Genomic DNA, 57,671 nt, shown 5'->3' on the forward strand with positions numbered 1-57,671 from the left:
AATATTTTGTTGGAAAGAATCAAACCTTTTTGGAATGGACTAAGAACATCTCAAAAGTTAACGTTGCGGCAGATGTTTAGAAGTAAAATTAGAATGTCAATGACGATTATAGGTGTGGTTGGTTGTACGAGTCTTTTGCTATCTGCTTTGGGAATTAGAGATACGATCAATCATGTGGCTAGTTCGGTTTACGAGAAATCTTACTTATACGAAGAAAAGGCCTATGTAGCAAGTGACGTGGATCCAAGCGAACTGTATGATAAAACTCGGAATAATAAAGAGGTAGAAGGACTTGAAGAACGACCATACTTTATTCTATCCAATAGTAAAAATAAGAGTGGATTGATTCACGTTATAGAGGATAATAGCTCGTATATCAAATTTTATGACAAGGATAAACAAGTAAAATTAGCAGAGGATCGTTTACTCATTACAAAGAAAACAGCAGAAATTTTTTCTTTGAAAAAAGGAGACAATATTCAGTTTAGAAATGCTACGGGGGATTTGGTCAAGTTAAAGGTGACGGATATTGCAGAGTTGAGTATAGGACAGGGCTTCTACTTAACAAAATCTGCATGGGAGAAAGCCAATCAAGTATTTGTGCCGACAAGTTTCTTGGGTAAAAACCTAAAAGCAACATTCTCAAATGATGAAATGAAAAAAATTGTCTTAACAAAAAAACAAGAAAGTGACTTTTTAGCTAGCATGGGAAGTACCCTTTCGATGTCAATTTTCTTGATAGTGTCTGCTAGTCTGTTGTTGACTGTTGTTTTATATAATTTAGGCACGTTGAATTTTTCAGATAGAGAACGTGATATGGCGACTTTGTCTGTTCTAGGTTTTAGATTTTCTGAACTTAAAAAGATTCTTTCAACTGAAAACATTATTTTATCTCTTTGCGGTATCATTATAGGGATACCTTTTGGGATTAAAATACATGAAAAAATCTTTTCTAATGCAGGAATGGGTGATGAACTTTATTTCAGACCCGTTATTGATCGGCAGAGTTATCTGATTACGATTATTTTTACGATCGTTTTAATTATTATTGTGAATTATCTCTCCAATCAAAAAATCAATAAGATTAAAATGACTGAAGCGCTTAAAAGTGTTGAATAAGATTAATGGTTGAATTAAAAGGTGTCAATTATGTAATTGTGTAGAAGTTGAGTGATGTTTTGAAACAGGACTTGCTCAACTTTTTATTTCTATTCTATATAATATATATATAATTTGATACCAAGAATTAGGGCGAACAGAGAAAAAAGTAGATAAAAATTCGAATGTTAACTTAAATTGGAACTATGAATATAGCAATACGATTATTTATAAAAACTCTGTTTGATTTAAATGAAACAGTAACGGTTTTGTATTACAAAAAAAATAGACGATATAATTTATAATAAGTAAAAAAAATATATTGAAAAGAGATGAAAAACATGTTACGTTAATATTGTATTAAAATAATAAGAAAATGATTAGGAGGTGTTTTTATGAATATCAAGTCTCAGTCAATGAACGGGTATAGCAACACAGGTGTTGGAGCTGAAGCAATGAACTATGCTGCTGGATGTTGTTCATGTTCTTGTTCAACATGTACCTGTACATGTTCTGCATCAACTGCTACAGAAACTAAAAAATAAGGTGAATGAAAGGGGATTCAAATCCCCCTTTTTACTTAGGATGTGTATAGAAATGAATGCTATTTTAGCAATAAAAAATTTGAAAGTAAAAAAAAACGACAAGATGATTCTTGATATAGATAGAGAAATCCAAATTTTATCTAAAGATAAAATTGCAATTTTAGGTGAAAATGGCGCAGGTAAAACGACTCTAATAAATACTATTTTGGGAGAAGTTAGTTTTGATGGGGAAATTATTAAAAATTTTCAGAAGAAGGATTGTGGCATCGTTTTTCAAGAGAACTCATATAATGAATTAATGAAGGTTTATGAATTGGTGGAGCTAGTTCTGCCTCTAAAAAAAGAATCATTGTCACAGTTTTTAGAGAGATATGAATTGGAAGATTTAAAAAAGAAATATATCAAGGATCTCTCCGGTGGTGAGAAGCAACGATTAACCTTAAGCTTAGTGTTGGAAAGTCAAAAATCCATCTACTTTTTTGACGAATTAACGTCAGGCTTAGATTATAAAAAGAGGCTTGCTCTATTAGCGATGATGAAAGAAAAAACTACAGAGGGAACAGTCTTGAACGTTACTCATTATTTTGATGAAATTGAAAATTGGGCGACAAAAATTTTGATGTTAAAACAAGGAAAACTGATTTTCTACGGTTCAATTACAGAGTATTTTGCTATGTTTATTCATTATTCTGTAGTTAGAGTTGATTATAGTGAGCTGGCTAAGCTAGACAACGTTGAAATGGAAAAAATTCCACAGACTGATACTGGCGACGGTGCAGCGTTTATTTGCCATAATCAAGAACTCCAAAGTAATGTGGAAAGTATTTTGGGAGAAAAGAATGCTACATATAATGTGATTAAGCAAAACATTTATACAACTTACTTAGTTGCCTTTGCAATGACAGAAAAATCTGCTCAATCTATTTTGGAGGTGACAAAATAGTGAGATATTTATGGACGAGTATTAAATTACAATTTCGTATTCCAATATCAATCTTTTTTTCATTACTATTTCCGTTGATTATGATGTTTGCTATGGTATCATCTTATGGAAATTTTGATATAGGGAATGGGTATCACTTTGTAGATAAATATTTTTTGATTAGTACAGGTATGGGAATGCTGCCAATTTCATTAATTAGTTTTCCTATTTGGTTAGGGGAAAGCATCCAAAACCAAAGCTATAAGCGTTTGGAATATTTTGGATTGAGCACACAAAATATGATTATTTCTGATGTGTGTTCCTATGTTTTATTAACGGCTTTAAGCATTATCGCTAATATCCTATTCGGGTTTTTGATGTATGGATTACATATTCCTCATGTTGGCTATTTGATTGCTTACATTATTCAGTGTTTGTACAGCAATTTAATATTACTGATTTTTGGTGCGCTGATTGCATTAGTTGTGAAAAATACACAGATACTAATGCCTGTAGGGATGATTTTGCTGTTTAGTTCTTATATTTTAACAGGAGCATTTTCTTCGTTTTCGGAACTTCCAGAGTCGTTTCAAGCAATCGGTAAATTTATCCCTATGAAGTATGTGATGAATGACTTTTTCAATATCTGGATAGAAAAAGAAATTTTTGTTAACGATTTTCTAGTGTTGAATACAGTGTTTGGTATTATATTAACGATGATTTTAGTTCTTCTGTTTGTGTGGAATAAAAAGAAAAAAGAGTAATTGGGTATAAGTATTTTTGTTGGAAAAGGACAATTTAGTTGAGGAGTGTTTAAGTAAATGAAAAAAAAGTTTAATAATCCTACCAATCGTGTCATCGTATCCATTATTTTAGGGATTGTTGTAGGTGTCTTTGTTTGTTTTATGGCGATTAGATCAGGCTATAGTCACATTAAAGGCACATCTTTGTCTGAATATAGTGTAAACGTTTTCGGTTTTTCTATTTTTGACATTCAAAAAAATGGGGGAGAGTTTAAAGGAACGCCAAATAATAGCAATATGATGTTTATCGGTCTAATTTTTTCCATGGTATTGGCTATCGCAACAGAAATTATTTTAGCTGTAGTAAATAGACAAAGAAAGGAAAAAATAGAATGATTGATTTTGAGAAAAAAGGATTTTTTAATATTCATACATTATTGGTAAAGGATGATACAAACCGATCAAATAATGATAATAAACATATGTATTCTCAAATGATGTTTGGGAACACAACCTCGTCAATGCTGAGCTATTTGTTGAACATGAATAAGCAAAATTTAAATGATTTTAAAAGTATTATGTTTTATAACGAATCTAATCTGGCTTCTTTGATCAATGAAGCCAAAGAAGCAGAGGAATTGTTAGATGAAAATACAATATATTTAACTAAAGTAGCAAAAAAAATTAAAACTCAATTTTCTAAAGTTCTTGAGCAGCGACATAGTACTCGAAAATTTGTATATGAAATGATGGATCAGGGCACATTTTCTACAATCGTTAAATTTTCATTTGGTCTTGGCAGCCGTAAACTTGTCTACGATGATTTGGTAGCTAGCACTAGATATTATTCTTCTGGAGGTGGCTTATATCCAATCGATGTTTACCTATATGTTAATCACGTTTCTGGTATTTCAAAAGGAATTTATAAATATCAGCCTTATTCTCATAGCTTGTATCCATTGAATATTGAAAAAATTGATTCAAAAAATTTTTTTGTGGGAGAAAATATTGATATTGTCAACATGAATTTTTGTGTATTTTTTGAATATTCGATTAACAAGAATTTTGTGAAATATGGAGAACTTGCTTTGTTAAACACTCTTGTAGAACTTGGCGGGATTTCTCATAATTTTGATTTGGTTTGTCAGTCTATGTATTTTACTAGTTGCCCAATTGCAGGTTTCAATAAATCGACTATAGAAAAGTTGTTGTATTTAGACGGAGTGAACGATCACATTGTATTTACTAATATTTGTGGAAAGGACTAAGAGTAGCATGAAAACATATATGATTAGAACAGGAACAAAAGTGATTGAAAATGAAATCGATATTACTTTAAAGCGTGGTGTTATTCATAAAAATGAATTGGTTATCAATAAAGAGGATAGCTCCAATGAATTTATAGTAGCATTTCAGGAGTTGTCTCAAAAAAGCAATATTTCAGTTTCATTGGAAGATTCTGTGTATGATGATTTTGAAACTTTAACTAAATTTGGTTTTCTGACAGTTGTTAAAGGTCAGAATGTGCAACCTTTGATTGTTGTTGAGGATGAATTGATTGAAGCGATAAAAGCTTATTTAAATGTAGAAAATAAAATTGTCCCAGCTTCTGAATTCCTATCCTTTAAGGAACTTGAATTGTTAACGGAAGATAAAGATATTTTAAAGCTGTCAGCTCTTTCTGAACAAAAAAAGCAAATGCTTGCTAATTTTGGGCAGATTTATTTGATTACAAAAATGTCTAATTTATCTCTTTTACGTGGATTTAACAAGTTAATGAATCAAACAAAGACAATCAATACGATTGCATTTTTCGATAATGAAAATGTGTTTATCACTTGTATTGAACATGGTGAAACAGGTTGCTACGAATGTTTAGAACAGCAACTGATGACTCATTTTGAAGGTTGTGCAGAAGATTATATGGAACAGACAGAGGTGAGTGTATCAATAGCTGAAATACTTTTTGCTTTATCTATAGTAAGAAAAGAAATTGACAATGTTAGTGTTTATGGTCAGTCCTCTCTATTAGGAAATATCGTTCATTTTAATATGAATAATTACGAATTTTCCTTTAATACGAATAGAATTCAAAGCTGTTGCACAACATGTTCAACGTTCAATAATATTTTGTTTGAAGAGCAGAATATACGTTCCATCAATGTTTTGAAGGAGCTGATGACTAGTGATTGATATTCGAAATAATCTTTCATACAATCAGCTACGGTGGAATATTTTAAGTGGAAATGTAACTGGAATTTGGGATAAAAACAACTTTTTTCTAGGTTCTAGCTCTTTTCCAATCATGAAATATCATTACTTAACAGCTAATTTTGTCAATTTTGAAAAACATATATCTAAGGATATGCCCAAGATAAGCTATCATTTAAGTGGTTATGGTGTTAATTTCAATGAAACATTAGTTAGCTTTTTAGGTGAAAGTGCTGAGCGTTATACGTATTCGTTATTACCAGCGATTATTAAGGATCGTGTCGTTTTCAGCTCATATGAAAAATTGAGACAAGAATATAAACAGGATTTGATATGTGAATTACAATACATTAATTCATATTACTCTGAGTCTGAGCCAAATAATTATATATTGCCAGAAGATGGTATTAAATGGATTGCAATGAATTCTCTTATTGATCCAGAGCAAAAAGTTTGGATGCCGTTACAGTTTGTTACGATGTACACTGAAGAGCTATTCCAAAATGAAAAAAGATATATTACCAGTGCCGTATCAACCGGAACAGCGTGCCATGAAACAATGGTTGAGAGTATTGAGAATGCATTAATTGAATATTTACAAATTGATTCGTTTAATTTGTGGTGGTATGGTGGCTTTGAAGGGGAAATACTTGATGTAGACAATAATGAGAGTCTTTCACTTTGGTTTGACAAACAGCTAGCAGTAAAAAGCTTTTTATCAAAGTTCCATATCACCTTTACAGATATTACTTTTGATAAGTCTATTTATGTAATTCTGTGTGAGATAGAGGCAAAGGATCAAAAGGGAACCCTACCTAAGTATACAGTTGGCGTTCAAGGTGGTTATTCACTAGATAAATCTATTTATCGGGCATTTATGGAGTGTTTGACGGTATTAGAATACAATATGAATGTACCTTGGACTGATAAAGAGAAGTTTTTATCTGTTTCTAAAGAGACTCAGATTATAGATAATTTAGATGATAATGTTATTTTTTATTCGAAATATGGAAAGCCAAGATTAACACATAATACAAATCAAACAAAAAAAGGTCCAGAAAAAGTTAAAAATTTAAAGGAGCTATTAAAGGATTTGCCCGAAATTAGTCAATATGCAGCTTTTTTACCGATCACTCCACCAGAATTTAATCATATGAACCTTGAAGTGAGTAGAGTAATTTTGCCAGAGTTATTGTCCATACATCTTCCTTCATATCCGCCATATCATCATAATAGATATAAAGGACTAGGAGGTGTGGTGAACAATCTTCCACATCCGATTGCATGATTTATTGTTTCTGATTACATTATTTCCTGGAATGTTTCTACTTTTGACGAAGAGACTTCCAATTATTGGTAAAAAGAGTAATTTTTTTCAATACCTCATTTGCCTAAGTTTGGTAACGATAATCAATGGTTTCATTTTTCAGCAAAGTTGGTTTGTGTTGATTGCTGCAATTTCTGTTTTAATACTATCTTTTCTTTTGTTTGCTGTTGAATATTTAATTCTTGAAAAGAAGTATAACAAATTACTATCTGTCTATAGAAAGAATAGAACAGTTATTCAATCTATTGTTCATTTTCCAGTTTTGGAGGAATTAATTTTCCGTTATTTTATTTATCAGTATTGTCTTATTTTAGGATATGAGCACTTTCAATATATCTTGCTATCAACTTTTGCTTTTGTCATTGCACATATTTTCTATCAAGGCGCAGCTTCAACAGTAAAATGTATCTTCGCATTGACTCTGAATTTAGTCTTTATTTTAACTTTAAATATCTTTGTCACTATCTTAATTCATAGTCTATTTAACTTTTTTGTCTATCTAATGCGAACTAGCATGTATGATAGTTATAAGAATTGGTGAATTTTTTTTTAAGATATCATTATTTTTTTCTTTCTCTAGTGATTTTGAAAATATAGATGGACTACAAATAATCTTAAAAATAGAAGATTGAAAATCCTTTTTGCGATTTTCGGTCTTTTATTTTTTGTTTTGAGTGATTCAGTTAGTTAAATGCTAAATAGTTAGATAAAGGTGAATTTGTATAGAATATAAAATTCAGTAGGATCAGATGATGTGAGGAGCCTTTTAGTAATACTTCCATCTCAATTAAATGCTACCAGACAGTAAGTATTCGAAATACCAATATTAGAAGTCAAATCAAAGCATGAAATCAATACGATTTGACATTCCTCAAAAAAAGCGTATGATAAAAACGTACCGATTGAATGTTTTTTTGAAAGGAGAGATTAGATGGCAAAAAAATATACAGCAGAGGAAGCTAAATCATTAATTCTAGATGTTTCAACACAATTATTTATAGAAAAAGGCTATGAAAAAACGTCCATTTCCGATATCGTCAAAGGTTTAGACGGTTTAACAAAAGGCGCCGTTTATCACCACTATGCATCTAAAGATGAGATCATAGATGCCGTTGTCAGACGATTTATTCCCAATGAAATTGCTTTAACAACAATTATGGAAAAAGATAAATTAAATGGATTAGAGAAAATTCAGGCTCTTTTATTTGAAGGAATGTTCAATAGTGAGGCTAGTCAATCTCGAATCCTTAGTTTTACGTTACTAGATAATCCTAAATTCTTTTCAATGTATATTCGAACGACGAATGAAATCATGGCACCATTAGTGGAAACCTGTTTGATTGAAGGAAATAGGGATGGATCAGTCACAACTGCTCAACCGAAACAAATGGCTGAATTAGCGATCTTGATTTTAAGTACATGGTTTATTCAAGCCTTGTTCCCAAATACAGTAGAGACCTTTTTTGAAAAATTAATGGCTGCCAAAACAATGCTTGAAAATAGTGGAATGCCAATTATCAATGATGGCTTTTTAGAGAAACTTGACCAACAAATTATGCTAAAGGTGGCAGAACTAAATGACCAAACAACTGGAAACTAAATCACTTCTTGTCAGATTATTACAAGGCGTGTGCAAAGCTATCTTAGGTATAATCACTATCCTAATTGTGTCCTTAGTGATTACTTTTACGATTCACCAGATAAGTTTGAAAAGCGAAGCAAAACGAATTGAGTCTTATGGTGAGAAATTAAAAGTGTTTGATGGTGAGATGAATGTTGTCGATGAAGGTAAAGGACAGAAAACGATTTTACTGTTACCAGGGCAAGGAACAGCTAGTCCTTATTTAGATTTTAAACCGATGATCGATGAGTTGAAGAAAGAGTATCGTGTAGTTACGATTGAGCCATTTGGCTATGGCTTAAGTAGCCAAACCAATCGACGTCGTAGTGTTGAAAATATTGTGGAAGAAATCCACCAAGTAGCCAAAGAACTGAACATTTCTAAATACACATTGATGGGACACTCGATTGCGGGTCTTTATGCGGTGAATTATGCCCAAGTTTACCCAAATGAAATGGAAGGCTTTATTGGAATTGATTCCAGCACGCCAGAACAGCCTTGGCCTGGTATTGATATGACAGTCTTTGACTTCTTAAAAACAGCAGGTGTTTTTCGAGCGTTAATCAAAGTGAATCCAGAAAAGGGATTAGGTGTAAGTCAAGATAACCCTGATTTTGAACAGATTAAGTTATTGACGATGAAGAACATGAGTAGTCCTGAGATGAAAGATGAGCTTCAAGAATTAAGCAATAGTTTCTCTGATTCTCGTGGCTTAACCTATCCCAAAAATATGCCGGTTTTATTATTTGTTGCAGATAATGATATGAATCAAAAAAATTGGCTTGAGATGCATCAAGATCAGGTGAAAGGTTTAGATAAAGGAAAATTGATTCAATTGCCAGGCGCCCATTATTTACACCATACCCAAATGGAAACAATCGTAAAAGAAACAACCAATTTTTTGAAAAACTGACAGAGTTGAGGAATGACTACGAAAAGAATAGTGAAAATTTTAGGTATTTCAATCGGAAGTTTGTTGGTAGTTGTGGTTCTCATTTTTGTCGGAACTTACGTAAATAATAAAATCCAACTAAAAAAATTATTCCTGAAACAGGTTCAATTGAACGAACAAATATAAAGAAAGATAATTAAATCAGTAGATTTAGTTTTGACCCCAGAGTATCCAGTATTCCTGCGTTTTATGTCTATGGGGACTATTGATTAAGAATTATTTAAAGCATTCACGAATCTAAAAATAGGCAAATAGATAATAGAATGCCATTGAATTATTCAACTAATTCAGAGTATTGTTAATGTGTATATTAAATTAAAAGTGAACACGAAAAACTGCTATTCTATAATTGGGATTACAAAATAAATAACCGTTGAGAAATAAAAAATATACTGAAAAATAGATAAACAAAAAAGTAGAAAAGAAATTGCTCTCTTCTACTTTTTTCTTGAATAACATATACATTCATTTAAAAAATTTAATCGATTATTTTGAAATTTATGGATTAATAGTGTTTTTCAAAACTTTACGGGATGACCTCTCGCTATCTAAAAAATAATAATAGTAGGTTCTAAAGTATAGTTCACAATTACTTCTTTTTCATCGATTGTTCCAGTATTATTAGTATCGTATCCTTTGCTAGAGTAACCTGAAAAAAACACATCAGTCGTGGATTTTAAATAATCAACCTTTATTCCTTGTGCATTATAAAATTTAAGTGTCATATATTTAGGTAGGGAGTATGTTTCTCCTAATGTAGCAGGAATTATAATATCTGTTACTTTTTCATTTTGGTGATACACTTGATTATTATACTCAAGACGCATTTCCAAATTTTCAATATCTTCATTTTCAGGTATATTATAAATTCCATTATCCATTGTTTTGAAATCTGGAATGATGAGTGAAGAATTATTAAATCGAATAATCAACTTTGCTTCATTTTTTTCCTTCTCATAAGTATAAATAACCGATTTTTGTATATCGGATAGGATACCAGAAGTATCTCCAGTGACAGAGTTGAATGTATAACCGTCAATGTTTATCTGTTCCGTTGTATAGGGATCACCAATATTCCCTTTTATTATGGTATCTTCTGCAATCTTTTGTCCATTTAGATCTTGATAATGGACGGTGACAGGTTGGGCAATGACAGGAATCTTTTCATAAGTGTAAATAACCGATTTTTGTACATCAGATAGAATACCGGAAGTATCTCCAGTGACAGAGTTGAATGTATAGCCATCAATATCTATCTGTTCTGTTTTATAGGAATCCCCAATATTTCCATTTATTATAGTATTTTCCGCAATTTTTTGTCCGTTTTGATCTTGATAATGGACAATAACTGGTTGGGCAACGACAGGTGGAATATTCTCACTAGCATGAATGTATCCAATATATTCAAATCCAGGGACTGTTGTTGATTTCGTATATACCGTACCTCTATCCAACGTTTCAGTAACATCTATAGGTAAAGCATCATTAGTTGCTAGAGTAATTTTTGATATTCCAAGTCCTCCTAGAAGCATGCCTATAACTAAGAACTGTTTAAGATGTTTTCTTTTCCAAATGAAGAAAGCTAAAATCAAAATAATTAGTATCACGCCTAAGCCAGTAGCGAAGAGATTGGTAGGTTGCTCATTAGCTTTTGGTAGGGCTGTTGACGGTTTAGCTATTTGAGTCAATGGTTTATTTTGCGAATGCTCACTATCTGAATTGTTGGTTGTGTTCTTCTGTTTGTAGATTAAGCTCACTTTTTCTACATCTTTATTAATGGTAAAGTTTGGGATTTCTTTAATGATTGTACCTTGCATCTCTGGTAATATTTCATCAAGCATTTGGTATTCGGTGATTACTTGTGAAGTATTTTCGGATGCGAATCCTTGTTGTGGGAAAAAAATACTCAAACTTGTTATCAATGCTAGACAAAATAATAAAGGTTTCTTCAATTTGCCATCTTCCCTTTCATTTAAATACATAATAGTACGAAATATAGTACTAAATTGAGTTCTAATTTTTTTTAGGCGGTTTTCATTCTGCCATAATATGCCATTAAAAGCAATAAATTTAGAAAAAATAAATAATAGACTCGATATATATAATTTCAATATAGGTGAAATAAAAGAGTGAAAATATATAGGGACTATAATAGGAGTGAGTCACCATATGTAAGAGATTCAAGTGTCAGTTAATAGTTTAGAGAGTTCAATTGTAAAATTCAGGAGGAAATGGATGTAACTAAGGGAAATACAGAGAGTTGATGAATTTGATTAGTAAGTATTGTAAGTAAGATATGGGCTAACGTTTAAGGGTGATCATATAAACCATATTAAAGAAAGGGTTTACATACGGCGCCGAAGATGCTATAATAACTGTGAAAATAAAAATACATTTTTTTGTATTTTTATTTTTGGTTTAAATATACAAAATTTTGTACGAAAGGAGAGTTATCATGAAAAAAATCGTTATAGGTGGACAAATCGAAAAAGGAACAATCGAAGAACTACTACAAAAATATGGAAAGGGAAACTATGAAATCACCGTAAAAACGGATATTGATGCGGCAATGGCGTTAAAAAGTGGTGCAGCAGACTACTATTTTGGTGCTTGTAACACAGGTGGTGGTGGCGCATTAGCAATGGCGATTGCATTATTGGGCGGAGATAAAACGGCAACATTGGGCATGCCAGGTAAAACTGCTTCTAAAGAAGAAATCAGCCAAAGTGTTGCGGCAGGTAAAATTGCTTTTGGTTTCACTTCGCAAGATATGGAGTTTATCATTTCAAATGTGATGAAAGCGCTTGAGAATAAGGGGGAGTAATGAAATGGCTTTAAACATAGTAATCATGGCAGCATTATGTGCTGTAACAACGATTATGGCGAATACGAAAATTGCTGTTTTTAACGATGCACTAAGACCAATTGTTTTAGAGTATCGTGAAAATAGAGTCACAAAATCTGCATTAGGAACCACAGCATTAGCTTTTGGAATTGGTTACATCGTTGGCTTTATCCCTCAATCGATTGCCTCTAGCGTTATTATTATCCATGTTGTGTTATTGGGGACAGATATTATTGGCAGTTACTTACCAGATAATAAGAAATACTCTATCTGGATAGCTGGAGCAGCTGGCGGAGTTTATGGCGTTGTAATGGGGGCGGGTCTAGGAACAATTCAAAAAGTATTTGAAATTCTTCCTTATAATTTCTTAGATAGTCTAGGTCAAGTCTCATCCGTTGTTTTAGTTGCCTTTGCTGTTTTTCCAGCGTTGGTTGTGGCTCTTCAATATGGTTGGAAAAAAGGGATGATCACTTTTTCAGCAACGGTGTTGGCTCAAGTGATGACAACACAATTTGGTTCGTTTAATTTAGCTAATGGAAATACGATTGTCATTAATGCAAATGCGATTGCGTTGCTTGTTGGGATGATTTTTATGATTAGTTATGCGATGAATGATAAAAGGGAAAGAACAGATTCTCAGGCACAATTGGCAAATATCTTTGCGGAACGAGTAAAACAAATTAAGAAGTATTGGTACTTATTTGCTTTATCCGGCGCATTGATTGCTTTGGCGGCTTCGATGTCAATTGTAACGGAATCTGCACTTTCAGCTCCATTATACCAAGAAGGTCAATTTAATTCAGCTGCTTTGACCGAATTAGCTCGAGTTGTTGGCTTTATTCCATTAGTTGTAACGACAGGAATTGCTACAGGAACGTATTCGCCAGCTGGCATCAAGATGGTTTTTGTGATTGGCTCAATCGGTGCGGCGATGGGACAACCGCTTTTAGCCTTTGTGGCAGGCGGTATTTGGATGTCCATCGAAGTGTTACTCTTAACGAAATTCTCTGTATTGTTGGATCGATTCCCAGGAATGCGTGATGCTGGTGATAATATTCGAACAGCGATCACAAAAGTCTTGGAAATCGCTTTGCTCGTTGGTGGTGTGATCGCAGCAACAGCCATTGCTCCTGCTTGGGGTGGTTTATTTGTTGTTGGCCTTTACGTATTAAATGGTACATTCAAAAAGAAAATGGTCGACCTTGCAATTGGCCCAGTTGGTGCGCTATTAGTCGGTGTGATTTCAAATATTTTAGTGTTACTAAATTTAATGACACCACCCGGACTTTAAAAATTTTAGGAGACGACAACGAAATGAGCTTAGTAAATGGAATAACATATATGCATGAACATACGACAATTGATTTGTCTCGTATAAAAAATATCGACGATACAAACCTAAATTGTTTTGAGGAAACAGTCATAGAATTTAAAGAACTTTATGATAAAGGCGTTCGTAATATTGTGGACGTTACAAATTTAGATATGAAAAGAAATCCATTATATGTCCAAAAAGTGGCAGAAGCATCAGGTATCAATATTGTCCAAGCAACGGGCTTTTATACTGAGAAATTTCTACCTGATATTGTGACAGATTGGTCAGTTGCGGACCTAGGAAAATTAATGATCAAGGAAATTCAACATGGTATTGGAGATACTGAGCTTAAAGCTGAGATCATCGGTGAAATTGGTTCAAGTAAAGATGGTTGGACGGTAAATGAGAAAAAAGTTTTCGATGCATCTGTGATTGCCCATAAGGAAACAGGGGTGCCGATTACCACTCACACAACTCTTGGTACAAACGGTCATGAACAAGTTCAGTTTTTTAAAGAAAATAATGTTGATTTAGCATCTGTTGTGATTGGACATGTTGATTTAAGTGGTAATCTTGATTACATTTTAAGCATGTTAGACCAAGGTGTCTATGTAGAATTTGATACAATAGGAAAAGAGAACTATCAACTAGATGCACTCCGTGTATCGATGTTAAAAGAAATTGAAAAAAGAGGCTTAGCAGATCAGGTCTTTTTATCAATGGACATTACCCGAAAATCAACTATGAAATTTAAGAATGGAATCGGTTATTCGTATTTACTGGATACGTTTGTCCCAATGATGAAAGAAGCAGGGATTTCCAGCGATACAGTTGAAAAAATGCTGATTCATAATCCATTGAATTTCTTTGGACAAGGAGTGAAACAAGGATGAAAACCTTTCCTTTGGAAACGATGAATCTAGAAGAAGCAACGAAGAAGCAATTTCAAATTGTTGATTGTATTACGAGAAATTTTGAAGGTTCAGAAATCTTAACACGTGGCGATTTAGGTGTTGTACCTGGCTATAATCAACCCATCACTACGAATAAAGTAGAAAATGTGTTGAAAGAGTTATTTGCAACGGATGCCGCGATGTTGGTGCGTGGGGCTGGTACAATGGCGATTCGACTGTCATTACATGCGGCGAGTAAAAAATATGGAAAAACGGTACTTGTTCACAATGCACCTGTCTATCCCACGACGCAAACATCGATTGAGATGCTTGGGTTGAATACAGTTGCGACTGATTTTAACCAACCAGAGGCAATTACAACTGCGCTTGCTGAAAATGATATCCAATTGGCAATCGTTCAATTTACAAGACAAAAGCCTGATGATGATTACCAGCCAGAAGCTGTTATTCAACAAATAAAAAAACAAAATAAAGATATTGTGATTATCACAGACGACAATTATTCTACCTTGAAAGTACCAAAAATCGGCGTAGAATGCGGTGCAGCTCTCTCTTGTTTTTCTACCTTTAAATTATTAGGTCCAGAAGGAATAGGCTGTATTGTTGGAAATGCCGAATTGATTAATGAGTTGCGAAAAGAAAATTATTCTGGAGGGCTGCAAGTACAAGGATTTGAAGCAATCGCAGTGTTGCAAGGTCTAATTTATGCCCCAGTTGCTTTAGCTATTTCATCTCAAGTTTGTGAAGAAGTTGAAATGCGTTTAAATGCTGGTGAAGTGAATGGGGTGAAACAAGCCTTTATTGCCAATGCCCAGTCTAAAGTAATTATTGTTGAGTTTAACCAACCGATAGCGGTTGAAGTGTTGAAACAAGCGGAAAAACGAGGAGCAGCCCCAAATCCAGTAGGGGCAGAATCAAAATATGAATTTGTACCAATGTTTTATCGACTTTCAGGAACCTTTAGAAAAGCTTCACCTGAAAGTACAAAAACGATGATTCGCATCAACCCCATGAGAGCAGGTGCAGATACGATCATTAGAATGATAAAAGAGTCAATAGAAGGGAACTAAAGCTAATGCAAGAGGAATTTCTAAATAAAACGGGAAAAGCAATTCAACAATTATCAGGTGAGTTGATTTTATTATCTGAAGGTAGCCGGATGCCTGTAATTTCAGAGTTTCAAGAAAAATATGGGATGTCACGGGGAACAGTTCAAAATGCTTTGAATTACTTGAAAGAAGAAAAAATAATCCACACAGTAAGTCAAGGACGTCAAGGGACGATTTTGACCACGATCGACTACCAACGATTACAAAAAATTGTGATCGATGGACCTATCCGCGGAACAATGCCTTTGCCATACTCCAAGACATACGAAGGGTTTGCGACCGGTTTATATGAAGTATTTCAATGTGCAGAAATTCCTTTAAGCATGGCTTACGTAAGAGGTTCTAAAGATCGAATGGATTTGACGAGTGAAAAAACGATGCATTTTTCAATTGTATCAAAACTAGCTGCATTACAGGCAATAGCAGCAGGGAGCGAGTTGGAGATTTTTAAAGATTTTGGACCGCACAGCTATTTGTCTAATCATGTAATGATCTTTTCAAATCCAAAAAGTTCAAAAATTGAAAATCATATGCGCGTGGGAATTGACCATAATTCTTATGATCAACAAATTTTAACGGAAAATGCAACTACTGGTAAAAAAGTTGAGTTTATCGAAGTGCCAAGTCATCAATTGATTTATTCATTGGAACAAGGACTGATCGATGTAGGGATTTGGAACTTTGATGAAATCAAAGATCGAAAATTAGATCATTTAAACTATCAGTTTCTTGAAGGTAGTGTCGAAGATGATTTATCTAGTACAGCAGTTTGTGTAGTCCATAAAGACAATCTGCTCTTAAAAAAAATCTTGATGAGTGTGATCAATGAAACAAAAATTTTATCTGTTCAAAAGCAAGTCATAGAAGGTAAAATGATCCCTCATTACTAAAAGGACGTTTAGAATGATTGGAAAAAAACTAGAAATTTTAAAAGACTCAAAGATAATAGATGAAGAAACAGAGCAGTTCGTTTTGGCAGTGAATAACTATTTACTTGAACAAAAAGTTATCGACAACGAAGAACATCTGGATATGTTTTTAACGCATATCGCTATGGCAGATGCAAGGCAGAAAAAGAATGAGCCTGTAATCGGCATGGATGAGCTGATTGTATCTGAAATCCAGAATGATGAGAAATTAGCAGAGTCAAAAGCATTGTGGCAAGAACTATCTCGCTATTGTGCGACAACCTTTAGCCACGAGGAACTGTGGTTTGTTTATATGCATATTATTAATCTATTGAAGAAAGAGCAGTAAGGGGGGATTCATTTGTTTCTACCGATGATGAAACAAGAAAATCCTGCCTTGATAGACGCAGGAATTTATTTACACCAAACTGGACAAATTCTTCCCGATACTTACATTTTAGACTTAGATACAATTCGTATGAATGGTGCAGTGATGTTAGAGAACGCCAAGAAAATCGGCCTCGAACTGTTTTTTATGCTAAAACAAATTGGTCGAAATCCGTTGATTGCAAAAGAATTAATGGCTATCGGGTATCGTGGTGCCGTGGTAGTCGATTTTAAAGAAGCGCTGCTCATGATGGAAAATCATATTCCTCTCTGTAATGTTGGGCACTTAGTGCAAATACCAGATCAGCTCGTAGAAAAGATTATGGTATACGGTGCGGAATATATCACTGTTTTTTCCCTTGAAAAATTAGAGCAGATCAATGCAGTAGCTCAAAAATTAGGAATCAAGCAAAAGGTTTTGCTAAAAGTAGTTGCCAAAGCGGATCAACTGTATGAAGGGCAATTTGGCGGTTTCTTATTAGAGGATCTTGCTAAAAAAAGTAAACACTTACATGAGTTCTTGGCCATTGAGTTTAGCGGCATTACCTCTTTTCCTTGTTTTTTATTTGATGATACACACACCACTTTATCACGAACAAACAATGTTGAAACAATCGAAAAAGCGAGAGCTATTTTGCAAAAAGCAGGTTTTGCGGTGCCAGAATTAAATGTTCCATCTGCGTCATGTAGTGAAACGTTTCCGTTTATTAAAGAAATTGGTGGAACACAAGCTGAACCAGGGCATGCGCTGACTGGAACGACGCCATTGCATGCGTATAAAGTACAGCCAGAAAAACCGGCCTTGGTTTATGTAAGTGAAATATCCCATAATTTTAAAGGAAAAGCCTATTTTTATGGCGGTGGCTACTATCGTAGAGGTCATTTGAATTCAGTGCTAATTGATGAAGCAAACACTCGCATAGAGGATCAAGTTGAACCATTTTCAGATGAAAGTATTGATTATTATCTTTCTACCTCAGTGGAACATCATGTTGGCGCAACCGTTATTGCGGCTTTTCGTACGCAACTATTTGTCACGAGAAGTGATGTGGCTATTGTAAAAGGGGTTAGTAAAAGGACACCAGAAATTGTCGCGATTTTTGATAGTCAAGGAAGAAGGATTTAAAAATGAGCCGATTTATAATTAATGTTTTAGACAGTTTTGGCGTAGGAGCAATGAGGGATGTGCCGCTTGTCAGACCAGCAGATAATGGTTCAAACACAGCGAAGCATATTATAGAAAACGTTCCGACAATTGCGATCCCCACATTGGAAACCCTTGGATTGATGAATATTTTAGATTTTGAAACAGAAGAACTCAAATTCTCACCAAAAGCAAATTACGGAAAAGCGAATTTAACTCATCATGGTGCTGATTCATTTTTAGGTCATCAAGAGATTTCTGGAACGACGCCAAAAGAACCTTTAAACCAAGCGTTCAATGAAGTGATTGATGAAGTTTTCGAGCATTTGAAAGCCAAAGGGTATCAGGTTCGCTATGTAGGAGAAATAGATGAGCCTAAGATTCTAGTCGTAAATGAAGTGGCTACAATTGGTGATAACTTAGAAACGGATTTAGGTCAAGTTTTTAATGTTTCAGCAGCACTTGATGATAGTTCATTTGAAGATGTGACTGTTTTAGGAAAAACTGTCCGAGAAGTGGTCAAAGTATCTAGAGTGATTACATTTGGCGGACATGGCATCCATTTGGCTGATTTATTAGCTGCTAGAACCGTGATTGGTAAATTCGCTGGAGTGGATGCACCAAAATCAGGTGTTTATAATAATGATTATCATGTCATTCATCTTGGGTATGGTATTGATCCGAATGTTCAAATTCCGACGATTTTAGATCAAGCAGATATTCCCGTAGCATTATTTGGCAAAGCAGCTGACATTATTCAAACATCTAGTGAAAAGCTGTTTCCAGGTGTCGATACAGAAGAATTATATGATAAGCTGATTGCAGAAGTGAAAGCGAATGAAGAGGGGTTATTCTTCATGAATATCCAAGAAACGGATTTGGCTGGACATGCAGAAGATGTTCAGCGTTATGCTGATCGGTTAGAAGTCAGCGATATGAAACTAGCAGAATTAATTCCTCTTTTAAATCAAGGAGACCTGCTAATCGTAATGGCTGATCATGGGAATGATCCAACAATTGGTCATAGCCAACATACGCGGGAATTTGTGCCCTTGTTGGTTTACAGTCCAGGCATAGAAGGAAAAGTGATAGGTGAAAGAGAAACGATGGCAGATGTGGCAGCTACAGCAGCAGAATTTTTTGATGTAAGAATGCCACAAAATGGTGGATCATTTCTTCAAAAATTGAGAAGTTGATTTTGGGATGAACAGGCATAAAAAAATTCAATTTCTTGATAGAACAGGTAGTTTATTAATTTTCGGAAATAAAACGTCAGCTATTTAATTGTCAAAAAGCCAAGTGGTATCTGAATTAGAAATCACTGGGCTTTTTGATGTCTTTGTACTGCCAAAAATGATCTGAAAAAATTACATATTGAAAAAAGGATTTGATTTGTTCAATAAGGCATAATACAATTAGAATGCCAAGAAATTAGCAGTTACTCTCTTCTGATTGTCACGATGATTCAGGAAAATTAGGAGTCTTTTTTATTACTAGGTAAAAGAGTGGTAATTTTTGAATAATACGTATCGAATATATAGTTTGTACGCCATGATAGTTGACTTACTTATTACTTATAAAAAAGTGAAGACATGAACAATATATCTTTTAGGTTAAAGTAAATGAAGAGGATTTGCAAAACAAAAATAAAAGAGAAAATCACTGTTTTAAGGAGGGAATACAAAAATGACATCTAATAAACACAAAAAGTCTCTATTTATTGAAAAACAACTAGAAACTAAAAATGTATTACCTACCGAACTTACTAATCGTTTCGAGCTCTACCCTGAAAATAAACGACGTCCAGTGAATAAAACATTGTTTAAAAATGATTATTTCCAATTAACCTACAATTTAAAAGCAGATTCGTTAAATGTATCTTCTAGAGGCGATCTTGTCTATTCAGCGATACCGTATGATACTGCTAGAAACTATATACAACGCGCTGCAATTCAGTATTTACTCTACCCAGATGCAGCTCGACAATACATCGAATCTCACAAAGAAAATTTAGAAACCTATCTTAGGCTAAGTATTTTCCAAGTAACGAATAAAAAAGTGGATAAAAACTCCTTAAAAGTAATGCAGGCGTATAATGCTATATTCGAGGATCCGCTATTTGAGATTCAGATTCTAGGACGTTTGCTCCAACATGATGAAACAGGAGCTCTTTCTGCTAATCTTGCTGGGAAATTTTTGTTTAGTGAAAATGTAAAAACAGGAATATCAGGGTATGTTTCTGAATATCTTAATTTTGTCGTTCAGTTGACTCAAACTTTACCTATAATAACGGATGGCAAAAATGTCCAACTATTAAAATCAGATATACCAAAAAGTGTTGTATCGGATACATATTTAACCGTAGACTCAGCTATTGAACAAGGATTAGAGTTACTTCCTCAAGAGGTAAAACAAACGATAGAAAGCTCGATTGTTGTTGCAAAACAAGCTGCACCTGTAAAGAGTAAGTTACTTCTACGATCAGAATTTGGCAAAGAACTAGCTGAAGTTAGAGAAAATTATGTTGCACACAGTGTTGATCCTAGAGAATTAGAGCCATACTTTAAAAATGTCCTTCCAACCGAAAATACAAATTTAATAAATGTTGTTTCTGATATCCATACGACGGATGGCGAACTTCCATTCACTAATAAATATTTTAACGTTTTTGCTGGTGATATTTCAGATTCTTCTGTTGTTAACAATGATATTAAAGGACTCTACGTTATAGGTAATCACGAATTAGCAGCAGTATTGCCAAAAAGTCAGAATATAGAAAATGAAGAGTGGGAAAAATGGCGGCCATTTTTTAAAAATGAGTGGTTTCAAAATCTGATGCGAAATCCAGATGAGTCCTGGTACAAGTTGCCTACGGGAAATCATATCTATTATGAATGTGTAAAAGTCGAACTCGAAAAACGATTTCCAAAAATGAATGTACTAAATAACGAAAGTGTTATTTATAAAGGTATTCGCTATATTGGTCTGACAATTCCAGTAGTGCTAGTAAGAAGAAAAAAAGCACAACAAACATTTATCCTTAAGGCATTGGCCCAATTATTAAACGAAGAGTATGATATCCCAACAGTAATCGTTTCTCATGCGCCTTTATTTAATGAACTTAGTATGCTTTCACCTGATAGCACAGCATATAACAAAGACTATATTTGTTTAGAACCCAAAATCAAAGCGCTGTTTAAACAATATAATATAATTGGAGTTATTCATGGTCATCATCATATACCAGCATCTTCTGGAAGATATAAAATGGTGACATTTGCTGGCAAGGAGCTTTTTGTTGTTTGCTCGATTTACTCCAAAATCAATACTGGATTTGAGCTGGAAAGTTTGCTTAGTGTTGAAAAATAGATAGACAGATAAAGATGATTGATGTATCTTTATCTGTCTATCTATTTTGTAATAACTCTGGTTATGCCTACAACTTTGTCCATCTAAATATAAAGAGGATGGAAGAGAAGTGTTTAACTCCGAGAAATAAGAGGAAAGTTATGGCAATTTCTCTTCAACTTTTTATGCATTCCGACTCATTTCTGAAGGAGTTGCTTCTGCTCTCACCGCTTGTTTGGGTTCCTTGTGCCTGGGATGTGACTCATAGAGTAATGTCCCAGATACTACTGTAAGCTTTTTGCTAAGTTATCGGTAATCTCTTTCAGACTATCTCGATAACCAATCAGAAAGTCGACTAATGAATCTTTGCCAATTAAACGTTTATTTCCGTATTTTTCGTACTGCTTTTTTTGTTCTTCAAAAGAGGCATCATATTGTTTTTTCTGTTCCTCAAAACTTGTTTGATTATATAAAATAGTATCTTTAATCATATTTTCGTAATCAGCAAAATAATTGTTAATGATAGCTTGATACATACTTAAATAATCTTGATACGTTTTGATTGAGTTTATCGTTTGATCGGACACATCTGTAGCTTCAAATGCTTGTGCCTGTGATTCTTGGGATGTGACGCCTTCCTCGTTTTTTATGCTAGAAGATTCTTCAGTTGAATGTGCCTCAGTTTGAGTTCCATCAAAATCATGGTCAGAATAACCAACGATTATAGTTGCGCCTTTATCCGCATAAAACCCATGTTTATCACCAACAGATTTAGTATCATAATAATTGACAGCACCTTGGTCACTAGAAATTTGATTACATTCATCTTTTCTTAAAAAACGTTTATTGTACTGCGCAGCATCATCAAAGTTTGCAATGACGAATTTTGGTTTTAATCCGACAGAATCGAATTCGGCTGTTACTTGTTCTTTTGTTTTAAAATATGTTTCAGGGATTTTAACTTTTCCTTTCAAAACAGTCTCTGTATTTTTAATGAGTTCGTCATGCTGACTTTTTTTAGACTGTCCACAAGCGGAAAGCAATAGTAAGCTTGTCAATAAAGATAAAAAAATCACTCCTTTTTTCAACTGTTTACGCTCCTTTCGGTCTTTTTTCATTTTTGGGTAAAACTAGTAATATAACAATCGGAACAACTAGAAATAAGATCATAGAGTTCATTGCTCGGGCATCTGAATTTGATAAGCTAAATAGATTATTTTGCCAATTATTAATAAAAATTCCTAGAGCGTCGTATTTATTCATTGTATAAAATAAAGCAACGCTACCTATTATGTCCAAAATAATCACAATAACGCAAAGAACCCTAACTATTTTACCAACCACATTTTTCATTTTTCAATTCCTCTTTTCAAGATATAATTTTGTTACAAAATGATTATACCATTTTTTTAAAAGAGAATTATATCAATTTATAAAGCTAATTCTAAAAAAATTGATTCTACTATAGCACAAATAAATAACATTGATCCTAAATCTGAAATGAATAGTACAAAAAAGTAGTTTGGTCAAAGTTGGAGTGTATTTAGATTAGAATGGAACACCCAGATATTTATAGATTCTCTGATTGAGCGAGAATGATCCTGACACTTTGATATCGATAGTGGGATCAAAGATATTATATGTACACTAAAAATGAGATGAAGAAGATATGTATGAAGAAACTATAATGCTTACTTATTGTAAGTGGTTTTTTTACATGCTATAATGAACCATCAATTAAAGGAGGTAAAGACGTTTATGCAGCTAAAAAATGCAACAAGCACAAGTCTTCTATTATTAAGAATAACATTAGGGATTACGATGGCTATCCATGGTGTGGCGAAGTTTTCAGATCTTAAAGGAACAACCGAATTTTTTGCTAGCCTAGGTTTACCAAGCTTCATGCCAGTTATTATAGCGTTGATTGAAGTGGTAGGTGGTATTTTTATGATTATTGGCCTTTTAGTACCGCTAGTTGCACTAGGGTTTATTGCAATTTTAGGATCCGCTATTTTTATGTTAAAATCTGGCAGTGGCTTTGTTGGTGGATTTGAATTAGAAGTGCTATTAATTGTTATGTCTATTGTTTGTGGTTACTCACATTTCAATAAAAAAATAATTCAATTCATACCACCAGCTTAGTTTAAATAGATTGAAAATAAGCAAGTAAATTACGACTAAAGATGAGACTGGGACATAGCTCTTTGAGTTATACCTCAGTCTTTTTGATTGTATATAAACGTTGAGTGCAAAAGCTGCTTTGCATATTTCTCGGATCTAACTATTTCTGTCCTAACTAGCAAGGACTCTATTGCAGCGGACAAGTTATAGTTGTTGATTTAAAAAGTCTCCCTTAATAATCTATCTATATTATTATTTACTACTAGTGATCAATAGTAGGCAGATTCATCGATAAGAGCTAAACAAGTAATAAATAAACCATAGAAACAGTAGGGGTTGAATGCATTACTTTGATTCGTCACATATGATTGCCTCCTTGCCAATCGTTTTTTGCGAAAGGACTACTTCAAAATAAAGAGGCTGAATTGTATCGTCAAATGAGGTCACGTTATGTTCAAATAATCTGGAAATTACCATAAAAGTGAAGAACTATAATGACCAGACCAATGATGTATGCTTACCAAGGATTGCTTGTTTATTGGATCATATCAATAGATTGCTGGAACACGCTGCTATCTATAATGACAACGTAAATATGTTAAAAACTATAAAAGGAGTTCGTTGAAAAATAAAACCTGATGCTAAAGATGTTATCACCTAAAAAAATGTTAGCGTATCATAACACTCTGATTGTTATTTAAAATACACTAAAATAAAGATATCTCCGATATTCGCTTGACAATTGTGCAGATATTCTCAATAATATAAGTGGCTGCGAGTAATGGAGATGTCTAATGAATAATACAAAAATATGCAAAAAGACTAATCAAATGTACTCTATTGGTGAAGTTGCGAAATTATGTAATGTTTCCCGCAAGACGTTACGTTTTTATGAGCAATTAGGATTATTGAAACCAGATCATGTAAGCGTTGAAAATGGTTATCGGTATTATACAGAAGAAACAATGAATAGTATTCCAGTGATTAAGTACTATAAACAGATGGGCTTTAAATTGCAGGAAATGAAAGGGGTTCAACAGTCCGGGGATTATTTCTATCAAGAAAACATATTTTTGACGAAATTAGAGGAATTAAAACTTGAAGAAAGAAGAATCCGTAATAGTTATACGGCAGTTTCAGATTGGCTTGGCTTGATCAGAGAAGGAACATTAGCCAGCGAAAACAGAATCCAAAGTGTGAATGTTAAATATTTTGAGGAAGAAAACTATGTATTTTTAGAGCAAGAGTTTTGTCATGACTATATGGATGCGGTAATCAATATTCCTTGGGTAAATTACTTAGAAGAGCAAAACTGCGCAATTACCGGACCAGTCATTCTTCGATTTGAAGATTGTGAAGCAGGTGATTTCCAATGTTCAAAAATGATGATTATGCAAAAACCTATAGGCATACCGAATCCCAAGATGCCAAAAAGAATGATAGGCGGCCAAATGTTTTTGTCTAGTTATCACATTGGTGATTTAGCTAAACTTGCGCAACAATACAAAAAGATGCAAGTGTGGGCAAAGGAGAATAACTATCAATGTAAAAACGAAGTATATCAACGTTATGTCATTGATTATTGGTCAACAATGAATGTGGATAATTTTGTTGTTGAGTTATTGATTCCAGCACAGAAGATTAGAACATAAGTATGGAAGAGGAGCAGTTGGTCTCAAAATCTGATGGCCACAGTTCCTTTTTATTATGAAAAAATGCAAAAGGTTCCCCTTAAGGGGAACCTTTTTTTTTGTTATAAAAAAGTGTTTATAAGTCTATATTAAAGACATTTTAAATATTTATTTGTTATGTTAAAAAATAAGAAGTGATGAATAAAAGTAATTAAAGGCTATTCATGATCGTTCCAATGAATTAACATGTGAAAAAATGATCATGAAGTGTATCAATTCAAATACTGTTATTAAAATAAAGGATTAGAATAAGAATAATTATCACTTCCCAAAAAATAAATGTTATAGCGCTAAGATTGGAGGTTATTCTTAATTAAAATAGCTAATTGAGAATAATCTTTGTATTAGTACAGATGAATCTGTGTTATATACAGGAAAGAAATAAAAAAATAGATTGACTACGCCCTTAAGGTCATCGAATATGATGGATTTGTCAAAAAGTAAGCGTTTTTTAATTTGAAAATGAGAGGAAGAAAAAAATGAAACATGATGCATTAGGAATGGTAGAAACTAGAGGAATGATCGGATCAATTGAAGCAGCAGATGCAATGGTAAAGGCTGCCAATGTTTCACTAATTGGTAAAGAGTTTGTCGGGGGCGGTATTGTAACCGTAATGGTCAGAGGAGATGTAGGTGCTGTAAAAGCTGCAACAGATGCTGGTGCAGCAGCAGCAGAACGTGTTGGAGAGTTATTATCTGTGCATGTTATTCCACGTCCGCATAGCGAAGTTGAAAATATTTTGCCAAATAAATAATTGAAAATAATGATTGAGGAGAAATAAATATGGAAAGTGGAAAAAATATTTCTTGTTCTAGGGCAGACGTTAAGATGGAACAAGCCCAAAAAGGGTTTCAAGTGAAAGGGATCAGTAACGGAATCATTTCGGGTATTACTTATGGAATTTATTCAACATTGGTTGTTGTAGCGAGTGGCTATGACCCATTAATTAGTGCCGCGGGTTTCTTAGCAGCACCATTTGTTTGTTCTGGATTAAATGATTTTTTTGCAGGTATTTTACTTTTATTCTATAACGCAAAACAAGGAAGACTGAAAGAATTAACGAGGACGCTGCATACAAAGCCAGGTAAATTATTGGTGATTGGGTTTCTCTTAGGTGGGCCGATTGCAAATGGAGCATATCTTGTTGGGTTAGCGATGGCAGGTGCTTATGCAATCCCGATTTCAGCAACATGTAGTTTGTTTGGTGCTTTGTTTTCTTGGTTATTTCTAAAACAAAAACCGACCGCTCGTATCGTATTAGGAATGATTGTAGTCGTGGTTGGAGCTATTACGATCAACATGGTGAAGCCAGAAGGGGCTCCTAACTTTACGCTAGGAATTATCTGTGCATTGATTGCAGCTATTGCTTGGGGCTTAGAAGGTGTATTTTCAAGTTTCGGAGGGGCGATGATTGATACGGATGTTGCCGTAAACTTACGTCAGTTGATTTCTGGTTTAGTTGTTTTGATCATTGTCGTGCCTGCTGTAGGTGCTTTTAATCTATTATTTGGGACATTGGCTGCAGTAACACCCGTTTTATGGTTGGTTTTATCTGGATTAAGCGCTGCGGTGTCATTTTTAACTTGGTATAAAGCTAATGCCATGGTCGGAACTGCGATTGGTATGTCTTTAAATGTAACCTATGCATTTTGGGGTGTTTTATTTAGTGTTATTTTCCTTGGACAAACGTTAACACCAACCATGGTTATAGGCTCAGTGATTATTGTGATCGGTGCGATTCTAGTCACAATGAATCCATTAGATTTATTTAAAAAGGGGGAAGAGTAAGATGCTTTTGCCTAGCCGAACAGCAGTTTTAAATCAAATGTATGATCAAAAAGAAATAGATGTTGCTCAAATTATGGAGAAATTAAAACCAGAATATGGTGAAGAAAAACAGTTTAATGAAAAATTGTATCTAGAGCATATGATGGCACTGGAAGCCAATGGCTTAGTTGAGCTAGCAAAGTATGATTTAGATGAGCATGATAACTTAGTTATTTATTACAAAATTACTGATGAAGGTAGAGCAACCGTCGATAAATATGTGGATAAAAAATATCGTTCAGCGTAAGGAGGAGACACATTGAGATATCGTGGAGAAGAAGCGTTAGGTTTGGTAGAAACAATTGGCTTGGTCCCTGCATTAAAAGCGGCTGATGAAATGTTGAAAGCCGCAAATGTTGAACTGATTTCGTATGAAAATATTGGTTCTACTTTAGTAACAGTCATGATCAAAGGAGATATTGCAGCTGTTGAAGCATCTGTTGCGGCTGGTGCTAAGGCTGCAGAAGAAATTGGCAATTTGACAGCACACAATGTGATGCCTCGACCAATTTCATATGTTGGAGACATTGTTTCTGTTCATGATATTGATCAGTAGGGTAAGGAGGAAAAAGAGTGAGAACATATGAAGCAATTGGTGCCATTGAAACATTCGGCTTAGTTTTTGTTTTGGAGGCTTGTGATGCAATGTGCAAAGCTGCAAATGTTGAGTTGGTGGGATACGAAAATGTTGCCTCAGGTTACATTTCGGTAATCGTTCAAGGTGATGTTGCAGCATGCCAATCAGCTGTTGAAGCAGGCATCGAAGCTGTTGAAAAATTAGGAGCAAATGTCTATAGTTCAGTCGTGATTGCGAGTCCACATGGCGATTTGAATAAGATGATCGATCGTTATCGTTTGAGTGATCTTTTACCCGCTGAGGAGGGAGATGCATAATAGATGCAGCAAGTAGATGAAGATTTACTATCTATTCAAGAAGCGCGAATTTTGGTTGAAACTGCACGAGATGCACAACAGCTAGTAAAAGAATATGAACAAAAAAATCTCGACGTGATAGTAAACAAACTATTAGAAGAGATTAAACCAGCTATTAGTCAGTTTTTAACAACTGAAATTGAAGAAACCAATTTGGGTTGTTACAAAGATAAAGAAGCATTGATTTTCCAGTTTTTGAAAGCATGGGTTGAAGAATTGGATCAACAACTTTGTGTTGGAACTATTGTAGAAGATTCAGCGGGGAATGTTTTACAAGTTGGAGTTCCATTTGGAGTCATTCCAGTTTTACTGCCAGCAGAAAATACGACATTAAATGTTTTGTACAGTCTGACGATTGGCATAAAATCAGGCAATGCTATGGTACTTATTCCACATCCTAAAGCGCAAAGGACAACTTATCAGATCTTTCAAAAAATTAGAGAAATTTGTGAAGCAAATGGATTACCTAAAGGATGTTTAGGGTGTGTCAGTGCTAGAACAGATAAAGGTGTAAACGAAATTTTAGCTAGTCAAGATATTTCAATGATTTTAGCCATTGGTAATCAAAACTATATCAACGCAGCCAATTACCAACGGCCGATCATTTATGGCGGATCAGGTGCTACACCTGTTTTTATCGAGCGTTCAGCAGATGTTAGGAAAGCAGTACAAGCAATCATAGATAGTCGTTCTTATGATTGCGGATTACTTCCAGCTACAGAGCAGTATTTAATTGCTGAAGGAGTCATCGCCTCTGAGGTTAAAGCGTTACTGCAAAATTATGGCGCACATTTCTTATCGAAAGAAGAAGAAGAAGACTTACTAGCACTTTTAAAGCCAAAAGATAACCAAATCAATCCATCATGTATTGGAAAAAATGCCCAATGGTTAGCCAACGCAGCTAAAATAAAAGTTGCTCCAACCACAAAGGTACTTGTTTCAGAGCAGAATTACATGCATGACGAAGATCCTTTTGCTAATGAAATGAAATGTCCAGTTTTGGCTTTTTATTTAGAACCAGATTGGATGCATGCGTGTGAAAAATCGATTCGTTTATTAAAAGAAAAAAATAACGGACACACATTAGCGATTCATTCCCACAATAAAACAGTCTTAACAGAGTTTGCTTTGAAGAAACCGGTTGGGCGGATGATTGTCAATGCACCAGCGAGTATCGCCAGTTTAGGCTTAGAATCGACATTACCGGTATCTGTTATTTTAGGGGGATTTACAACTGGAAGAGGGATCAGTGCAAAAAATATCACGGCTAAAGACTTAACCTATGTTCGTGAAATCAGTTATCCAGTAGAGCCGATAACAAGTAATGATGGATTATGTGATACACGATCCATTATCGATGCAGAAGTTTTAGAAAAAATCTTAAAAAAAATAATAGAAGAATAAATTGTTGTAAAGTGAGGGAAAAAAATGGATATTAAAGAATTTTCGGCAAAATTAGCCGAAGCAACAAAAGAGCTAAGTTCAGAAGAACGTAATGCACTGATGAAGATGTTTGCAACAGTTGCAGATGACACAACACAGACTTGCTCAACAAGTGGTGGATTCGCCTCAAACGAAACGTCAATTCCGAATGGAATCACGGGAAGACTAGACGCTTTAAAAACAAATTATTTAAAACAAAAACCTACCATCACAACACATCGAGCGAGAGTAATCACTGAACTTGCAAAAGAAAATCCAGGTATGCCTAAAAACGTTTTAAGAGCAAAGTCATTTAAACGTTGCTGTGAAACAGCACCCTTAGTGATTCAGGAGAATGAATTGATCGTCGGTGCACCTAATGGGGCACCACGTGCTGGAGCTTTTTCTCCTGATATAGCTTGGCGTTGGATGGAAGAAGAACTTGATACGATTTCAAGTCGCCCACAAGATCCATTTTTTATTTCTGATGAAGATAAACGAATCATGCGGGAAGAATTATTTCCATTTTGGAAGGGAAGATCTATCGATGAATATTGTGAAGATCAATTCCGGGAAGCGGGCGTTTGGGAATTATCTGGTGAGTCATTTGTTTCGGACTGCTCATACCATCAACTAAACGGTGGCGGAGATTCTAATCCAGGCTATGATGTTATTCTAATGAAAAAAGGTATGTTGGATATTCAAAAAGAAGCAAGAGAGCATCTAGACAAACTAGATTATGAAAATCCAGATGATATTCAAAAAATCTACTTTTATAAATCTTTGATCGATACAACAGAAGGTGTCATGATTTATGCTCGTCGTCTATCAGAATATGCAGCACAATTAGCACAACAAGAAACAAATCCTAAGCGTAAAGCAGAATTACAAAAAATTTCTGAAATAAATGCAAAAGTACCAGCGCACAAACCAGACACTTTCTGGGAAGCGATTCAAGCAGTATGGACAATTGAATCATTACTTGTTGTAGAAGAAAATCAAACAGGAATGTCAATTGGTCGTGTGGATCAATACATGTATCCATTCTTTAAAAATGATTTAGATACAGGTAAAATGAATGAATTTGAAGCGTTTGAATTAGCAGGTTGTATGTTGATAAAAATGTCTGAGATGATGTGGATCACAAGTGAAGGAGGTTCTAAATTCTTTGCTGGATATCAACCATTTGTAAATATGTGTGTTGGTGGTGTGACACGTGAAGGCCACGATGCAACCAATGATTTAACGTATCTATTAATGGATGCGGTTCGTCATGTGAAAGTCTATCAACCATCATTGGCTTGTCGTATTCATAATCGCTCACCACGTGAATATTTGAAAAAAATAGTAGATGTTGTTCGTGCAGGGATTGGTTTCCCCGCTTGTCACTTTGATGATACACATATCAAAATGATGTTGGCTAAAGGTGTGTCAATTGAGGATGCGCGTGATTATTGTTTGATGGGCTGTGTTGAGCCACAAAAATCAGGCCGCTTATATCAATGGACATCAACGGCTTATACACAATGGCCAATTTGTATTGAGCTTGTCTTAAATCGTGGTGTGCCATTATGGTATGGCAAAGAAGTATGCCCGGATCTAGGTGATATCTCTCAATTTAAAACATATGAGCAATTTGAAGAGGCTGTGAAAGAACAGATCAAATATATTACAAAATGGTCATCTGTTGCAACGGTCATTACGCAAAGAGTCCATCGAGATTTAGCGCCAAAACCATTAATGTCACTGATGTATGAGGGCTGTATGGAAAGTGGGAAAGATGTTTCAAGTGGTGGTGCAATGTATAACTTTGGACCAGGCGTGGTTTGGTCAGGACTGGCTACTTATGCAGATTCAATGGCAGCTATCAAAAAACTAGTTTTTGATGATAAAAAATATACGCTAGAAGAATTGAATTGTGCGCTCAAAGCTGATTTTGTTGGCTATGAACAAATTCGGACAGATTGCTTAAATGCACCTAAGTATGGTAATGATGATGACTATGCCGATTTAATTGCGGCAGAATTGATTCATTTTACAGAAGCAGAACATCGTCAATATAAGACTCTTTATTCTGAATTATGTCATGGAACATTATCCATTTCAAATAACACACCACTTGGTCAAATGACCGGGGCTTCAGCAAATGGACGTAAAGCGTGGATTCCATTGTCAGATGGTATTAGCCCATCTCAAGGAGCCGACTTTAAAGGACCGACTGCTATCGTGAAATCTATTTCTAAAATGGCAAATGACACAATGAATATGGGAATGGTGCATAACTTCAAGATTATGTCAGGGTTATTAGATACACCTGAAGGCGAAGAAAGTTTGATCACTCTATTAAAAACCGCCAGTATCTTAGGGAATGGTGAGATGCAGTTTAACTATTTAGATAACGAGACATTGTTGGAAGCACAAAGACATCCAGAACAATATCGCGATTTAATTGTTCGGGTAGCTGGCTATAGTGCCTTCTTTGTTGAATTATGTCAAGATGTTCAAGATGAAATCATCAGCCGAACAATGTTAACGAAGTTTTAAGAGTAGGAGATGAAAAAATGACGACTCAAAACGCAATGACAATTGAACGACAAGCGATGATCTTTAATGTACAAAAATATAGTTTATATGACGGTCCAGGGATTCGTACAATCGTTTTTTTCAAAGGTTGCCCACTGCGTTGTCAATGGTGTGCAAATCCAGAAGGGCTTGAACGGAAATTTCAAGTAATGTATAAGGAAAGCGTCTGTAGTGATTGTCGTGCGTGTGTAGAAGTCTGTCCAATGGGAATTCATTACATGGATGAAAATGATCATCATCAAGTCCGACGCGACATTGCCTGTAATGGCTGTCGCGCGTGTGTTGATGTTTGTCCGATGGCTGCTCTAAATATTACAGGTGAAATCAAAACAATTTCTGAATTGATGGAAGTTATTCATGAAGATGATGCTTTTTATGAGCAATCAGGTGGTGGTGTAACACTAAGTGGTGGTGAATGTACAGCACAACCAGAAGCGGCTTTAGCCTTATTACAGGCATGCCGTGCTGATGGAATCAATACAGCCGTTGAAACATGTGGTCATTCAAGAATGGATCGACTAATGAAGATGGCCGAATATATCAACTTATTTCTATTTGATTTGAAACATATGGATCCTGTTCGTCACAATGAGCTAACAGGAATTAGTAATGAAAAGATCTTAGAAAATCTGCAAGAGGTTTTAAACGCTGGTTATCAAGTTCAGATTCGAATGCCGATGTTGAAAATGATTAACGACAGCTATGAAGAAATTAAGCAAATCATTGATTTTTTACTTCCATATAAAGAGTATCCAAACTTTTTAGGGATTGATTTATTACCTTATCATAAGTTAGGCGTAAATAAATATGGACAATTGGGGATGGACTATCCAGTAGCTGGTGATCCTTCGCTTTCAGAAACTGACTTAGATCGGATTGAAGGTTGGATCAAAGAATATGAGTTTCCGGTTAGAGTTGTCCGTCATTAGAAAGGATGTACCGCTGATGGAAGAAGACACTCCTAGACGAGTAATTGAAGAATCTGTTCCGGGAAAACAAGTGACCCTCGCTCATGTTATTGCTTCACCGATACCAGAAGTCTATGAATCATTAGGAATCGAAGCAAATGGGGCAATAGGAATCTTAACGATTTCACCTGTTGAAGCGGCAATTATTGCGGCAGATGTTGCGGGGAAAAGTGCAGGTGTCGAGGTTGATTTCTTAGATCGATTTACAGGATCTGTTTTGATCAGCGGCGATGTTCAAAGTGTAGAAGTAGCCTTGAAAGCTGTTGTAACGATTTTGAAAGAAAAGTTGAACTATGACATTGTTCCAGTGAGTAAAACATGAAGAAACGTATTTTGATCATCGGACCAAATCAGCAACAGAACCAGATGGTCGCGCAAGCAATAGAACAATCCAGTCAGCCAATTCGTAAAGTTGCCAGTATCTTATTTACCAATGAAACGATTGTAGTACCAAGTTCCTATTTAGAAAGTCCTTGGATGCACAAACATATTATTTCATTGCAGCAAAAAGCGAGTAAAGTTATTTTCTTAATACCCATTCCTAGTATAAAAAAAAGTTATCCTCCTAAGTTTGCACAAGTATTTCGAGTACCAGTGATAGGTGTTGCACTATACGAAGCAAAAGAAAATAAGCGAATGGAACAACAAATGGCGACAAAAATCATGGAAGAAATCGGCTGTACAAAGCAACAGTTTTTCCTCCATTTTACGAAAGAAGAAATTCAATCTTTTATTGGAGAAATTAGATGAAAGGAGGAATAGGTGTGTTAAAGCAGTTTAAAATGACAACAAAAATCGTGACAGGTGTTGAGGCTTTGTCAACGATCCAAACTCTTTCTTTGAAAAGTGTGTTGATTATTTGTGATCCGTTTATGGAAAAAAATGGTACTGCACAGAGAATCAAACAAATGTTAGAAGAGAATAAAGTTTGCTGTAGTGTTTTTTCTGAAATTATTCCTGATCCAACGATTGATGTTGTTACAAACGGTTTAATGGCAGCAATCAACCAAAAACCAGATGGTTTGATTGCTTTAGGTGGCGGTTCGGCAATGGATGCAGCTAAGGTTATTCGTCATATTTATACAATGGCAGAAAAAAGTAGTTCAGTTCAGCTGATTTGTATCCCGACTACGAGTGGAACAGGTAGCGAAGTGACTTCCTTTGCAGTGATTTCAGATCCAACAAATCAAAGTAAATATGCTTTAGTAGATGATCAAATGGTCCCTGATTTAGCCATTTTAGACCCAGAGTTGACTGTCAGTGTACCAAAAAGTGTTACAGCGGATACAGGAATTGATGTATTGACACATTGTCTGGAAGCATTAGCCTCAACAGAGGCGACTGATTTTACAGATGCAGCTAGTGAAAAAGCTATGAAGATTATTTGGAACGACTTAGTTGCTGTTGTGAATAATGGGGAAGATTTGGCACTTCGAGAAAGAGTGCATAATGCTTCTTGTTTAGCTGGGATTGCTTTTAGTGAAGCTTCATTAGGAATTTGTCACAGTTTGGCTCATGCTTTAGGTGGGAAATTTCATATTCCACATGGTCGAGCTAATGCACTTTTACTACCACATGTTATTCGTTACAATGCTGGCTTGGAGCTTGACAAAGAAATACCAAGTTTAGCAATCTATCAACGAATCGCACACATTTTAGGCTTTCAAGCGGGGACGCCAAAAGCGACAGTCTATGCTCTGATCAATGGGTTAAACCGTCAATTGAAACAATTAGCCGTATCAAGTGTAATCACAGATTATGCTATTGATTCGGATGCATTTTTAGCTGCGATTCCAGAAATGGCAGTGAAAGCAATGGAAGATAAATGTACAATAACAAATCCTAGAAAACCAACCCTTCAAGAGTTAGAACAACTATACAAGAGGTTATTAAGAGGTGGTTATTAATGCATTTTGTGACGGAAAGTGAGCTTAGAACGGATTTTCGGAAAGAGGCATTTACACAATTTTGTTTAACGAATCAGTCGCGTTTAACGCCAGGAGCGAAACAATTTCTTTTGGATAAAAAAATTCAAATTATATCCGAAGCAGATTTGAAAAAGAATGCGGCAAAGAAACCACTTAATTCGTTAAATGGATATAAAGAAATAGTGTCCTCGGAACTGTTAGAATCAGCACTTTTAGCAATGAATTTGGAATTGAATATAAGTCAACAAATTATTGATTTAGAAAAAACACTGATTCAAGCATTGGAGCAAGAGCCATTTGACGAAGAACATTCATTAGGTGAAGCAGAAGAATTTAATTTGAATGCTGTTCATATTTTTAGTGAACAAGGAACATTACTGATCAAATTAAAGAAGGTTTATGGCATCATCCATTTAATTCAAGCGGAGTATCCTCAATATAATCAGCTATTGAGGAAAGCAAATCAGAAAATAACGGAGCTAAAAAAGCAGCTAGTAGGAGAAACGAATGAAAAGACACTCAATGAAAGCTTGTAATCAATTTGTTGCAGATTTTGAAAAAGTGATAAAGAAACCACTTAAACATTTTTCAAAAACTTATTATACTGGGGTTGATTTAGGGACAGCGTGTGTTGTGCTAGCCGTTTTAGATGAAGATTACAAACCCGTAGCAGGAGCCTATCGTTATGCTGATGTTGTGCGAGACGGCATGGTCGTTGATTATATCGGAGCCGTTGAACTTGTACGAGAACTTAAAGAAGAACTGGAACAAGAATTGAATACAGAGTTAATCTATGCGGCAGCGTCATTGCCCCCAGGAACAGATGAGTTGGACGGAGGCGCAATCAAAAATGTTGTGCAAAGTGCTGGTTTTGAATTAACAAACTTGTTAGATGAGCCAACAGCTGCTAATCGACTATTACAAGTAACGGATGGCGCTGTCGTTGATATTGGCGGTGGAACGACAGGGATTTCCATTGTAGAAAATAGTCAAGTCATTAAAGTGGCGGATGAAGCAACTGGAGGAACACATCTATCTCTAGTAATCTCTGGAGCATACAAATTAACTTTTGAAGCTGCAGAAAAGTATAAGCAAAATAAGCAGAACCATGATGAGTTGTTACATGTTTTAAAACCAGTAATTGAAAAAATTTCATCTATTGTAATTCAACAAACAAAAGGATACAACGTAGATGGAATCTACTTAGTTGGTGGTACAGCTTGCTTGAAAAACATCGAAACAATTATTGAAAAAACAACGGGAATCCCAACCTATAAGCCAACGAATCCAATGTTTGTTACACCTCTGGGAATTGCCTTAAGCTGTACCGATCAAGTTTTAACATAGGAGGAAACAAAATGGATTGTCGTATTATTAAATCGCCAAGTGAAGGAACATTAGCTATCTTAAATCGTCGAAAAGGATCGAAAGATAACATAGGTATCCCGGACGCAGTTGGATTAGTTCAGGGGAAACTGATAGAAATGGTATGTGCGGCAGATATTGCTGAAAAATCAGTAGGAGTAACCGTAGAAGACATTCGGGGAAGTTGTCCTCAAAATATGATTTTGTTGGCAATTTTTGGGGATACAGCTTCAGTTACTGCCGCAATGGAAGAGATCAAAAAGAAAGAAAATGATCGCTTATGGTAACGGCAAAATTAATGGATACGATTTGGGCGACCCGAAAATCAGAAAAACTAAATGGATTAAAATTAATGCTCGCAGAAATTTCCGGTGGGTCCAGAGATGGTGAGAGAATGATTGTCTGTGATGTGATTGGTGCAGGCATAGGAGACCGCGTAATTATTGCAACAGGATCAGCAGCTAGACGTATGCTAGAAGATGACGAAATACCTGTTGATGCTGCAGTTATCGGAATTATTGATGAGAGTTGTGAATCTGTTTAAAGAAAGTGTGACAAAATGAAAAAGCTAATTTGTGCAAAAGATATTGAAACGCTTCATAGCAATGGAGATCAAGTTATTTTGATTGATAAACAAACAATTATCACACCTTCAGCTAAAGATTTGGCAGACGAATATCAGATGACTTTTAAAAATAAGGTGTCAGAGAATCTAAAAAGCTTAGATGGCACACAGGAGATAACCAAAGAGGATTTAGTGAACATGTTAAAAAAGCTATTGAATGAAGCTGGTATAACTGGTTTTGAAGATTCACCCTTTGAATACCAAAAACATAAAAATGGACTAAAAATCATTCGAGGATCGACTGTAAAACTTTCACCAATAAGTGCTACTAACGAGAATGTATGTTATCAAGAAATACTGACGTCCGAAGAAAGTAACCTTCATTTAGGTATTTTAGAAATCAATAATAGTCATTTTTGTGAAGAAGATACATTGGAGTCAATTAACCATGTGATTAGCGGTGAACTTAGTTTGACTATAGACAAGACTACATTTAAAGCTTCTAAAGGCGATATTATATTTGTTCCTCGACATTCTGCGATCCATTGGTCTACTCCAAATAAAGTGACTATTTTATCTGGGAAATTGAAACAAGGGGGGTAGAAAATGAGTGAAGCAATTGGCATGATTGAAACAAAGGGATTGTTGGCATTAATCGAAGCAACCGATACGATGTTAAAATCCTCTGAAGTTCATTGTTTAGGTACGAAACAGGTTGGCGGTGGGGTGAATACCGTGTTGATTTCGGGTGATGTGGCAGCTGTTGAAACAGCTATTCAGGCTGCAACGGCTAGTGTTCAATGTCTGGGTCAAGGATTATTGACAGCAGCTCATGTGATCCCACGTCCGAATATAGATGCTTCAGCATTTATTGATGAAGTTCATAAAGTAGAACAAAAAAAGCTTGTTGAAGAAAAGATCGAAATCAAAGTGGACGCTGAACCAATTGAATTCGGTCCAAAAGAAAACCTACGTCAAGAACTTCAACAAATGAAAGTAACGGAACTAAGAAAACTGGCTAAAGAGCAAGTAAATTTCAGCATTCCGCAAAAAAATCTCCATCGTACGAATAAAGAAAAATTGATAAAAGCACTGATTGACATTTTAATAATAGATGAATAGAGGAAGACTAATGGAAATGTTCGATAAAGACTTGCGTTCTGTCCAAGAAGCACGTGATCTGACACGTAAAGGAAAAATTGCAGCAGATCAAATTGCGACTTTTTCAGAAGAACAAATTGATAAAATTTTACAAAATATGAAAGAAGCAGCGAGCAAATATGCCGTTGGGTTAGCGCAACGTGCTGTTGAAGAAACAGGCTTTGGTAAAGTAATGGACAAAACATATAAAAATCATGCTGCTTCACGATTGTTGTATGACGAAATCAAAGGCGAAAAAACCATTGGAATCATCTCAGAAGACCCTAAAAAAGGAACTTTTGATGTAGCAGAGCCGGTGGGGCTAGTATTAGGAATCATTCCTTCTACTAATCCAACATCAACCGTTATTTTTAAAGCGATGATTGCATTGAAATCAAGAAATGCTATCGTCTTTTCACCACATCCAACTGCTGTCAATTGTACTAAAAAAGCAGCTGATTTATTAAATCGTGCTGCTGTTGCAGCGGGAGCTCCTGATGGAATCATTAGCTGCTTATCGATTCCCACTATGGCTGGGACGAATGAATTATTGCATGCAAAAGAAGTGAGCCTGATTATTGCAACTGGTGGTCCAGGCATGGTGAAAGCTGCCTACAGTTCAGGAAAACCAGCATTAGGTGTAGGTGCAGGAAATTCACCGGCTTATATTGAGAGAACAGCAGATGTAAAAAGTGCAGTAGCAAAAATCATTGCATCAAAAACATTCGATAATGGCACTATTTGTGCATCAGAACAATCGATTATTTGTGAAGAAGTGAATAAAAATGAAGTAATTCAAGAATTAAAAGCCCAAGGTGGCTATTTTATGACAGAGGCTGAGACTGAAAAAGTTTGCCAATTGCTGTTTAAAAATGGCTATGCAATGAATGCAAAATTCGTAGGACGTAGTGCAATTGTGATTGCAGAAGCAGCTGGAATTACTGTTCCTGATGGGACGAAAGTCTTGATCGGTGCCCAAGGTGGTGTAGGGGCAGGCTATCCTTTATCCTTTGAAAAACTTACGACTGTCTTAGCTTTTTATGTGGTGAACAACTGGGAAGAAGCTTGTGAGTTAAGCATTCAATTGTTGCAAAATGGCATTGGACATACAATGAGTTTGCATACAAACAATCGTGATATCGTACTAAAATTTGCAGCAAAACCTGCATCCCGTATTTTAGTGAATACAGGCGGTAGCCAAGGCGGTACAGGGATTAGTACAGGTTTACCAATCTCATTCACCTTAGGGTGTGGGACCTTTGGCGGTAGCTCAGTGTCAGAAAATGTTGGACCTAAACATTTATTGAATATCAAGAAAGTCGCCTATGGTTTAAAAGATGTTACGACCTTAGTACAAGATGATCTAACTTTTAACTATGGAAAAAATGAAGCCCCAGAAACTTCTGAGATGACAACAACGATTTCACAGCCAGTAGATACAAAGACAATAAAAGATACAGACGTAGAAACATTGGCAAATATGGTTCGCCAAGTCTTAGCTAGTATGAATAACTGATAAAGGAGTGATGAAGTTGGATAATTATGAAGAGTTGCTAGGAAAATTGCTGGAAAAATTAGCTGAAACAAGTCAAACGCAATCAGCAGTATCCTCTGGTCCTAAACGAATACCAGTAGGCATTTCAAATCGTCATATTCATTTATCTCAAAAAGATGTGGAGAAATTATTTGGTTATGGCTATCAACTAACGAAACTAAAAGATCTCTCTCAACCTGGCCAATTTGCCTGTAAGGAAACAGTGATGGTGTGTGGGCCTAAAGGTGCGATTGAAAAAGTTCGTATTTTAGGTCCTGTGAGAAAACAAACACAAGTAGAAATTTTACAAAGTGATTCCTTTAAACTAGGCGTGAAGGCTCCGTTACGTTTATCAGGAGATTTAGTAGGATCAGGTAATGTAACATTGATTGGCCCAAAAGGTTCTACCGAAATCATTGAAGGGGTAGTTGTTGCAAAACGTCATATCCATATGCTGCCTGACGAAGCAATTCAATTTGGTGTACATGACGGTGAATCTGTGACCATTGAATTTTCGGGAGAACGAGGTGGTAGTTTAAAAAATGTCATCATCAGAGCCGTTGAACATTCTGGTTTAGAATGCCACATTGATACTGAAGAAGCAAATGCACTTGGGATAACCCCAAATACTGAAATTGTGATCAAAAAAAATAACATATAGAATCTTAGGAGGAAATAATAATGAAATCAGATGCACTAGGAATGATCGAGACAAAAGGATTAATAGGTTCAATCGAAGCAGCAGATGCAATGGTGAAAGCGGCCAATGTATCATTGGTAGGAAAAGAATTAGTTGGTGGTGGAATTGTGACAGTTATGGTGCGCGGCGATGTTGGTGCTGTAAAAGCAGCAACAGATGCAGGTGCTGCAGCGGCACAACGTGTAGGTGAATTATTATCTGTCCATGTAATTCCTCGTCCACACTCAGAAGTTGAGAATATCTTGCCTATTGCGCAAGCATAATAGTTTAAATTCTGAAAAGACGAAACACTGCTAAGGCATACGTGTTTCGTCTTTTTATTCACTATAGAGGAGGTACTTGATGAAAAGAACAATAATTATTGGATCGAACCATGCGGGAATTGCAGCAGCTAACACATTATTAGAAAATTATCCAGATCAAGAAGTAACAATGATCGATCAAAACTCGAATCTTAGTTATTTAGGCTGCGGAACAGCGCTTTGGGTGGGGAGGCAAATTGACTCATATGAACAGTTGTTTTATACGACTAAGGAACAGTTTGAAGAAAAAGGTGCGAAAGTATACTTAGAAACAACTGTTGAAAGGATTGATTTTTACACTAAAAAAGTCTTTTGTAAAGCGAGTAATGGCACGTCCTTCTATAAAGAATATGATAAGTTGATTTTGGCAACAGGGTCAATTCCGATCACACCGCAAATACCTGGAAACACGTTAGAAAATATTCATTTTCTAAAGAAGTTCCAAGATGGACAGGCAGTGGATCAGCTAGTGAGCTTACCTTCTATTAGAAAAGTTGCTGTTATCGGTGCTGGGTATATTGGTGTTGAAATCGCTGAAGCAATTAAACGACGGGGAAAAGAGGTACTGCTTTTCGATGGAGCACCGCGTTCTTTATCCAACTATTACGATCCAGAGTTTACGGATGAGATGGATCATAACTTGTCTGAAAAGGGGATTGAGTTGCACTTTGATGAAATCGCTACTGCCTATAAAGGTGTAAATAAAGTGGAAGCAATTGTAACAAATAAAGGTGAATATACTGTTGACTTAGTTATTAATGCTATTGGCTTTTTACCAAACAATACCTTAGGAAAAAACCATCTAGAGCTATTTGGAAATGGCGCTTATCTGGTTGATGAATATCAGCAAACAAGTGATCCTTCCATTTATGCTGTAGGAGATTGCGCAACACTCTACTCTAATGCATTAGGAAAAACCACGTATATTGCTTTAGCAACAAATGCTGTAAGATCAGGCATCGTTGCGGGGCATAACGTTGGTGGAACAGCGCTTGCCTCTATCGGTGTTCAAGGATCAAACGGCATTTCTATTTTTGGTTTAAATATGGTTTCCACTGGACTTTCAGTAGAAGCTGCTCAAAAACATCACATGGAAGTCTTGTATACAGATTACACTGATTTGCAAAAACCAGCATTTATGAAAGAGAATGATTCAGTTTCGATTCGAATTGTCTATGAAAAAAACACTCGTCGTATTGTTGGCGCACAAATGTCATCACGTACAGATATTTCAATGGCAATTCATATGTTTTCTCTTGCTATACAAAAAAGAATGACGATTGATGAATTAAAGCTTCTAGATTTATTCTTTTTACCACATTTTAATCAACCATATAATTATATTACAATGGCAGCTTTGAAAGCTGAATGATTCAATCAACTTTTCAATTAATTTAAATTTTGTTAATGAGTAAGAACGGAAAAAATCTGGTAACGTTGAACAATAACGTCGCCAGATTTTTTTTATAGTTGGCAGCAAAAATCAATTTTTAGAACACTTTTTTAAATTTTTTAAATAAAACCGTATTCATTTATGTTTTTAATCCAATCCTATTGACATCAAAAGCTATTTGCGTTAATATCAAACAGCATTAGTTACTAACAGTGTTAGCTATTAACGGTGGAAGTAATTATTTTGAAAAAAGGAGGAGTCATATGTCATTCGCAGAAGAAGCAGAACAAGAACTGATGCGCCTAATGGTTCAAAATCGGCATAGTGCATTTAGCAGACTGGAAAAGAGTAATCAAGGTGAAAGTATTGTCATCAAATTTCTCGCACGTTACAACGAACCCACTAGCCCAAAACATCTAGCTGAATCATTGAACCTATCTAGCGCTCGTATTGCTGTAGTCTTAGGCAGTTTAGAAAGAAAGGGTCAAATCGAACGTAAGATGGATCCAGATGATCGCCGTCGGATCAACGTTACTTTGACGGATTGCGGAAAAAAAGCAGCGAAGCTACAAAAGAAAGAAATGCGAGATAAGATCGTTCAGATTTTTAAACTAATGGGAGAAAAAGACACAAATCAGTTCATCGAGCTAACTGCGAAATTCGTAGACTACTCCCAACAAATTTCCCAGAAAGAGGAAGGTGACCAATAGTGAAGATTTTTAAATATCTCGGCAAATACTGGTATGCGGTCATCGCGGTTCTTGTGCTTTTAGTTGTACAGGCAAATAGTGATTTAAGCTTACCAAAATTAACATCGGGAATCGTCGATGTCGGTATTCAACAAGGAGGGCTTGAATATTCTACACCTGAAAAAATCAGGAAAACAACTCTTCAGGGCATCGAAATGTTCATGACAGACGATGAGAAAAAAACAATTGAAGACAACTATAAATTAACGACTGAAAAAATTGATGGAAAAGAAGTTGAAGTTTATACATTAAATCTTCAAGACGGTATGACCGAAGCTAAGTTAGCTGATATCTTTAATCTACCAATGATGATGCTTGCTTCCGCTCAATCTAAAGATTCATCTAGTGGTAGTGAAGCAAAAGCAATTATCGACGATTATAAAGCAGTTGGAGAAGATGCTGCTAAAGCAAAACAGCTTGGTGAAGAAGCAACAACATTAGGAGAACAAGCAAAAGCAGCAGGTGCTGCGGTAGCCTCAGCAACAGATAGTGCTACAGCAACTGAAAAAGGGACTGAAGCTCAAGAGTTGGCTGCAAAAGCACAAGCAAAAGGTGCAGAAGCGAAAGCGTTAGCTGATTCAATCAAATCAACGACAGATGCTATGCCTGCAAAAGTCGAAGCCGCTCGTAAAGAGACTAAAAACAGCTTAGGCGATTTAGGGGCAGATTCAATGAAAACAGTAGGGATTCAATTGACCCTTGCTGAATATAAAGCACTAGATATGAATACGCAACAAATTCAAACAGATTATATGGTCAAAACAGGAACTAAAATGGTTCTCTTAACCCTTGTTTCTGCAGTGGCTGCAATCATTGTTGGGTTGATCGCCTCATTAGTAGCAGCTTCTGTTGGGCGAAACTTGCGTGTCGGTCAATATGAACGAACATTGCAATTTTCAAATACTGAAATGGAGAAATTCTCTCCAGCTTCATTGATTACTCGTAATACCAATGATATCCAACAAATGCAAATGGGGATCGTAATGATCATGCGTATCGTGTTATATGCACCGATTTTAGGTATTGGCGGGATCTATAATGTTTATCAAACTGGAACAGGCATGGGTTGGATCGTCAGTGTAGCGGTAGGAGCTGTTTTAATTCTAGTCTTAAGTCTACTATTAACAACGATGCCTAAATTTAAAGCATTACAAAACTTAGTGGATAGAGTGAACTTGGTTTCTCGCGAAATTATCACTGGGCTACCTGTTATTCGTGCATTTTCTCGTGAAAAGTTTGAAGAAAAACGCTTTGACACTGCAAATACGAATTTAATGAAAACTCAATTATTCGTTAACCGTGCAATGTCTATTATGATGCCAGTCATGATGTTATTGATGAATGGTATTTCAGTTTTGATCGTTTGGGTCGGCGGACACAATATGAATAACGGTCAACTCCAAGTTGGGGATATGATGGCCTTTATCACGTATACAATGCAAATCGTTATGGCCTTCATGATGTTATCAATGGTTTCAATTATTTTACCTCGTGCTAACGTTGCGGCTGGTCGTGTGGAAGAAGTTCTTGAAACAGAACCAACGATCAAAGATCCAGAACAACCTAAAGATGACCATGACTTCAAAGGTGAAGTGAAATTTGAAGCGGTAGAATTCCGTTATGGCGATGCGGATGAAGATGTCTTACATCATATCAACTTTACGGCAAAACCAGGTCAAACAACAGCTTTGATCGGTTCAACTGGTTCAGGTAAGTCAACAATCGTTAACTTGATTCCGCGTTTGTTTGATGTAACAGGTGGACGAATTACGATTGATGGTATCGATGTTCGTGAGATGAGTTTGCATAAATTACATGAAATCATTGGATTTGTGCCACAAAAAGGAATCTTATTTTCAGGTGATATTGCTTCAAATATTAAGTTTGGTGATGCGAATATCTCAGATGAGCAAATGCGAAAAGCCGCTGAAATTGCGCAAGCTGAAGAATTCATTGATTCAAATGAAAAGGGTTATGATCGTGAAATTTCTCAAGGTGGAACGAACGTTTCTGGTGGACAAAAACAACGATTATCCATTGCTCGTGCTTTAGCGAAAAATCCTAAAATCTTGATTTTTGATGATTCATTCTCAGCACTGGATAATAAAACAGATGTGGCGTTGAGAAAAGCCTTGTCTGAAAATATCAAAGGTGCCACACAAATCATCGTTGCTCAAAAAATCTCTACGATTCTTCACGCAGATAATATTATCGTATTGAACGAAGGTCGTGTTGTAGATCATGGAACACATGATGAATTAATGAAATCATCCACTGTCTATCAAGAAATTGCTCAATCCCAATTGAGTAATGCTGAATTAGGCATAGAAGAAGCAGAGTAAGGAGGAGCGAATAATAATGGCAGAACATAAACAAAATCGCCCTCGTGGCGGACGCGGACCTGGACATGGTGCTCCAGTGGAAAAAGCCAAAGATTTTAAAGGAACACTAAAAAAATTAATCTCCTATATTGGTGCTTATAAAATACCCGTTTTCTTTGTAATGATCTTTGCAATTGCTTCGACCGTGTTTAATATTTGGGGTCCAAAAATCTTATCACAAGCAATTACAGAATTGTTTAATGGTTTAATCAAAAAATATCAAGGAACTGGCGGCATCGATTTCGATAAGATCGGTGGGATCTTACTCTTTATGCTAGGTCTATACTTAGTTGCATCCGCTTTTGGGATCATCCAAGGTTGGATCATGTCAACCATTTCTCAAAAAATCACGTATCGTATGCGCAAAGAAATTTCAGAAAAAATCAATCGTATGCCAATGAACTATTTTGAAAGTCGTACAACGGGTGAAGTCTTATCTCGTATCACCAATGACGTGGATACTCTAGGTCAATCACTAAACCAATCGATTACTCAGCTAATTACATCAGTATTCACTATCATTGGTGTTATCGTCATGATGCTATCGATTTCTGTACAAATGACTGGTATTGCAATTTTGATTGTCCCAATTTCAATGCTCTTAATTATGGTTGTTGTGAAAAATTCGCAAAAATACTTTAAAACACAACAAGAATATCTTGGGGTGATCAATGGTAAAGTAGAAGAAACAATCGGTGGCTATAACATCGTACGTTTATTCAATGATGAAGAGAATTCATTGAAAGAATTTAAAACACAAAATGATGTTTTATTCAAATCAGCTTGGAAATCTCAATTTCTTTCTGGTTTGATGCAACCGATCATGAACTTTGTTGGAAATCTAGGGTATGTTGCGGTAGCGATTTTTGGTGGGATCTTAGCTTATAATGGCACGATCACGGTCGGAGATATCCAAGCATTTATCCAATATGTTCGTAACTTAACACAACCTATTGCCCAATTGGCTCAAGTATCAAATTTACTCCAATCAATGGCAGCAGCAGCTGAACGTGTTTTTGAATTTCTTGAAGAAGATGAAGAAGCGCAAACAGTACCAAATCCAGTTAAAATCGACAAAGCTAAAGGGATGGTCGATTTTGAACATGTTCGTTTTGGGTATACACCAGATAAAATCATTATCAACGATTTTAGTTCACATGTTGATCCCGGCCAAACAGTGGCAATCGTCGGACCAACTGGTGCAGGTAAAACGACGATGGTTAAATTATTGATGCGTTTTTACGATGTAACATCTGGCGCGATCAAAATCGATGGTCATAATATCAAAGACTTTAATCGGGCGGATTTACGTAAAAATATTGGGATGGTTCTACAAGACACTTGGTTATTTAAGGGAACCATTATGGAAAACTTACGCTATGGTCGCTTAGATGCAACAGATGAAGAAGTCTATGAAGCCGCGAAAGCTGCTCATGTTCATCACTTTATCCAAACGTTGCCTGGTGGTTACAATATGGAATTAAATGAAGAATCTTCCAATATTTCCCAAGGACAAAAACAACTATTAACAATTGCACGTGCAATCTTAGCTGATAAACCGATTTTGATCCTCGATGAAGCGACATCCTCTGTTGATACAAGAACGGAAGGCTTGATTCAAGGCGCTATGAATAACTTAATGGCAGGACGTACGTCATTTGTTATTGCGCACCGTTTATCAACCATTAAAGATGCGGATAAGATTTTGTATATGCAAGATGGCGATATTAAAGAACAAGGAACACATGAAGAATTACTTGCTCAAGGCGGTTATTATGCGTCACTTTATAACTCACAATTTGAAGAGTTAGATGAGTAAAATAGAGTATAAAAGAAGCAATCATCAATCCTATTTTGATGGTTGCTTCTTTTTATTTACTAGGGTTATTTTTTTACTTTTAAATTAAGAAAAATTAAAGAGTCATAAAATAACTTGAAAAAATTTTTTCACAGCGTTACTATTTAACAAAATAAATAGATAAATAACCTTGTTAGGTGAGGCTCCTATACAAACATAGGCTATTGCGCAGAAACGTCGAAAGACGCCAATGTGTAAAACAGGAATTGTCGAATTAAGGCTTTTCACAAAATAGCTAAGAATGTTTCTTTACGTTGTATAGTGCTAAAACTCAGACGATGAGATTGATTGAAAGTCAAACGTCTTAGGGAAAGTATGTTTGGCTTTTTTCTTTTGGTGAATAAGAGTTTACCAACTGTATACCGTTAGATGATTCACTACTGTCAATTAAGGGTCAAAATCATTTAGTGATCTTTTTAGTTGTATGATATTCCTGTGAAAAGTACTTGGAAATAATCTTTAACTTGGTTGTTTTACTGAATATATGAATGAAGGGATTTATCACATGTATACGTTGAAAGAAAAGAAATTTACCCCAGCAGTTTTAAGTGTCGTATTTTTTTCATTGCTAACCTTTTTAGTTGTAAAACAAGAATCATGGTTTGTTCAGTTAGATTCAGCGATTTATCACTTTAATTGGAAACCGAGTCAATTACTGACCAGTATTGTGGATTTAGTTGCCAAAAGTGCTACGATCGTGCCGATTTTTGTTGTTAGCCTGATAGTCTCATTTATACTTTGGCGAAATAAACATAAGTTATTAGCCGTTTGGTTGAGCAGCAATGTCTTAATAGTCAGTGCTTTGGGATTTATTCTCAAGCAACTTGTTGCCCGTCAGAGACCGAATGTGGAACAGCTAGCTGAACGAACTTCCTATAGTTTTCCAAGCGGGCATTCGCTCTTAGCCATGTGCTTAGCTTGTTCAATGATATTGATTTTACAAACCGTTTATTCAAAGGAAACGAAGCAGTACAGGTTTTTAAAAAATGCTTTGATTGTTTATGTTCTTTTGATTGGATTGAGCCGAATTTATTTACGAGTTCATTATCCGAGTGATGTGCTTGCAGGTTTTCTTTTAAGCTATACTTGGGTCAATTTCTCTTTTGTTTTCTTGCAAAGAGTGTATCTTAATAGGGAATTTTCTACCCCAATTGCTAAAAAAAAGTTCATTCAAAGAACTATTTTAGGTACGTTAACATTCCTTTTACTATTCGTTTCTGGAGCTTCATTTTATGGTGTTACGGTGTTTCAAAAAGTCCAAAAAACGGCTGACAAAATGTATCAGCCACTAAATCGAAAAAATAAGGCCGCAGAGTTAGGAAATAGTGAACCCGCAAGTTTCTTACTTTTAGGTATCGCTAATGATTCTAAACGCAAAACAGATTTTCGAGCCAATACGATTATGGTGGTCACCGTTAATAACCAATTAAAGAAAACCACGATCACAAGTATTCCCAGAGATGCTTATGTCGAAATCATTGGAAAAGATGGCGTCTATGACAAAATCAATCATGCACATTCCTTTGGGGGAGATGAGATGATGATCAATACGGTTGAACATTATTTAGATATCCCGATCAATCATTATTTTGTGATCAATATGGATGGTTTAGCAGCTTTAAGTGACGCAGTTGGCGGTGTCACCGTCAATAATGATTTTGAGTTTGATGCAGAAGGAATTCATTATCCAAAAGGGGAACAGCATTTAGGCGGCTGGGAAACATTACAGTATGCGAGAATGCGCTATGAAGATCCTTTAGGCGATTACGGCAGACAAAAGAGACAGAGAGAGGTAACGATTCAGCTTACCAAAGAATTAACTTCGATAAAAAGTGTTTTTCGTTATCAAGAATTACTCAATGTAATAGGAGAAAATGGTCAAACGGATATGACCCTAGATCAAATGACTCTTCTAATGAAAAATTACCAAAAAGCCTTAGAAAACATTGAAAGTTATCAAATGCAAGGGGAAGGATTTACAGGGGATGGCTATACTGGAGAAGAAGGAATTTCTTATCAGAGTATTTCAGATGAGGAAAAGCAAAAAATCACTACAGAATTAAAGAAACAATTGAATATAAAGGATCAGTAAAGCAAAGGGCTTGTTTTTTCAACTTCCAATTGTCAGATGTCTTTTTCTTTTGGTATAATCTGAGTTATAGAAGTGGAGGAATGTGAGTATGATAAAAGTAGCAATCATTGGATATGGAAACCTTGGACGCGGGGTTGAACGTTCGATCAAACAAAACAACGATATGGAATTAGTGGGTGTCTTTACAAGAAGAGATCCTGAAACGGTGCAAACAGAAGGGGCTAAAGCATTTACGATGGAGCATTTGAAACAAAAAAAAGGCGAAATCGATGTCTGTATTTTGTGCGGTGGCTCAGCAACAGATTTACCTTCGCAAACACCAGAGTGGACACATTTGTTTAATACGATTGATAGTTTTGACACGCATGCTAAAATTCCTGAACATTTCGCCAAAGTGGATCAAGTAGCAAAAGAAAACCAAACAACCTCTATCATTTCAACAGGATGGGATCCAGGTTTATTTAGTTTAAATCGTTTATATGCACAAAGCATTTTACCAGTTGGACAGACGAATACATTTTGGGGTAAAGGTGTTAGCCAAGGACATTCAGATGCATTACGACGAATCAATGGTGTATTAGATGCAGTTCAATATACGATTCCAAACAGTGAAGTGATTGAAAAACTTAAAGCAGGCGAACAGTTGGAGTTGACAACTCGTGATAAACATTTTAGAGAATGTTTTGTTGTGTTGGCTGATGGAGTGGATGCAGAAGAAATTCGTAAGGAAATTGTTTCGATGCCCAATTACTTTGCTGATTATGATACGGAGGTTCATTTTATTACTCAGGCAGAGTTAGATCAAAATCATAAAGAGATGCCGCATGGTGGTACTGTTCTACACACTGGTATAACTCATGAAAATACAAAACAGGTTATTGAATACAATTTACAATTGGAAAGTAATCCAGAATTTACTGCAAGCGTTTTGGTAGCTTACGCTAGAGCTTGTGTTCGTTTAGCAAAAGAAAAGCAATTTGGGGCATATACTGTTTTAGATATTCCCCCTAAATATTTGTCTGATCGGTCAGATGAAGTATTAAGAAAAGAATTATTGTGATTTAAATAGCCAAGTTGGAGCGAATGTGGATATACACATTTTCTCTAACTTGGCTATTTAAATCTGAAGGTAGTTTTAAACGTACCAGTATGGTTTTTTAGTTGGATTCATAAATAAGAACCCTTTAAATCTATTAAATTAAAGTTGTGCTTTTTCTATTGTTTCTGCGATTATCGTATAAACATGTTCTAAATCTTCTTGCGTTCCACGAAGTTCATAATCTGCCAAAAATGGAAAACCAAATGTTTGTGCATATTGTTTTGCTGTCAAACAATATTGGTGATTAAAATTTTTATTGCCACTACCGACGACACCTAGACAATAACGATAATTGCCATGGTAGTCTAAATATTCGCGCATCGTTTCAGTTAATATTTCTGTATCACCGTTGTCAACACCATTTCCGCCATCTAAGTATGTTGGAACAAAGGTGAAAAATGGTGCATGTTCCTCTTCTAGAACAGAATTTTCATGAATTTCCTTAACATTGATTTTTGTATCATACATATCAGCAGCATAGGTCGCTAAACGATTGACAAATGAACGTGTGTTACCAGATATCGAAATATAAAGAATGTTCAATTTAAAACCTCCTAATTAAAGGTAGAGGGAAGGCGTTCAAAATAGACTCAGTTAAACCATACCTCTACAGAATGTTTTCTCTTATGTAATATAGTACACCTCAATCATAGCTGTTGAAAAGAAAATTCCTGTTTTTTGTGAAGAATATCATTTAGTCTCTATTAGTTGTCACTAATATTCTCTTGTCTTATAATAGGCCTATAAAAATAGAAAAGAGGAGCAAAAATGACTTATAAAGTAGAGTTTAAAGAAGTGTCAACAGTAGGTCTTGAAACGTCTCCAGTAGCAGATGCATTAGCAGGTTTACGGGCAAATGAAGCGCGTTATTATTGGAATAAGTATAAACATGAATTTGTGACTGTGCCAGCAAGTGATGATCCTGAAACTTTAGCTTGGATCGAAAAAATCTTAGCTGAACGTGATATGAAATTTCCCTATAAACCATTGGAACTTTCTAGCTTCGAAGTAGATGGCATTAAGATGGCCTACGTTTTTTATGAAAATGGGTTAGCAGTAAATGTTATGTATACTCTTGAAGAAAATGGTAAACGTGCGGTCGGGTTTAAACTATCTGATGGTATGGAGATCCCTCCTGAATTCGAAGGGAAATTCAAATTTGCTCGTCAAAAATCAAAATTAGCGGGAACGATTCGTGGATCTTTCTTTGTGATTAAAGGAAAATATTAAAACAGTCTATTTTCCTTAGAATGTAAGTTTAGAGGGAAACTTTGCTATAAGCTAAAAAGGAGAGGGTGTGGGACAAAAGTAAAAATCACGTTTGTATCACACCCTAAATGCGAATACACGGTGGAAGCAGAAGCAATCTCTTCGGAAATAAGCTGATGTTGCACAGTACCTACTTGGTCACAAAAATTTGAAGAACACCGATTAGGAATCATTCAACATCTGAATTAAAAATTTCGTGTTTCTTGTCATTTTCGTGAATGCCTTCTTAGTTCTCGGGATTAAACGCTTCTGTCTCATCCGCATCTCTCAATTTCTCGGAGTTAGTGTTTTTGTCGTATCCTCTTTTTAGCTTAAGATGAAGGATCACTTCTCCTTATTAAAATTTGATTCTGTAGCCACTCATTTAGTTTTAGCTCTACTTTAGCATCACCAGGATTCGGTGCTTTGTTTACTAAAGATTTTCCAGCTTTTAAACAATCTAAAGCAGTTGTATCATCATTTTGAACAAAATAATAATAAGCAGCTTCTATTCGTTTATTCCCCATCAAAGGTTGTTTCAAGCTCATCTTCACTTTCTTTTCTGACCATAGTTGGGCAAGACGTTGATCTTCTGGTTTTGTAATGGATAAAGAAAAAATCATTTCTTTTTTTACTTCAATTTGATAGAGAGAAATCAGCTCATCTAGACGTGACCACAACAATTCTAGTTGCTCGTTTAAATGGGGCCAATCTTGCTCTTCAAGAAATCGAGCCGCTCTTAAAAATTGTTGTGAATCATTGAAATATGTCTGTGTTGGTATTGACGGAACCAACTCAAAAAATGATTTTGGTAATTCTTGATAGCTAATTCCTTGGTTTAATAGATAGTTTACTTCAAATTGCATGTAGAGTAGGTACTGCTGTTCTTCACTAGAAGTAGCTACTTTTATACTCATTCCATCGTTAAAACCTATTGGAACAGCATTTGTGAGAGCAGTAAACAGCCCTACAATGATAAAAGCTATAGCTATTGGCGAATGAAATGAACATAAAATGCCAATGAGTGCAGATGTAATTAAGTTTGCTAAAATGCCTCCTAATAAATAAAGACGAAAGGGAAATTTTCCTTTGACATAAGTAGGAGGTGCCATCAGGCATTGCCCAAGGGTACCAGGAACTTTGAAACGTCTAAACTCAATCTTGCTATCCTTTTGCCAAATCCACATAAAGGAGAAAATTCGGTAGCTCACCATTTTATATCCTGATACTTTTCCAAAAATCCCATGACCTGCTTCGTGAATAATAATGTGAAGGATATAAGAAAGGATCAACGCCAAAATAAACAGTATGATATCTAATACTGATAAATGGGGAACCTGTCTTGCAATTAGACCACCACCAACATAACCTCCTATAGCTCCTAAAACCATTGAAATCAAAATGGAACCAACTTTTTTTAGCTTTTTCTTCATTTTACACCTCTTATCTTGTTTCTTTTATCTTATCTTATAAAAGTGGAAGAGACCAGATAATTTTCAGAAGGATGATCTATCTGAGAATAATATAGTTGATTCTCTCAACATTGTAGATTTTCTACTCTAGAAGTGGAGAAATCAAATTATGCAAATTTTCATAATGACATCGTTTTGTCCACCAACATTAGGCATAATGATTCTTTACGTGTACCTTTACTTTTAGAGGGTGTCGTGTTACTCTTTAAGTGTTATCTTGAAAATAGATAACCACCAAAATTAAATAGAACCCATCACAAAGGGGAGCCATGGCTGAGAATGAGTAACAACTCTAAACCCTTCGAACCTGTTCGTTAGTACGAGCGTAGGAATTGTGATGGAGTAAATAGAAACTTTTACTCCTCCTTTGTGAATCGGTCGTTCTAGAGGGAGGATTTTTTTATGCAAAGAAAAGTAGAGTTACAAATCTGGATCGAAGGAACTATTGTGGCAGCAATTGCGATGGTGCTGTCCTTTATTCCAACAAACATTGGCAGTAGTTTTTCAATTTCATTGGGAATGATCCCAGTTACTCTGTATGCATTACGAAGAGGGACTAAAGCCGGATTTTTTTCAGCGTTTATTTGGGGGTTATTACATTTTCCATTGGCGCAAGTCTATTATCTGATGCCTGCGCAAGTAATCATTGAATATATTTTAGCATTTGGATTTGCAGGGTTTGCAGGAGTATATAGTAATAAATTGCAACAAACAATTATGGATAAGGAGTATCGGAAAAGTGGTCGAATCATTCTTTATGCCTCATTTTTAGGGACACTTATGCGGTATTTTTGGCATTTCATTGCGGGGGTTATGTTTTGGGGAAGTTTTGCTTTGTGGGGCATGAATCCGTGGTTATTTTCGTTTGTAATGAATGGGGCAAGTGGGCTAGCTACGGCAATGGCAACCGCTATTGTATTAGTGTTGCTTCTTAAAATCAACCCTAAATTATTTATCCCGACGCACATATCAAAAGTTAGTCGACAAAATCAAAAAGTTGACTAAAACCCGACTATCATAGAAATGGGTAGAGAATCTGAGCTAAAACGTACGACGTTTTAGCTCTTTTTTATGCATAAATAATTTTATTGAAACCTAAATGCAATTTTTTTACACTATTAGGGTGAAGAGGTGAGAAAATGGGGAAACTTAGTTATTCAGAACGCTTATTGGTTAAAAAAGCGATCAAAGGTGATACCAATGCATTGGAGAAAATTTTACAAAAAAATCATGAATATATATATAAAATGGCCTATATATATATTGGCAATAAGGAGGATGCTTTAGATATTATGCAAGAAGCAACGTTCCAATCACTAAAATCGATCCATACATTGAAAGAGCCTAGTTATTTTCTAACTTGGTTTTGTACGATCATGGCAAGACAAGCAAGCAAAATGATCAATCAAAAAGTTAAAATAAGAGAATTACAAAACATTCCAGAGTTTGAGGAACTCAAAGATCCATCACTTGATAAGAATCAAGTCATTGATGTGTTGCAAGCAGTAACAAGTCTGGAAGACAAATACCGTTTGGTGTTACAGCTGTTTTACTATCAAGAGTTGTCAGTTAAGGAAATCAGTGACCTCTTAGTCATGCCAATAGGTTCAGTCAAAACAAATTTGAAACGAGGACGTGAAGCTTTAAGGAAAGCTTTAGGGGAGGATTATTATGTCAGATAAGGAGAAAAAAATTTTACAAAACGCTATGAAACAAATTGAAGTGCCGCAAGATGAGTCGCGTGCTGCATTACAGATAGATTCTGAGCAAAGAAAAAATAAATTTAGTAAAATACACTATAAATGGGGAGAATTGATTTTATCAAGTGTAATAATCGGATGTTTCGTTTTTGTTGGTACACTAATGTGGCCAAAAAATAAAGAGACGAATAAACCAAGCACTGTAGCTTCAACTTTTTCTTCAACTGAGAAGAACCAAGAGATACCAGCGAGTATTTTTCAATCAGTAAAATATTGGAAGATTAAGAACGAAGAGACGTATTACCAGTTTAGTGAAAATAAAGTACGGATGATTAGCAAGTATTTCACTCAAATGGAGCCGGAATACACATTTAAAGAAAACCAGTTAGTAATTTTGACTGAAGTCATCAGTGATCAAGGTGAGGTTATATCTGATACGTATTCCTATCAAGTAAAAAAAGAAGGGACAACATTACTATTAGAACCAAACTCAGCTGAAGTAGAGCGTATTGTTTTAGAACCCCATAACGAAGAAATTTTTCCATATACAGAAGAAAGCATCAAAAAGCTTGAGCCAGCTGTTGACCCTGATTTTACTAAATATGCGACATGGACTGCAATTATAAAAGGAAACGATGGACAAAATAGTATTGTTGATTTTGATGAGTTTCTTAGGAAGGAAAAAGTTGAGGGTGAGGATCGATGGATGACAACAACATACGAAGTAAAGAACAATCATCTACTTGTAAATTATGGTAGTTATACTATGGGAAGTGATATGTATAGGGATGGAGAAAATATTATCCTGTGGCCTACTTCAAGTACCCTTCCTAGTGCTGAGGATAGAAAAGAATATAAGGAAGAAAAGGTTACGATTCTTAAACCGAATAAATAAACTACGCTATCTAAAAAAAGGAATCTCAACAAACGACTTCAAAGAAAATAACTTGATTGGGCCAAGCAAAGTAGAACATGGTGAAGAAGAAACAAAAAAAGAGTTAATGAAGGACAGTTGGATTCTTTTGGAAACTGAAGAGGGCGGAAAGGTTGATCAAAAAACTGAATATGGATTCGTGCATATGTGTACGGAACAAAATAGAAAAATCATCACCTCTAATAAACGGACAGATAAAGTTTTAAAAGAGTTTAAAAGGGAGACTGGGAAGAACTGTCATCAAGTGAAGACACAAGTCTTATCGGATATACAATGAACGGCAATGTATGTAGGCATGAAATAAAAATGCACAACCAAGTGCTAAGTTCAACATTTAAAGTCTATTGGATAGAGGATACGATCGTTTTACCCTCCTTGGACGGATATGATCATAAAGTAGAAAGACAAACTATACTTCAACGAGTAAAGTTTCATTAGGAAAAACAGTTTGTAAAAAATAAGTAGAATACAGAAGAATCACTGTTAGCTGAGAGGACGTTCCTGTTTTTTCCGTTTACTGAGATTTCTTGAGGCTGAGATGCGACTCGTGGAGTTATTTCTCAGCCTCAACTTTTTGTAGAGTTATAGAACTGAATCAATTATTTGTTTGAAAAGACTACGTCAAGTAAAATTAACGTATAAAATAGTATGAAGAAGCGAAGGAACGGATTGCAGCTATCTAAAAGAAGACAATTGAAAAGAAATCAACATTCGAGGAGTGATCGTATGTTCAAACGTTCCAGTACAGTTAAGCCTACTCATTGGAAAAAAAACTTTTATTTATTTCTAACGGGGCAATTCTTATCAGGAATCACAAGCATGGTCGTTCAATATTCGATTATTTGGTATCTGACAAAAACAACTGGGTCAGCTACGGTATTAAGTTTTGCCATGTTACTAGGTATGTTGCCAATGGTTTTGTTAAGTCCATTTGCGGGGCCTCTGATCGATCGGTGGAATAAGAAAGTGTTGTTGATTGTGACAGATATCATCGTCGCATTCTTTGCGCTAGTGTTATCTATTGTTGGAACGATTTCAGCAGACTTTCCGTTGTGGTTAGTGTTCGTCTCACTATTGGTTCGTTCAGTTGCTCAAACGTTTCAAATACCAACGATTCAATCAATAGTACCAACAATGGTACCTGAAGAAGAACTAACAAAAATCAACGGACAATTTAGTATGGTTCAATCAGCAAATTTCATTATTGCTCCAGCATTAGGTGCGGTACTATATTCTGTTGTACCAATGAATTTTTTGATTTTGTTAGATATTCTTGGTGCTGTGTTTGGTGTAGGGTTACTCCTTTTGGTTGTCATTCCAAAAATTACTTCAGAAGGAGAGCCGATCCATCTTTTAGCAGATACTAAATTTGGTTTTAAGACATTGTTTGAAAACAAGGGATTATGGTATATTACGATTGTCGTATCCGTTTTCTTGTTACTATTTATGCCTGCAGCAAGTTTATATCCTTTGATGACCATGAATTATTTTAACGGTTCAGTTGTTCAAGCGGGTCTGGTAGAAGTAGTCTATTCAATCGGTATGCTGATTGGTGGTGCGGTGATCAGTATTTTTGGAAACTGGAAAAATCGTATGAATCTGATCTTTTTTGCCTATGCAGTGATCGGTGTGACAATTGGTTTGAGTGGATTATTACCAGCTACAAATAAAGGCTTTATCTATTTTGTCTTATTAAATTCAATTGCAGGCTTTGCGACACCGTATTTTAATACTTTGTTGATGGCGATGATCCAACAAAGTTATGAGCCAAATGTGTTAGGACGAGTGTTGGGAGTGCTAAATTCTTTGATGAGTATTACAGGACCAATAGGATTGCTTTTTGCAGGACCGCTAGCCGATAAAATTGGTGTGGAAAAGATGTTTGTGATAGCGGGTGTTGGTGCGATTGTCTGTGGTGCTATCAACTTTATGATTCCGATTGCAAGAAATTATGATAAAGAATTGCAGAAACAATTAGCGAAAGAAAAAGAACGTGAACTAGAACAATCAAAAAATGAAACATTTTAGGAAAATTATCATAAAATCGGTTCCTAAACAAAGCTTTTGCTGAAGGTCAGTTTGTTATGCTTTTGGTTAGAGTAAATAAAAGTTAAAAAAATGTGGCCATGCTAGGAGAAGGATTCTGGATATAGAGGAACATGGAGACAAGCCAAAAGTGAGTGAGCATAACGCTTTGAGTTATAGCCTATGCATGTGTAATCTAGATAAACGGTGGGAGTAAAAGCAATCTCTTCGGAATCAAGCTGAAATTGTTT

General features: G+C 35.5%; 59 protein-coding genes and 2 riboswitches (1 of these 61 running past the window's edge). Of the genes, 54 read left to right on the forward strand and 5 right to left on the reverse strand.

The window, feature by feature from the left end; all coding sequences use genetic code 11:
* The 11 genes from I580_RS02550 to I580_RS02600 all read left to right on the forward strand — a co-directional run.
* Positions 1 to 1,119, forward strand: the 3' end of a protein-coding gene (locus I580_RS02550) for an ABC transporter permease (RefSeq protein ID WP_010772877.1). It extends 1,191 nt beyond the left edge of the window; the window shows 1,119 of its 2,310 coding nt (coding positions 1,192-2,310); the start codon falls outside the window, past its left edge; the stop codon is at positions 1,117 to 1,119.
* A 374-nt stretch (positions 1,120 to 1,493) separates the two neighbouring features.
* Complete coding sequence (locus tag I580_RS02555; RefSeq protein WP_010772876.1) at positions 1,494 to 1,643, forward strand: listeriolysin S family TOMM bacteriocin; 150 nt, start codon at positions 1,494 to 1,496, stop codon at positions 1,641 to 1,643.
* 52 nt (positions 1,644 to 1,695) lie between these two features.
* Positions 1,696 to 2,586, forward strand: a complete 891-nt coding sequence (locus I580_RS02560; protein ID WP_010772875.1) for an ATP-binding cassette domain-containing protein — start codon at positions 1,696 to 1,698, stop codon at positions 2,584 to 2,586.
* Positions 2,586 to 3,329, forward strand: a complete 744-nt coding sequence (locus tag I580_RS02565; protein ID WP_010772874.1) for an ABC transporter permease — start codon at positions 2,586 to 2,588, stop codon at positions 3,327 to 3,329. Before I580_RS02560 ends, I580_RS02565 begins: the two co-directional genes overlap by 1 nt.
* Positions 3,330 to 3,386: 57 nt before the next feature.
* Positions 3,387 to 3,704, forward strand: a complete 318-nt coding sequence (locus tag I580_RS02570; protein ID WP_010772873.1) for an LlsX family protein — start codon at positions 3,387 to 3,389, stop codon at positions 3,702 to 3,704.
* Positions 3,701 to 4,576 carry a SagB family peptide dehydrogenase gene (locus I580_RS02575; RefSeq protein WP_010772872.1) on the forward strand — a complete coding sequence of 292 codons (876 nt, stop codon included), beginning with the start codon at positions 3,701 to 3,703 and terminating at the stop codon, positions 4,574 to 4,576. The genes I580_RS02570 and I580_RS02575 overlap by 4 nt, the downstream gene beginning before the upstream one ends.
* Before the next feature lie 7 nt (positions 4,577 to 4,583).
* Positions 4,584 to 5,501, forward strand: a complete 918-nt coding sequence (locus tag I580_RS02580) for a SagC family bacteriocin biosynthesis cyclodehydratase (RefSeq protein ID WP_010772871.1) — start codon at positions 4,584 to 4,586, stop codon at positions 5,499 to 5,501.
* Entirely contained in the window at positions 5,494 to 6,807 is a 1,314-nt protein-coding gene (locus tag I580_RS02585) for a YcaO-like family protein (RefSeq protein WP_010772870.1), read from the forward strand. The genes I580_RS02580 and I580_RS02585 overlap by 8 nt, the downstream gene beginning before the upstream one ends.
* 31 nt (positions 6,808 to 6,838) lie before the next feature.
* Complete coding sequence (locus tag I580_RS17380; RefSeq protein ID WP_342662814.1) at positions 6,839 to 7,387, forward strand: CPBP family intramembrane glutamic endopeptidase; 549 nt, start codon at positions 6,839 to 6,841, stop codon at positions 7,385 to 7,387.
* A gap of 390 nt (positions 7,388 to 7,777) precedes the next feature.
* The gene (locus I580_RS02595; RefSeq protein ID WP_010772869.1) at positions 7,778 to 8,446 is read left to right on the forward strand and encodes a TetR/AcrR family transcriptional regulator; all 669 of its coding nucleotides are present in this window, start codon (positions 7,778 to 7,780) and stop codon (positions 8,444 to 8,446) included.
* Entirely contained in the window at positions 8,424 to 9,380 is a 957-nt protein-coding gene (locus I580_RS02600) for an alpha/beta fold hydrolase (RefSeq protein ID WP_010772868.1), read from the forward strand. The genes I580_RS02595 and I580_RS02600 overlap by 23 nt, the downstream gene beginning before the upstream one ends.
* 587 nt (positions 9,381 to 9,967) lie before the next feature.
* Here the strand turns inward: I580_RS02600 and I580_RS02605 are convergent.
* Positions 9,968 to 11,371, reverse strand: coding sequence for a MucBP domain-containing protein (locus I580_RS02605; RefSeq protein ID WP_034860373.1), 1,404 nt, complete (start codon positions 11,369 to 11,371; stop codon positions 9,968 to 9,970).
* A gap of 503 nt (positions 11,372 to 11,874) precedes the next feature.
* On the opposite strand from I580_RS02605, the gene I580_RS02610 reads away from it, so the two are divergent.
* The 9 genes from I580_RS02610 (at position 11,875) to I580_RS02650 (ending at position 21,410) form a co-directional block, all read left to right on the forward strand.
* The gene (locus I580_RS02610) at positions 11,875 to 12,243 is read left to right on the forward strand and encodes a DUF2620 domain-containing protein (RefSeq protein WP_010772865.1); all 369 of its coding nucleotides are present in this window, start codon (positions 11,875 to 11,877) and stop codon (positions 12,241 to 12,243) included.
* Between the two features lie 4 nt (positions 12,244 to 12,247).
* Positions 12,248 to 13,555, forward strand: coding sequence for a YhfT family protein (locus I580_RS02615; RefSeq protein WP_010772864.1), 1,308 nt, complete (start codon positions 12,248 to 12,250; stop codon positions 13,553 to 13,555).
* 23 nt (positions 13,556 to 13,578) lie between these two features.
* Entirely contained in the window at positions 13,579 to 14,472 is an 894-nt protein-coding gene (locus I580_RS02620; RefSeq protein ID WP_010772863.1) for a phosphotriesterase family protein, read from the forward strand.
* Positions 14,469 to 15,563, forward strand: coding sequence for an aminotransferase class V-fold PLP-dependent enzyme (locus I580_RS02625; RefSeq protein ID WP_010772862.1), 1,095 nt, complete (start codon positions 14,469 to 14,471; stop codon positions 15,561 to 15,563). The genes I580_RS02620 and I580_RS02625 overlap by 4 nt, the downstream gene beginning before the upstream one ends.
* Positions 15,564 to 15,568: 5 nt before the next feature.
* The gene (gene yhfZ, locus I580_RS02630; protein ID WP_010772861.1) at positions 15,569 to 16,492 is read left to right on the forward strand and encodes a GntR family transcriptional regulator YhfZ; all 924 of its coding nucleotides are present in this window, start codon (positions 15,569 to 15,571) and stop codon (positions 16,490 to 16,492) included.
* A gap of 13 nt (positions 16,493 to 16,505) precedes the next feature.
* Positions 16,506 to 16,859 (forward strand): PRD domain-containing protein, encoded by a 354-nt coding sequence (locus I580_RS02635; protein WP_010772860.1) that lies wholly within the window; start codon positions 16,506 to 16,508, stop codon positions 16,857 to 16,859.
* Between the two features lie 12 nt (positions 16,860 to 16,871).
* The gene (locus I580_RS02640; protein ID WP_010772859.1) at positions 16,872 to 18,023 is read left to right on the forward strand and encodes an alanine racemase; all 1,152 of its coding nucleotides are present in this window, start codon (positions 16,872 to 16,874) and stop codon (positions 18,021 to 18,023) included.
* Positions 18,024 to 18,025: 2 nt separating this feature from the next.
* Positions 18,026 to 19,237 (forward strand): phosphopentomutase, encoded by a 1,212-nt coding sequence (locus I580_RS02645; RefSeq protein WP_010772858.1) that lies wholly within the window; start codon positions 18,026 to 18,028, stop codon positions 19,235 to 19,237.
* A gap of 490 nt (positions 19,238 to 19,727) precedes the next feature.
* Complete coding sequence (locus tag I580_RS02650; RefSeq protein WP_010772857.1) at positions 19,728 to 21,410, forward strand: metallophosphoesterase family protein; 1,683 nt, start codon at positions 19,728 to 19,730, stop codon at positions 21,408 to 21,410.
* Between the two features lie 263 nt (positions 21,411 to 21,673).
* Here the strand turns inward: I580_RS02650 and I580_RS02655 are convergent, their stop codons facing one another.
* The gene (locus I580_RS02655; RefSeq protein WP_010772856.1) at positions 21,674 to 22,477 is read right to left on the reverse strand and encodes a hypothetical protein; all 804 of its coding nucleotides are present in this window, start codon (positions 22,475 to 22,477) and stop codon (positions 21,674 to 21,676) included.
* A 4-nt stretch (positions 22,478 to 22,481) separates the two neighbouring features.
* Positions 22,482 to 22,742: a hypothetical protein gene (locus I580_RS02660; protein WP_010772855.1), complete on the reverse strand. Its 261-nt coding sequence runs from the start codon at positions 22,740 to 22,742 to the stop codon at positions 22,482 to 22,484.
* A gap of 405 nt (positions 22,743 to 23,147) precedes the next feature.
* On the opposite strand from I580_RS02660, the gene I580_RS02665 reads away from it, so the two are divergent.
* The 28 genes from I580_RS02665 (at position 23,148) to I580_RS02800 (ending at position 50,002) form a co-directional block, all read left to right on the forward strand.
* Entirely contained in the window at positions 23,148 to 23,531 is a 384-nt protein-coding gene (locus I580_RS02665) for a DoxX family protein (protein ID WP_010772854.1), read from the forward strand.
* Positions 23,532 to 24,304: 773 nt separating this feature from the next.
* Positions 24,305 to 25,162: a MerR family transcriptional regulator gene (locus I580_RS02670; protein ID WP_010772853.1), complete on the forward strand. Its 858-nt coding sequence runs from the start codon at positions 24,305 to 24,307 to the stop codon at positions 25,160 to 25,162.
* 518 nt (positions 25,163 to 25,680) lie between these two features.
* Entirely contained in the window at positions 25,681 to 25,956 is a 276-nt protein-coding gene (locus I580_RS02675) for a BMC domain-containing protein (RefSeq protein WP_010772852.1), read from the forward strand.
* A 29-nt stretch (positions 25,957 to 25,985) separates the two neighbouring features.
* Positions 25,986 to 26,990: a DMT family transporter gene (locus I580_RS02680; RefSeq protein WP_010772851.1), complete on the forward strand. Its 1,005-nt coding sequence runs from the start codon at positions 25,986 to 25,988 to the stop codon at positions 26,988 to 26,990.
* A 1-nt stretch (position 26,991) separates the two neighbouring features.
* On the forward strand, positions 26,992 to 27,276 hold the full coding sequence (locus tag I580_RS02685; RefSeq protein WP_010772850.1) for a hypothetical protein: 285 nt from the start codon (positions 26,992 to 26,994) through the stop codon (positions 27,274 to 27,276).
* A gap of 12 nt (positions 27,277 to 27,288) precedes the next feature.
* Positions 27,289 to 27,585 carry a BMC domain-containing protein gene (locus I580_RS02690; RefSeq protein WP_010772849.1) on the forward strand — a complete coding sequence of 99 codons (297 nt, stop codon included), beginning with the start codon at positions 27,289 to 27,291 and terminating at the stop codon, positions 27,583 to 27,585.
* Between the two features lie 17 nt (positions 27,586 to 27,602).
* Entirely contained in the window at positions 27,603 to 27,923 is a 321-nt protein-coding gene (locus I580_RS02695; RefSeq protein ID WP_010772848.1) for a BMC domain-containing protein, read from the forward strand.
* Between the two features lie 3 nt (positions 27,924 to 27,926).
* Positions 27,927 to 29,366 carry an aldehyde dehydrogenase family protein gene (locus I580_RS02700; RefSeq protein ID WP_010772847.1) on the forward strand — a complete coding sequence of 480 codons (1,440 nt, stop codon included), beginning with the start codon at positions 27,927 to 27,929 and terminating at the stop codon, positions 29,364 to 29,366.
* 24 nt (positions 29,367 to 29,390) lie between these two features.
* Entirely contained in the window at positions 29,391 to 31,928 is a 2,538-nt protein-coding gene (gene cutC, locus I580_RS02705) for a choline trimethylamine-lyase (RefSeq protein WP_010772846.1), read from the forward strand.
* Between the two features lie 17 nt (positions 31,929 to 31,945).
* A complete protein-coding gene (cutD, locus tag I580_RS02710; RefSeq protein WP_010772845.1) occupies positions 31,946 to 32,896 on the forward strand; it encodes a choline TMA-lyase-activating enzyme in 951 nt (316 codons plus the stop codon).
* A 16-nt stretch (positions 32,897 to 32,912) separates the two neighbouring features.
* A complete protein-coding gene (locus I580_RS02715; RefSeq protein WP_010772844.1) occupies positions 32,913 to 33,257 on the forward strand; it encodes a BMC domain-containing protein in 345 nt (114 codons plus the stop codon).
* Entirely contained in the window at positions 33,254 to 33,685 is a 432-nt protein-coding gene (locus tag I580_RS02720; protein WP_010772843.1) for a EutP/PduV family microcompartment system protein, read from the forward strand. The genes I580_RS02715 and I580_RS02720 overlap by 4 nt, the downstream gene beginning before the upstream one ends.
* The gene (locus I580_RS02725; protein ID WP_010772842.1) at positions 33,682 to 34,842 is read left to right on the forward strand and encodes a 1-propanol dehydrogenase PduQ; all 1,161 of its coding nucleotides are present in this window, start codon (positions 33,682 to 33,684) and stop codon (positions 34,840 to 34,842) included. The genes I580_RS02720 and I580_RS02725 overlap by 4 nt, the downstream gene beginning before the upstream one ends.
* Complete coding sequence (locus I580_RS02730) at positions 34,842 to 35,399, forward strand: hypothetical protein (protein ID WP_010772841.1); 558 nt, start codon at positions 34,842 to 34,844, stop codon at positions 35,397 to 35,399. The genes I580_RS02725 and I580_RS02730 overlap by 1 nt, the downstream gene beginning before the upstream one ends.
* Entirely contained in the window at positions 35,371 to 36,210 is an 840-nt protein-coding gene (gene eutJ / locus I580_RS02735) for an ethanolamine utilization protein EutJ (RefSeq protein WP_010772840.1), read from the forward strand. Before I580_RS02730 ends, eutJ begins: the two co-directional genes overlap by 29 nt.
* Before the next feature lie 11 nt (positions 36,211 to 36,221).
* A complete protein-coding gene (locus I580_RS02740) occupies positions 36,222 to 36,515 on the forward strand; it encodes a BMC domain-containing protein (RefSeq protein ID WP_010772839.1) in 294 nt (97 codons plus the stop codon).
* A complete protein-coding gene (locus I580_RS02745; protein ID WP_010772838.1) occupies positions 36,509 to 36,772 on the forward strand; it encodes a EutN/CcmL family microcompartment protein in 264 nt (87 codons plus the stop codon). The genes I580_RS02740 and I580_RS02745 overlap by 7 nt, the downstream gene beginning before the upstream one ends.
* A gap of 15 nt (positions 36,773 to 36,787) precedes the next feature.
* Positions 36,788 to 37,396 carry a cupin domain-containing protein gene (locus I580_RS02750; protein ID WP_010772837.1) on the forward strand — a complete coding sequence of 203 codons (609 nt, stop codon included), beginning with the start codon at positions 36,788 to 36,790 and terminating at the stop codon, positions 37,394 to 37,396.
* Positions 37,397 to 37,399: 3 nt separating this feature from the next.
* The gene (locus I580_RS02755) at positions 37,400 to 37,915 is read left to right on the forward strand and encodes a BMC domain-containing protein (protein ID WP_010772836.1); all 516 of its coding nucleotides are present in this window, start codon (positions 37,400 to 37,402) and stop codon (positions 37,913 to 37,915) included.
* Positions 37,916 to 37,925: 10 nt separating this feature from the next.
* Positions 37,926 to 39,449 (forward strand): acetaldehyde dehydrogenase (acetylating), encoded by a 1,524-nt coding sequence (locus I580_RS02760; RefSeq protein WP_010772835.1) that lies wholly within the window; start codon positions 37,926 to 37,928, stop codon positions 39,447 to 39,449.
* 16 nt (positions 39,450 to 39,465) lie between these two features.
* Entirely contained in the window at positions 39,466 to 40,128 is a 663-nt protein-coding gene (gene pduL / locus I580_RS02765; protein ID WP_010772834.1) for a phosphate propanoyltransferase, read from the forward strand.
* Between the two features lie 20 nt (positions 40,129 to 40,148).
* Entirely contained in the window at positions 40,149 to 40,430 is a 282-nt protein-coding gene (eutM, locus tag I580_RS02770; protein ID WP_010772833.1) for an ethanolamine utilization microcompartment protein EutM, read from the forward strand.
* A 79-nt stretch (positions 40,431 to 40,509) separates the two neighbouring features.
* The gene (gene nox, locus I580_RS02775; RefSeq protein ID WP_010772832.1) at positions 40,510 to 41,841 is read left to right on the forward strand and encodes a H2O-forming NADH oxidase; all 1,332 of its coding nucleotides are present in this window, start codon (positions 40,510 to 40,512) and stop codon (positions 41,839 to 41,841) included.
* A 284-nt stretch (positions 41,842 to 42,125) separates the two neighbouring features.
* Positions 42,126 to 42,572: a MarR family winged helix-turn-helix transcriptional regulator gene (locus I580_RS02780; protein WP_010772831.1), complete on the forward strand. Its 447-nt coding sequence runs from the start codon at positions 42,126 to 42,128 to the stop codon at positions 42,570 to 42,572.
* Positions 42,572 to 44,953 carry an ABC transporter ATP-binding protein gene (locus I580_RS02785; protein ID WP_010772830.1) on the forward strand — a complete coding sequence of 794 codons (2,382 nt, stop codon included), beginning with the start codon at positions 42,572 to 42,574 and terminating at the stop codon, positions 44,951 to 44,953. The genes I580_RS02780 and I580_RS02785 overlap by 1 nt, the downstream gene beginning before the upstream one ends.
* A gap of 16 nt (positions 44,954 to 44,969) precedes the next feature.
* Positions 44,970 to 46,811 carry an ABC transporter ATP-binding protein gene (locus I580_RS02790; protein ID WP_010772829.1) on the forward strand — a complete coding sequence of 614 codons (1,842 nt, stop codon included), beginning with the start codon at positions 44,970 to 44,972 and terminating at the stop codon, positions 46,809 to 46,811.
* Positions 46,812 to 46,972: 161 nt separating this feature from the next.
* Positions 46,973 to 47,140: riboswitch (M-box (ykoK) riboswitch) on the forward strand.
* A gap of 215 nt (positions 47,141 to 47,355) precedes the next feature.
* Complete coding sequence (locus tag I580_RS02795; RefSeq protein WP_010772828.1) at positions 47,356 to 48,942, forward strand: phosphatase PAP2/LCP family protein; 1,587 nt, start codon at positions 47,356 to 47,358, stop codon at positions 48,940 to 48,942.
* Between the two features lie 88 nt (positions 48,943 to 49,030).
* The gene (locus tag I580_RS02800; RefSeq protein WP_010772827.1) at positions 49,031 to 50,002 is read left to right on the forward strand and encodes a diaminopimelate dehydrogenase; all 972 of its coding nucleotides are present in this window, start codon (positions 49,031 to 49,033) and stop codon (positions 50,000 to 50,002) included.
* A 138-nt stretch (positions 50,003 to 50,140) separates the two neighbouring features.
* Here I580_RS02800 and nrdI read toward each other — a convergent pair whose 3' ends face one another.
* Positions 50,141 to 50,584: a class Ib ribonucleoside-diphosphate reductase assembly flavoprotein NrdI gene (nrdI, locus tag I580_RS02805; RefSeq protein ID WP_010772826.1), complete on the reverse strand. Its 444-nt coding sequence runs from the start codon at positions 50,582 to 50,584 to the stop codon at positions 50,141 to 50,143.
* A gap of 225 nt (positions 50,585 to 50,809) precedes the next feature.
* Here nrdI and I580_RS02810 point away from each other — a divergent pair, with 225 nt between their 5' ends.
* The gene (locus I580_RS02810) at positions 50,810 to 51,271 is read left to right on the forward strand and encodes a hypothetical protein (protein WP_010772825.1); all 462 of its coding nucleotides are present in this window, start codon (positions 50,810 to 50,812) and stop codon (positions 51,269 to 51,271) included.
* 350 nt (positions 51,272 to 51,621) lie between these two features.
* Here the strand turns inward: I580_RS02810 and I580_RS02815 are convergent, their stop codons facing one another.
* A complete protein-coding gene (locus tag I580_RS02815; protein WP_010772824.1) occupies positions 51,622 to 52,722 on the reverse strand; it encodes a hypothetical protein in 1,101 nt (366 codons plus the stop codon).
* 289 nt (positions 52,723 to 53,011) lie between these two features.
* A riboswitch (TPP riboswitch) is annotated at positions 53,012 to 53,110 on the forward strand.
* 53 nt (positions 53,111 to 53,163) lie between these two features.
* On the opposite strand from I580_RS02815, the gene thiT reads away from it, so the two are divergent.
* The 5 genes from thiT (at position 53,164) to I580_RS02840 (ending at position 57,423) form a co-directional block, all read left to right on the forward strand.
* Positions 53,164 to 53,766 (forward strand): energy-coupled thiamine transporter ThiT, encoded by a 603-nt coding sequence (gene thiT / locus I580_RS02820; protein WP_010772823.1) that lies wholly within the window; start codon positions 53,164 to 53,166, stop codon positions 53,764 to 53,766.
* Positions 53,767 to 53,900: 134 nt separating this feature from the next.
* Complete coding sequence (locus I580_RS02825) at positions 53,901 to 54,443, forward strand: sigma-70 family RNA polymerase sigma factor (protein WP_010772822.1); 543 nt, start codon at positions 53,901 to 53,903, stop codon at positions 54,441 to 54,443.
* Positions 54,433 to 55,356, forward strand: a complete 924-nt coding sequence (locus I580_RS02830; protein WP_010772821.1) for a hypothetical protein — start codon at positions 54,433 to 54,435, stop codon at positions 55,354 to 55,356. The genes I580_RS02825 and I580_RS02830 overlap by 11 nt, the downstream gene beginning before the upstream one ends.
* A 52-nt stretch (positions 55,357 to 55,408) precedes the next feature.
* Complete coding sequence (locus I580_RS02835; RefSeq protein WP_034860371.1) at positions 55,409 to 55,672, forward strand: hypothetical protein; 264 nt, start codon at positions 55,409 to 55,411, stop codon at positions 55,670 to 55,672.
* Positions 55,673 to 56,043: 371 nt separating this feature from the next.
* Complete coding sequence (locus tag I580_RS02840; RefSeq protein WP_071865833.1) at positions 56,044 to 57,423, forward strand: MFS transporter; 1,380 nt, start codon at positions 56,044 to 56,046, stop codon at positions 57,421 to 57,423.
* The last annotated feature ends 248 nt before the right edge of the window (positions 57,424 to 57,671 follow it).

Source organism: Enterococcus caccae ATCC BAA-1240 (genome assembly GCF_000407145.1).
In the GTDB taxonomy this organism is placed as follows: domain Bacteria; phylum Bacillota; class Bacilli; order Lactobacillales; family Enterococcaceae; genus Enterococcus_L; species Enterococcus_L caccae.

What these genes read in the sequence shown, in the direction of transcription:
- I580_RS02595 (WP_010772869.1), top strand. Translation starts at nt 7,778, where the DNA reads ATGGCAAAAAAATATACAGCAGAGGAAGCTAAATCATTAATTCTAGAT.
- I580_RS02840 (WP_071865833.1), top strand. Translation starts at nt 56,044, where the DNA reads ATGAAGAAGCGAAGGAACGGATTGCAGCTATCTAAAAGAAGACAATTG.
- I580_RS02670 (WP_010772853.1), top strand. Translation starts at nt 24,305, where the DNA reads ATGAATAATACAAAAATATGCAAAAAGACTAATCAAATGTACTCTATT.
- I580_RS02745 (WP_010772838.1), top strand. Translation starts at nt 36,509, where the DNA reads ATGGTAACGGCAAAATTAATGGATACGATTTGGGCGACCCGAAAATCA.
- I580_RS02730 (WP_010772841.1), top strand. Translation starts at nt 34,842, where the DNA reads ATGCATTTTGTGACGGAAAGTGAGCTTAGAACGGATTTTCGGAAAGAG.
- I580_RS17380 (WP_342662814.1), top strand. Translation starts at nt 6,839, where the DNA reads ATGTTTCTACTTTTGACGAAGAGACTTCCAATTATTGGTAAAAAGAGT.
- I580_RS02815 (WP_010772824.1), bottom strand. Translation starts at nt 52,722, where the DNA reads ATGAAGAAAAAGCTAAAAAAAGTTGGTTCCATTTTGATTTCAATGGTT.
- I580_RS02790 (WP_010772829.1), top strand. Translation starts at nt 44,970, where the DNA reads ATGGCAGAACATAAACAAAATCGCCCTCGTGGCGGACGCGGACCTGGA.
- eutJ (WP_010772840.1), top strand. Translation starts at nt 35,371, where the DNA reads ATGAAAAGACACTCAATGAAAGCTTGTAATCAATTTGTTGCAGATTTT.
- I580_RS02660 (WP_010772855.1), bottom strand. Translation starts at nt 22,742, where the DNA reads ATGAAAAATGTGGTTGGTAAAATAGTTAGGGTTCTTTGCGTTATTGTG.
- I580_RS02795 (WP_010772828.1), top strand. Translation starts at nt 47,356, where the DNA reads ATGTATACGTTGAAAGAAAAGAAATTTACCCCAGCAGTTTTAAGTGTC.
- I580_RS02825 (WP_010772822.1), top strand. Translation starts at nt 53,901, where the DNA reads ATGGGGAAACTTAGTTATTCAGAACGCTTATTGGTTAAAAAAGCGATC.
- I580_RS02715 (WP_010772844.1), top strand. Translation starts at nt 32,913, where the DNA reads ATGGAAGAAGACACTCCTAGACGAGTAATTGAAGAATCTGTTCCGGGA.
- I580_RS02760 (WP_010772835.1), top strand. Translation starts at nt 37,926, where the DNA reads ATGGAAATGTTCGATAAAGACTTGCGTTCTGTCCAAGAAGCACGTGAT.
- I580_RS02555 (WP_010772876.1), top strand. Translation starts at nt 1,494, where the DNA reads ATGAATATCAAGTCTCAGTCAATGAACGGGTATAGCAACACAGGTGTT.
- I580_RS02580 (WP_010772871.1), top strand. Translation starts at nt 4,584, where the DNA reads ATGAAAACATATATGATTAGAACAGGAACAAAAGTGATTGAAAATGAA.
- I580_RS02830 (WP_010772821.1), top strand. Translation starts at nt 54,433, where the DNA reads ATGTCAGATAAGGAGAAAAAAATTTTACAAAACGCTATGAAACAAATT.
- I580_RS02575 (WP_010772872.1), top strand. Translation starts at nt 3,701, where the DNA reads ATGATTGATTTTGAGAAAAAAGGATTTTTTAATATTCATACATTATTG.
- cutD (WP_010772845.1), top strand. Translation starts at nt 31,946, where the DNA reads ATGACGACTCAAAACGCAATGACAATTGAACGACAAGCGATGATCTTT.
- I580_RS02720 (WP_010772843.1), top strand. Translation starts at nt 33,254, where the DNA reads ATGAAGAAACGTATTTTGATCATCGGACCAAATCAGCAACAGAACCAG.
- I580_RS02665 (WP_010772854.1), top strand. Translation starts at nt 23,148, where the DNA reads ATGCAGCTAAAAAATGCAACAAGCACAAGTCTTCTATTATTAAGAATA.
- I580_RS02610 (WP_010772865.1), top strand. Translation starts at nt 11,875, where the DNA reads ATGAAAAAAATCGTTATAGGTGGACAAATCGAAAAAGGAACAATCGAA.
- I580_RS02620 (WP_010772863.1), top strand. Translation starts at nt 13,579, where the DNA reads ATGAGCTTAGTAAATGGAATAACATATATGCATGAACATACGACAATT.
- I580_RS02635 (WP_010772860.1), top strand. Translation starts at nt 16,506, where the DNA reads ATGATTGGAAAAAAACTAGAAATTTTAAAAGACTCAAAGATAATAGAT.
- I580_RS02750 (WP_010772837.1), top strand. Translation starts at nt 36,788, where the DNA reads ATGAAAAAGCTAATTTGTGCAAAAGATATTGAAACGCTTCATAGCAAT.
- I580_RS02645 (WP_010772858.1), top strand. Translation starts at nt 18,026, where the DNA reads ATGAGCCGATTTATAATTAATGTTTTAGACAGTTTTGGCGTAGGAGCA.
- I580_RS02615 (WP_010772864.1), top strand. Translation starts at nt 12,248, where the DNA reads ATGGCTTTAAACATAGTAATCATGGCAGCATTATGTGCTGTAACAACG.
- yhfZ (WP_010772861.1), top strand. Translation starts at nt 15,569, where the DNA reads ATGCAAGAGGAATTTCTAAATAAAACGGGAAAAGCAATTCAACAATTA.
- I580_RS02755 (WP_010772836.1), top strand. Translation starts at nt 37,400, where the DNA reads ATGAGTGAAGCAATTGGCATGATTGAAACAAAGGGATTGTTGGCATTA.
- I580_RS02650 (WP_010772857.1), top strand. Translation starts at nt 19,728, where the DNA reads ATGACATCTAATAAACACAAAAAGTCTCTATTTATTGAAAAACAACTA.
- I580_RS02800 (WP_010772827.1), top strand. Translation starts at nt 49,031, where the DNA reads ATGATAAAAGTAGCAATCATTGGATATGGAAACCTTGGACGCGGGGTT.
- nox (WP_010772832.1), top strand. Translation starts at nt 40,510, where the DNA reads ATGAAAAGAACAATAATTATTGGATCGAACCATGCGGGAATTGCAGCA.
- I580_RS02675 (WP_010772852.1), top strand. Translation starts at nt 25,681, where the DNA reads ATGAAACATGATGCATTAGGAATGGTAGAAACTAGAGGAATGATCGGA.
- I580_RS02740 (WP_010772839.1), top strand. Translation starts at nt 36,222, where the DNA reads ATGGATTGTCGTATTATTAAATCGCCAAGTGAAGGAACATTAGCTATC.
- I580_RS02685 (WP_010772850.1), top strand. Translation starts at nt 26,992, where the DNA reads ATGCTTTTGCCTAGCCGAACAGCAGTTTTAAATCAAATGTATGATCAA.
- I580_RS02570 (WP_010772873.1), top strand. Translation starts at nt 3,387, where the DNA reads ATGAAAAAAAAGTTTAATAATCCTACCAATCGTGTCATCGTATCCATT.
- I580_RS02600 (WP_010772868.1), top strand. Translation starts at nt 8,424, where the DNA reads ATGACCAAACAACTGGAAACTAAATCACTTCTTGTCAGATTATTACAA.
- I580_RS02810 (WP_010772825.1), top strand. Translation starts at nt 50,810, where the DNA reads ATGACTTATAAAGTAGAGTTTAAAGAAGTGTCAACAGTAGGTCTTGAA.
- I580_RS02725 (WP_010772842.1), top strand. Translation starts at nt 33,682, where the DNA reads ATGAAAGGAGGAATAGGTGTGTTAAAGCAGTTTAAAATGACAACAAAA.
- thiT (WP_010772823.1), top strand. Translation starts at nt 53,164, where the DNA reads ATGCAAAGAAAAGTAGAGTTACAAATCTGGATCGAAGGAACTATTGTG.
- I580_RS02700 (WP_010772847.1), top strand. Translation starts at nt 27,927, where the DNA reads ATGCAGCAAGTAGATGAAGATTTACTATCTATTCAAGAAGCGCGAATT.
- I580_RS02560 (WP_010772875.1), top strand. Translation starts at nt 1,696, where the DNA reads ATGAATGCTATTTTAGCAATAAAAAATTTGAAAGTAAAAAAAAACGAC.
- I580_RS02680 (WP_010772851.1), top strand. Translation starts at nt 25,986, where the DNA reads ATGGAAAGTGGAAAAAATATTTCTTGTTCTAGGGCAGACGTTAAGATG.
- I580_RS02780 (WP_010772831.1), top strand. Translation starts at nt 42,126, where the DNA reads ATGTCATTCGCAGAAGAAGCAGAACAAGAACTGATGCGCCTAATGGTT.
- cutC (WP_010772846.1), top strand. Translation starts at nt 29,391, where the DNA reads ATGGATATTAAAGAATTTTCGGCAAAATTAGCCGAAGCAACAAAAGAG.
- I580_RS02625 (WP_010772862.1), top strand. Translation starts at nt 14,469, where the DNA reads ATGAAAACCTTTCCTTTGGAAACGATGAATCTAGAAGAAGCAACGAAG.
- eutM (WP_010772833.1), top strand. Translation starts at nt 40,149, where the DNA reads ATGAAATCAGATGCACTAGGAATGATCGAGACAAAAGGATTAATAGGT.